Annotated in this window: 32 protein-coding genes and 1 pseudogene; 17 read left to right on the forward strand and 16 right to left on the reverse strand. The window is 70.9% G+C overall.

Going from position 1 to position 45,748, the window contains the following annotated elements; translation table 11 throughout:
* The 3 genes from VF330_RS36075 to VF330_RS36085 form a co-directional block, all read left to right on the forward strand.
* The coding region (locus tag VF330_RS36075) for a carbohydrate ABC transporter permease (protein WP_330856224.1) at positions 1 to 340 on the forward strand (340 nt) is incomplete at its 5' end.
* Complete coding sequence (locus VF330_RS36080) at positions 340 to 1,167, forward strand: carbohydrate ABC transporter permease (protein WP_330856225.1); 828 nt, start codon at positions 340 to 342, stop codon at positions 1,165 to 1,167. The genes VF330_RS36075 and VF330_RS36080, both read left to right, overlap by 1 nt.
* Before the next feature lie 2 nt (positions 1,168 to 1,169).
* A complete protein-coding gene (locus tag VF330_RS36085) occupies positions 1,170 to 2,321 on the forward strand; it encodes a mandelate racemase/muconate lactonizing enzyme family protein (RefSeq protein WP_330856226.1) in 1,152 nt (383 codons plus the stop codon).
* A 31-nt stretch (positions 2,322 to 2,352) separates the two neighbouring features.
* Here the strand turns inward: VF330_RS36085 and VF330_RS36090 are convergent, their stop codons facing one another.
* On the reverse strand, positions 2,353 to 3,126 hold the full coding sequence (locus VF330_RS36090; RefSeq protein ID WP_330856227.1) for a FadR/GntR family transcriptional regulator: 774 nt from the start codon (positions 3,124 to 3,126) through the stop codon (positions 2,353 to 2,355).
* Between the two features lie 329 nt (positions 3,127 to 3,455).
* On the opposite strand from VF330_RS36090, the gene VF330_RS36095 reads away from it, so the two are divergent.
* From VF330_RS36095 to VF330_RS36120, 6 genes are all read left to right on the forward strand, one after another.
* Positions 3,456 to 5,831: an RICIN domain-containing protein gene (locus VF330_RS36095; RefSeq protein WP_330856228.1), complete on the forward strand. Its 2,376-nt coding sequence runs from the start codon at positions 3,456 to 3,458 to the stop codon at positions 5,829 to 5,831.
* A gap of 436 nt (positions 5,832 to 6,267) precedes the next feature.
* Entirely contained in the window at positions 6,268 to 7,611 is a 1,344-nt protein-coding gene (locus VF330_RS36100; RefSeq protein WP_330856229.1) for an endo-1,4-beta-xylanase, read from the forward strand.
* 89 nt (positions 7,612 to 7,700) lie between these two features.
* The gene (locus tag VF330_RS36105; RefSeq protein ID WP_330856230.1) at positions 7,701 to 9,413 is read left to right on the forward strand and encodes a family 43 glycosylhydrolase; all 1,713 of its coding nucleotides are present in this window, start codon (positions 7,701 to 7,703) and stop codon (positions 9,411 to 9,413) included.
* Positions 9,414 to 9,474: 61 nt separating this feature from the next.
* Positions 9,475 to 10,764: a cellulose binding domain-containing protein gene (locus VF330_RS36110; protein WP_330856231.1), complete on the forward strand. Its 1,290-nt coding sequence runs from the start codon at positions 9,475 to 9,477 to the stop codon at positions 10,762 to 10,764.
* A 20-nt stretch (positions 10,765 to 10,784) separates the two neighbouring features.
* Complete coding sequence (locus VF330_RS36115; RefSeq protein WP_330856232.1) at positions 10,785 to 12,077, forward strand: ricin-type beta-trefoil lectin domain protein; 1,293 nt, start codon at positions 10,785 to 10,787, stop codon at positions 12,075 to 12,077.
* Between the two features lie 68 nt (positions 12,078 to 12,145).
* Positions 12,146 to 15,889, forward strand: a complete 3,744-nt coding sequence (locus VF330_RS36120) for a glycoside hydrolase family 2 TIM barrel-domain containing protein (RefSeq protein WP_330856233.1) — start codon at positions 12,146 to 12,148, stop codon at positions 15,887 to 15,889.
* A gap of 61 nt (positions 15,890 to 15,950) precedes the next feature.
* Here VF330_RS36120 and VF330_RS36125 read toward each other — a convergent pair whose 3' ends face one another.
* On the reverse strand, positions 15,951 to 16,511 hold the full coding sequence (locus VF330_RS36125; RefSeq protein ID WP_330856234.1) for a snapalysin family zinc-dependent metalloprotease: 561 nt from the start codon (positions 16,509 to 16,511) through the stop codon (positions 15,951 to 15,953).
* Between the two features lie 321 nt (positions 16,512 to 16,832).
* The gene (locus VF330_RS36130; protein ID WP_330856235.1) at positions 16,833 to 17,795 is read right to left on the reverse strand and encodes a helix-turn-helix transcriptional regulator; all 963 of its coding nucleotides are present in this window, start codon (positions 17,793 to 17,795) and stop codon (positions 16,833 to 16,835) included.
* Positions 17,796 to 17,859: 64 nt separating this feature from the next.
* Between VF330_RS36130 and VF330_RS36135 the strand changes: the two genes are divergently transcribed.
* Together VF330_RS36135 and VF330_RS36140 are read left to right on the forward strand one after the other, a co-directional pair.
* A complete protein-coding gene (locus VF330_RS36135; RefSeq protein WP_330856236.1) occupies positions 17,860 to 18,801 on the forward strand; it encodes an alpha/beta hydrolase in 942 nt (313 codons plus the stop codon).
* Positions 18,802 to 19,028: 227 nt separating this feature from the next.
* Positions 19,029 to 20,324 carry a lytic transglycosylase domain-containing protein gene (locus VF330_RS36140; RefSeq protein WP_330856237.1) on the forward strand — a complete coding sequence of 432 codons (1,296 nt, stop codon included), beginning with the start codon at positions 19,029 to 19,031 and terminating at the stop codon, positions 20,322 to 20,324.
* Between the two features lie 144 nt (positions 20,325 to 20,468).
* Here VF330_RS36140 and VF330_RS36145 read toward each other — a convergent pair whose 3' ends face one another.
* The 3 genes from VF330_RS36145 to VF330_RS36155 form a co-directional block, all read right to left on the reverse strand.
* Positions 20,469 to 27,785 carry an SdrD B-like domain-containing protein gene (locus VF330_RS36145; RefSeq protein WP_330856238.1) on the reverse strand — a complete coding sequence of 2,439 codons (7,317 nt, stop codon included), beginning with the start codon at positions 27,783 to 27,785 and terminating at the stop codon, positions 20,469 to 20,471.
* Between the two features lie 683 nt (positions 27,786 to 28,468).
* Positions 28,469 to 29,071, reverse strand: a complete 603-nt coding sequence (locus VF330_RS36150) for a hypothetical protein (RefSeq protein WP_330856239.1) — start codon at positions 29,069 to 29,071, stop codon at positions 28,469 to 28,471.
* Positions 29,072 to 29,322: 251 nt separating this feature from the next.
* Positions 29,323 to 30,141 (reverse strand): class I SAM-dependent methyltransferase, encoded by an 819-nt coding sequence (locus VF330_RS36155; RefSeq protein ID WP_330856240.1) that lies wholly within the window; start codon positions 30,139 to 30,141, stop codon positions 29,323 to 29,325.
* Positions 30,142 to 30,192: 51 nt separating this feature from the next.
* Between VF330_RS36155 and VF330_RS36160 the strand changes: the two genes are divergently transcribed.
* Entirely contained in the window at positions 30,193 to 30,774 is a 582-nt protein-coding gene (locus tag VF330_RS36160) for a serine O-acetyltransferase (RefSeq protein WP_330856241.1), read from the forward strand.
* Here VF330_RS36160 and VF330_RS36165 read toward each other — a convergent pair.
* The 7 genes from VF330_RS36165 to gmd form a co-directional block, all read right to left on the reverse strand.
* Complete coding sequence (locus VF330_RS36165) at positions 30,738 to 31,598, reverse strand: FkbM family methyltransferase (RefSeq protein ID WP_330856242.1); 861 nt, start codon at positions 31,596 to 31,598, stop codon at positions 30,738 to 30,740. The genes VF330_RS36160 and VF330_RS36165 overlap by 37 nt on opposite strands.
* The gene (locus VF330_RS36170) at positions 31,595 to 32,341 is read right to left on the reverse strand and encodes an FkbM family methyltransferase (RefSeq protein WP_330856243.1); all 747 of its coding nucleotides are present in this window, start codon (positions 32,339 to 32,341) and stop codon (positions 31,595 to 31,597) included. Before VF330_RS36170 ends, VF330_RS36165 begins: the two co-directional genes overlap by 4 nt.
* A gap of 1,024 nt (positions 32,342 to 33,365) precedes the next feature.
* The gene (locus VF330_RS36175) at positions 33,366 to 34,814 is read right to left on the reverse strand and encodes a hypothetical protein (protein WP_330856244.1); all 1,449 of its coding nucleotides are present in this window, start codon (positions 34,812 to 34,814) and stop codon (positions 33,366 to 33,368) included.
* On the reverse strand, positions 34,811 to 35,479 hold the full coding sequence (locus tag VF330_RS36180; RefSeq protein WP_330856245.1) for a hypothetical protein: 669 nt from the start codon (positions 35,477 to 35,479) through the stop codon (positions 34,811 to 34,813). The genes VF330_RS36175 and VF330_RS36180 overlap by 4 nt, the downstream gene beginning before the upstream one ends.
* Complete coding sequence (locus VF330_RS36185; protein WP_330856246.1) at positions 35,460 to 36,257, reverse strand: glycosyltransferase; 798 nt, start codon at positions 36,255 to 36,257, stop codon at positions 35,460 to 35,462. Before VF330_RS36185 ends, VF330_RS36180 begins: the two co-directional genes overlap by 20 nt.
* Positions 36,258 to 36,271: 14 nt before the next feature.
* Complete coding sequence (locus VF330_RS36190) at positions 36,272 to 37,429, reverse strand: glycosyltransferase (RefSeq protein WP_330856247.1); 1,158 nt, start codon at positions 37,427 to 37,429, stop codon at positions 36,272 to 36,274.
* Positions 37,429 to 38,478 carry a GDP-mannose 4,6-dehydratase gene (gene gmd / locus VF330_RS36195; RefSeq protein WP_330856248.1) on the reverse strand — a complete coding sequence of 350 codons (1,050 nt, stop codon included), beginning with the start codon at positions 38,476 to 38,478 and terminating at the stop codon, positions 37,429 to 37,431. The genes VF330_RS36190 and gmd overlap by 1 nt, the downstream gene beginning before the upstream one ends.
* Before the next feature lie 145 nt (positions 38,479 to 38,623).
* Here gmd and VF330_RS36200 point away from each other — a divergent pair, with 145 nt between their 5' ends.
* From VF330_RS36200 to VF330_RS36215, 4 genes are read left to right on the forward strand one after another with little or no spacing between them, the layout of a single operon-like run.
* Positions 38,624 to 39,574: a GDP-L-fucose synthase gene (locus VF330_RS36200; RefSeq protein WP_330856249.1), complete on the forward strand. Its 951-nt coding sequence runs from the start codon at positions 38,624 to 38,626 to the stop codon at positions 39,572 to 39,574.
* Positions 39,574 to 40,806: a glycosyltransferase family 4 protein gene (locus VF330_RS36205; protein ID WP_330856250.1), complete on the forward strand. Its 1,233-nt coding sequence runs from the start codon at positions 39,574 to 39,576 to the stop codon at positions 40,804 to 40,806. Before VF330_RS36200 ends, VF330_RS36205 begins: the two co-directional genes overlap by 1 nt.
* A complete protein-coding gene (locus tag VF330_RS36210) occupies positions 40,803 to 41,342 on the forward strand; it encodes a hypothetical protein (RefSeq protein ID WP_330856251.1) in 540 nt (179 codons plus the stop codon). The genes VF330_RS36205 and VF330_RS36210 overlap by 4 nt, the downstream gene beginning before the upstream one ends.
* Positions 41,339 to 41,665: a hypothetical protein gene (locus tag VF330_RS36215; RefSeq protein WP_330856252.1), complete on the forward strand. Its 327-nt coding sequence runs from the start codon at positions 41,339 to 41,341 to the stop codon at positions 41,663 to 41,665. Before VF330_RS36210 ends, VF330_RS36215 begins: the two co-directional genes overlap by 4 nt.
* On the opposite strand, the gene VF330_RS36220 is transcribed toward VF330_RS36215, so the two are convergent.
* Entirely contained in the window at positions 41,569 to 42,573 is a 1,005-nt protein-coding gene (locus tag VF330_RS36220) for an LCP family protein (protein WP_330856253.1), read from the reverse strand. The two genes, VF330_RS36215 and VF330_RS36220, sit on opposite strands and share 97 nt — an antisense overlap.
* A 93-nt stretch (positions 42,574 to 42,666) precedes the next feature.
* On the opposite strand from VF330_RS36220, the gene VF330_RS36225 reads away from it, so the two are divergent.
* A complete protein-coding gene (locus VF330_RS36225) occupies positions 42,667 to 44,037 on the forward strand; it encodes a sugar transferase (protein ID WP_330856254.1) in 1,371 nt (456 codons plus the stop codon).
* Here VF330_RS36225 and VF330_RS36230 read toward each other — a convergent pair.
* Together VF330_RS36230 and VF330_RS36235 are read right to left on the reverse strand one after the other, a co-directional pair.
* Positions 44,031 to 45,440, reverse strand: a complete 1,410-nt coding sequence (locus VF330_RS36230; protein ID WP_330856255.1) for a polysaccharide biosynthesis tyrosine autokinase — start codon at positions 45,438 to 45,440, stop codon at positions 44,031 to 44,033. The genes VF330_RS36225 and VF330_RS36230 overlap by 7 nt on opposite strands.
* Before the next feature lie 49 nt (positions 45,441 to 45,489).
* Positions 45,490 to 45,748 (reverse strand): annotated as a pseudogene (locus VF330_RS36235) (hypothetical protein); the annotation flags it as partial.

The following is a 45,748-nucleotide window of genomic DNA, read 5'->3' on the forward strand; positions in this document are numbered from 1 at the left end:
CCTCGACCCGTCGCTGCTCGACGCGGCCGAGGTCGACGGCGCCACCCTGCCCCAGACCGTCCGGCACGTCGTCGTCCCCGGTCTGACGCGCACCATCCAGTTCGTCTTCGTCACCACCCTCATCGGCATGCTGACGTCGATGTTCGGCCTGGTCTACGTGATTACGAGCGGCGGCCCGGAGGGGTCGACCTACCTGCCCGAGTACTACGTCTGGATCCAGCAGGGGCAGATGAGCCGGCCCGCGCTCGCCTCCGCCGCGTCCACCGCGCTGTTCCTGATCATGCTCGTGGTGGGGCTGGCGCAGATCGCCGTCCTGCGGCGCACGGGCCGGGAGGACTGATGGCCCGCACCCGACCGGCCAGGTGGGTGGCCGCGATCCCGATGGCGCTGCTCGCGCTGGCCACGGTCTACCCGCTGGTGTTCACCACCAACGTCGCGCTGAAGACCCGCCGCGAGTACGTCCTCGACCGGTTCTCCCCGGCAGGCGCGTGGAACTGGGACAACCTCGTGCGGGCGTGGACGAGCGTGGGGATGTCGCGCTACTTCCTGAACTCGGTGGTCGTCGTGACCTGCTCGGTCGCGCTGCTGCTCGTGGTCGGGTCGATGGCGGCGTTCGCGTTGGCACGGCTGAGGTTCCGCGGTTCGTCCGCGCTCTTCCTCGGCGTGCTCGCCGCGCTGTTCGTCCCCTTCCAGGTGATCATGGTCCCGCTCGCGCGGATCATGGCGGGTGCGGGGCTGACCGACACCTACCCCGGTCTCGTGCTCGCCTACACGGCGCAGTTCCTGCCGTTCACGATCTTCCTCCTGACGAGCTACTACTCCACCGTGCCCGCCGACGTCGTCGACGCCGCACGCATCGACGGGAACTCGGTGTACGGGGTCTACTGGCGGATCATGCTGCCGATCGGCGCCCCCGCCCTGCTGTCCGTCGGTGTGCTCGACGCGTTGTTCTGCTGGAACGACGTGCTGATCGCGCTGCTGCTGATGCCGTCCGCCGAGCACCGGACGCTCATGGTGGGCGTCACCTCGTTGCGCGGCCAGTACTCCGACGACATCCCGACCTTCGCCGCCGGCGTGCTGATCGCGGCGGTGCCGGTCCTCGTCGTCTACCTGTTCCTGCAACGCCAGATCGCCGACGGCGTCACCGCCGGGTCCACGAAGGGCTGACCATGCGCATCATCGGATACCGGACTCTCACGACGGTCCAGGACTGGGGCCGGCCCGTCGGCGACGCCAACGGCGTGTACGCCGACGGAGTCGTGCGGGTGCCGATCGTCGTCGTCGAGACCGACGCGGGCATCAGCGGCGTCGGTCTCGGTCCCTGCGTGGAGATCGAGAACGTCTTCGCCGCCATCGAGGGCGAGGACCCGCGGTCGGTCACCGCCCTCTACGACACGATGCTGCGCCGCACGTTCAAGGCGGGTCATGCCGGCGCGGTGTTCGGCACCATCGGCGCGATCGACACCGCGTTGTGGGACATCAAGGCCCAGGCCGCGGGGGAACCGCTGTGGCGGCTGCTCGGCGGGCGCGACCGCCGGGTGCCCGCCTACGCCTCGGGACTCGACATCGCGCTGGACGACGACGAGCTCGTCGCGGTGTACGGGGCCTACGCGGAGCTGGGCGTGCGCGCGGCGAAGATCAAGGGCGGCCTCGACGTCGAGCACGACGCCCACCGCCTCGCCCTCGTCCGCGACGTCCTCGGCGGGGCACGGCGCGCAGGACGGCCCAGCCTGATGCTCGACGTCAACGAGACCTGGACGCGCAAGCAGGCCGTCCGGTACGTGAGCGAGCTCGAACGCACGCTGGACCTCACGTGGATCGAGGAACCCGTCCGGCGGTGGGACGCGGAAGGGCACGCGGCGGTCGGCCGCGGGATCCGCGCCTCCGTCGCCACCGGCGAGAACCTCACCGGCCTCGAACAGCACCGGGCGCTCATCGCGGCCGGGGCCGTGGACGTCGTGCAGACGGCCGCGGTCTGGGGCATCACGCACTTCCTGCGGGTCGCCGCGCTCGCGCACGCGCACGACCTGCCGGTCAGCCCGATCGGCACGACGCCTGCCGGTCTGCTGCACGCCGCCACGTCCGTGCCCAACCACCTCGTGAGCGAACTGCAGGACCTCCACCCGCCGGTGGGCGTCTCCGTGGACGTGCGCGTGGAGGACGGCGCCTACGTCCTCGGCGACGGTCCCGGGCTGGGCGTGCGGGTGGACGAGGAGGCGGTCGCCCTGGCGAGCCACCTGCTGCCCGACCCGCTGGCCGGCGGTGCGCACATCCGCCCCGAACGCGCCGGGCGGCGGCTGCACGCGGTCGACACCGGCTGACGCCCGCTCGTGGCGCGACCGGCGAGCGCCGTCACCGGTCGATCCGGCCGGGATCCCCCGCTTCGCCGCGGCGCACGAGCCACGCCTCGGTGATGTGGGTGAACATGGCCTCCGCCGCACCAGTGGGGTCGTGCGCGGCGATGCGGTCGTAGACGCGCCGGTGCCCGGCGTTCGACGCCTGGCACAGCTCGCGGCTGCTCTCGCCGCGGTAGCCGGCCGTGTGGAGGGCCTGCGACTGCAACGAGCGCACGACGCCGCGGGCGATGCGGTTCCCCGACGCCACCATGACCGCGTCGTGGAAGAGGCGGTCGTGCTCCTCGTAGCCGGCGATGTCGTCGACGAGCTCGTCCATCCTGTCCACCAGCGCCCGCAACCGTTCGACGGTGTCGTCGTCCGCCGTCCGTGCCGCGACGTGCGCCATGTCGGACTCCAGCAGCCGCCGGGTCACGACGAGGTCGTCGAGGGTCGCGAGGCTCTCGTCCTCGGCGATCGCGGCGACGAGCACCTGCGCGTCGAGCATGTTCCACCGCACCGGCGGGTTCACGGTCGTGCCGGAACCCTGGCGCACCGTGACCAGACCCTTCTCCTGCAACACCTTCACCGCCTCGCGGATGACGGTCCTGCTCACCGAGAAGGTCTCGCAGAGCACCGGCTCCGGCGGCAGGGTCATGCCGGCGGGATAGGTGTGCCGCACGATGCGCTGCACCAGTTCCGCGGTGACGGCGGCGGCGAGGCTGGCGGGCCTGCGCGTCCATCCCGGATCCGCGGACACACCCGGTTCCGCCTGCTGTCCTGTCGTGGTCATGCTCGACTCCGTTGCGCCGCGGCGGTGTTGATCTCAACCCGACAGTATACGTAACACCATTGACGTCACACGTCATACGAGTTACGTTCGGTGTGTTCCGCTGGCCGGTCTCCGCACACACCGCCGGTCGTGTTCGCTCCGCCCGAACGGAACAGTCGCGACCCGAGCGCCGACACCCCGCGACGCGCGATCCGCGGTGCCGCACCGGGATCGCCACCCGCCGCGTGCGCTCACCCTCACCCGCCCGGACGTTCCGGCGTGTCCCGCGCCGACCGTCCACCCAGGACACCCACCCCGACGGCCGCCGCGTCCCCACCTCAGGAGGTCACTTGTCCACGTCCTCGTTCCCCGCGGCGCGGCGGCGAACAGCTCTCGCCGCCGTCGCCGTGGCGGTGGCCGCGGCGGTCGGCACCGCTCCCCCGGCCTCGGCCGCCACGACCACCCTCCACGCCTCGCCCTCGGGCACCGGCACCGCCTGCACCGCAACCGATCCGTGCTCGTTGCCGGCCGCGCAGTCCGCCGTGCGGTCGCGCGCCGGGTCGATGTCCGGCGACATCGTCGTGGAGCTCGCCGGCGGGGTGTACCGCCTCTCGCAGCCGTTCCGGCTCACCGCGGCCGACTCGGGCACCAACGGCTACCGCGTGCTGTGGCAGGCGGCCGCGTCGGCCCGTCCCGTCATCAGCGGCGCCAGAGCCGTCACGGGCTGGACGCTCGCCGACGCGGGCAGGAACATCTGGCGCGCCGACGTCGGCGCCGGGCTGGACAGCCGGCAGCTCTACGTCGACGGCGCGATCGCCACCCGTGCGCGCACGCAGGTGAACCGGTCCGACTTCACCTTCACCGACACCGGCATGCGCTTCTCCAACGGCGCCTTGAACTACCTGAACTCCCTGGCGAACCAGAACCGGGTGGAGGTGGAGAGCGTCAACTCCTTCACCGACAGGTACTCGCCGGTGCAGAGCATCAGCGGCGGCTTCCTGACGATGCAGCAACCCGCGTGGAACAACAACACGTTCGGCTACGACACGCTCAACAACCCGTTCCGCGCCGGCCCGCTCTACCTGGCGAACGCGTACGAGTTCCTGGACGCGGCGGGCGAGTGGTACCTCAACCCCGGTACCGGAACCCTGTACTACATCCCGCGTTCCGGGCAGAACATGAGCACCGTCAGCGTCGAACTGCCCACGTTGCAGTCGCTCGTCGCCGTCGGCGGCACCTACGACGCGCCCGCGCACGACATCTCGTTCAGCGGCATCACCTTCACCGGCACGTCGTGGCTCGGGCCCAGCAGCAACCAGGGCTATGCCGACCAGCAGACCGGCGCCTACATCTCCGGCAACTGGAACTGGCCGGCCGACCGGATCAACTCCTGCCGCAGCGGCTGCCCGGCGTTCGAGGCGGTCCGGCCGCACTGGTCGCAGATGCCCGCCGCGGTCCAGATCTCCGCGGCCGCCCGCGTCACCTTCACCGACTCCCGCTTCGTCAACCTCGGGCAGACCGCCATCGGCATCGGCAACGACGCCAACGCGCACACCAGCGGCGTGGGGCTGGGCGCGTCGGGCATCACGGTCACCCGATCGGAGATCGCGCAGAGCTCGGCGGGCGGTGTCGTGGTCGGTGGCGTGCGCGCCGACGCGCACCACCCGAGCGACCAGCGGATGGTCAACCGGGACATCACGGTCAGCTACAACCGCGTCCACGACCTCGGGATCGAGTACCGGGGCATCGTGTCGGTGCTCAACACCTACGTCACCAGCGCGACGGTGGCGCACAACGAGGTCTACAACCTGCCGTACTCCGGCATCTCCCTCGGCTACGGCTGGGGCTCCAACGACGCGGGCGGCAGCAACCACTACGCCGGCAGGGGCCTCTACAACTACCAGCCCCGCTACTCGACGCCCACGACCGCGTCGGGCAACAAGCTGCTGAACAACTACGTCCACGACGTGATGCAGCAGATGACCGACGGCGGCTGCATCTACACGCTGGGCTGGAACCCGAACGCGGAGATCAGCGGCAACTACTGCCTGCGCACCAACGGTTTCTTCGGGCTCTACTTCGACGAGGGCTCCAAGTACTACCGCGCGACCGGCAACGTCTTCTCCGCCACGGGAACGTGGGCCACCGCCAACTACGGCGGTGGCGAGAACATGGGCAGCTGGACGCTCACCGGCAACTGGTCGAGCAACGGCAGCAGCAACATCTCCAACGGCGACCGCGGCAACGTCGTGAACAACAACACCGTCGTCTCCGGCGGTGCGTGGCCGGCCGGTGCCCAGGCGGTGATGGCCGCCGCCGGGCCGGGCGGCAGCAGTGGCGGCGGACGCGAGAACGTCACCGTCGTCGGCACGCAGTCGGGTCGTTGCCTCGACGTCGCCGCCACGGCCAACAACACCGCCGCGCGGCTGTGGGACTGCGGTGGTGCGAACCAGCGCTGGAACTACACCTCCGCACGGCAGTTCACGATCGGCGGCAAGTGCCTCGACGCGTCCGGGAACGGCACCGCGAACGGCACCGCGGCGATCCTCTGGGACTGCCACGGCGGCCTGAACCAGCAGTGGGCACTCAACGCCGACGGCAGCGTCACCGGCGCGCAGTCGGGGCTGTGCCTCGACGCCAGCGGCAACGGGACGGCCAACGGCACACCGGTCGTGCTGTGGGCGTGCCACGGCGCCGCGAACCAGCAGTGGAGCCTGCGGAGCTGACCGGCGCGCCCGCCAGGGCGGACCAGCGGCCGTCCGGCCCCGGAGCACCCGCGCGGTGCCCGGTCCGGACGGCACCGCCCTGCGCCGGAAACGCTAAAACTGTTAGCGCTCACTTTAGCTGCGGCTCGATTTGTTCGAATGTTTTCGACGGCGTTCGACATTGTTCGACACGTGAATTCACCACGCTTCCGCAGCACTTTCCGCCATCCAGCCCAATTCCCGCGAAACATCGCGTTCGCCGTCTTGTGAGCGTGAACAAGGAGCTGCAACACTCCTGGACGGCGCACTCGCAGCGGTATGTGAAATGGGGACGGAGATGCCTCTTTTCCGCCGAAGACGGCTCGTTTCCGGCACCCATGTCCCCCTGCACCGCGGGTGACGGAGGCACAACTCACTCACGCCCGCATTCCGGGCACGTCCGGTGAAAGTGTGGAAGATGAAACTGACAACGAGGTCGGTGGCACTCGTCCCGATCATCACGACTGCCGTGGCGGCGGCCCTGGGGGCCGTGTTCATCGCGTCCGCTCCCGCCAACGCGGCGACCACCCTCGGAGCGGCCGCCGCGCAGTCCGGCCGCTACTTCGGCACCGCCGTCGCGGCGGGCAAGCTGAACGACCAGACGTACGTGAACATCCTCAACACCGAGTTCAACATGGTCACCGCCGAGAACGAGATGAAGTGGGACGCGACCGAGCCCAACCGCGGCCAGTTCAACTACTCGAGCGGCGACCGCATCCTCAACCAGGCCGTGAGCAACGGCAAGCGGGTCCGCGGCCACGCCCTGCTGTGGTACCAGCAGGAACCGGGCTGGGCGCAGCGCCTGGAGGGCTCCGACCTGCGCCAGGCCATGATGAACCACGTCACGCAGGTCGCCACCCACTACAAGGGCAAGATCTACGCCTGGGACGTCGTCAACGAGGCCTTCGCCGACGGCGGCAGCGGCGGCCGGCGTGACTCGAACCTGCAGCGCACCGGCAACGACTGGATCGAGGCGGCGTTCCGCGCGGCGCGGGCGGCCGACCCGGCGGCGAAGCTCTGCTACAACGACTACAACACCGACAGCATCAACGCGAAGTCCACCGGCATCTACAACATGGTCCGCGACTTCAAGTCCCGCGGCGTGCCGATCGACTGCGTCGGGTTCCAGTCGCACCTGTCCAACAACGCGCCGTCGGACTACCAGGCGAACCTCCAGCGCTTCGCCAACCTCGGCGTCGAGGTGCAGATCACCGAGCTCGACATCGCCGGCAGCAACCAGGCCAACGCCTACGGTGCCGTGACGAGGGCGTGCATGGCCGTGCGGGCCTGCACGGGCATCACCACGTGGGGCATCCGCGACACCGACTCGTGGCGCACTGGCGAGAACCCGTTGCTGTTCACCGGTTCCGGCGCCAAGAAGGCCGCGTACAACGCGGTGCTCGACGCGCTGAACGCGGGAGGCCCCGGCCCCACGACGACGACCACCACGACGACCACCAACGGCCCCGGCCCCGGTGGCTGCACCGCGTCGGTGTCGTTGAACCAGTGGTCCGACGGGTTCGTCGCCACGGTCAAGGTCACCGCGGGCTCCAGCGCGCTGAACGGCTGGCGGGTCACGGCGACCCTGTCGAACGGCACGGTCACCTCCTCCTGGAGCTCCACCCGCAGCGGCAGCAGCGGCAGCGTGACCTTCACGAACGTGGACTACAACGCCGCGGTGCCCGCGGGCGGGTCCACCGAGTTCGGCTTCCAGGGCACCGGCAACGGCTCGGGGCTCACCCCCTCCTGCACCGCCGCCTGACGTTCCGCACCACACCACCGGAGGACGGCTTCCGCGGCCCGGGCGCACGACCCCGGGCCGCGGAGCCTCCCTGCCCTCGGGAGACGACGATGGCCACGAAACGCAGGTTCTGGGCGACCACCGCCGCGGTGGTGGGACTGCTCCTGACCGTGATCGCCCCGGCGAGAGCGGACAACCCGATCGTGCAACACATCTACACAGCGGACCCGGCGCCGCTGGTCCACAACGGACGCGTGTACCTCTACACGGGACACGACGAGGACGGCTCCACCTGGTTCACCATGAAGGAGTGGCGGGTCTGGTCCTCCGCCGACATGGTCAACTGGACCGACCACGGCTCCCCCATGAACCTCTCCACGTTCAGCTGGGCCAAGCAGGACGCCTGGGCCGGCCAGGCGATCGAGCGCAACGGCAAGTTCTACTGGTACGTCCCCGTCGTCACGAAGGCGACCGGCCGCCCCGCCATCGGGGTCGGCGTCTCCGACAGCCCCACCGGCCCGTTCCGCGACGCCATCGGCAGGCCGCTCGTCGAGAACGGCGAGATCGACCCGACGGTCATGATCGACGACACCGGCCAGGCGTACCTGTACTGGGGCAACCCGAACCTGTCCTACGTCCGCCTCAACACCGACATGATCTCCTACACCGGCGGCATCAACCGCATCCCGCTCACCACCGCGGGGTTCGGCACGCGCACCGGCGACCCGAACCGGCCCACCCTCTACGAGGAGGGTCCTTGGGTCTACAAGCGCAACGGCCTGTACTACAACGTGTTCGCGGCCAAGTGCTGCTCGGAGTTCATCGCCTACTCCACCGCGACCAGCCCGACGGGACCGTGGACCTACCGCGGCACCGTGATGCCCACCCAGGGCGGCAGCTTCACCAACCACCCCGGCATCGTCGACTTCAAGGGCAGCTCGTACTTCTTCTACCACAACGGCGCCCTGCCCGGCGGTGGCGGCTTCACCCGCTCCGTCGCCGTGGAGAAGTTCTCCTACAACGCCGACGGCACCATCCCGACGATCAACATGACCACGACCGGACCTCCGGCGGCGGACACGCTCAACCCGTACGTCCGCCAGGAAGCCGAGACGATCGCCTGGGGCAGCGGCCACGAGACCGAGCCGTCGAGCGAGGGCGGCATGAACCTCTCCAACCTCAACAACGGCGACTACGTCAAAGTGAAGAACGTGGCCTTCGGCGCCGGTGCGAACCTCTTCACCGCGCGGGTCGCCGCCACCGCCGCCGGCAGCTCTATCGAGGTCCGCTCCGGCAGCCCGACCGGTGCCCTCGCCGGCCGGTGCACGGTGCCGAGCACCGGTGGCTGGCAGAACTGGACCACCGTCTCGTGCCCGGTGAGCGGGCTGACCGGCACCCGCGACCTCTACCTGAGGTTCAGCGGTGGCAGCGGTTTCCTGCTCAACGTGAACTGGTGGACGTTCGGCACCGCCGGTGAGGAGCCGGACCCGGAGCCGGAGCCGAACCCCGGCGACCCGGCCTGCACCGCCGCCTACACCGTGACCAGCACGTGGTCGGGCGGGTTCCAGGCCGACCTCACCGTGACGAACAAACGCGCCACCGCGACCAGCTCCTGGCAGGCCAGCTTCACGCCGCCGGCGGGGCAGTCCGTCACCCAGGGCTGGAACGGCGTCTTCTCCCAGCAGGGCGGCAAGGTCGTGGTGAGCAACGCGAGCTTCAACGGCTCCCTCGCGCCCGGAGCGTCGGCCACACCGGGCTTCACGGGCGCGGCGACCGGCAGCTCGTCCGCCGTGCCGTCCGACCTGACCTGCACGACTTCCTGACCGCACGGCGGTCCCAGCACCGGAGGAACAACGATGTTCCAGCAGCACGAGGGGTGTCACCATGTCCCGGCGTAGGTTCGCGCTCGCGATGGCGGCCGTGAGCGCCGTGGTCTTCCTGGGCGCGGCGGGCATCGCCGCCGGCGGCACGACACCGGGCCAGGTCACCGCGATGGCGGGCACGGCCGGGTGCGGCAAGGCACCCGCTCTCACGAGCGGCCAGCACACCATCAGCAGCGGCGGTCAGAACCGCACCTACATCCTGCGGGTGCCGGCGAACTACGACAGCAACCGCCAGTACCGGTTGTTCGTCGGTCTGCACTGGCGCGGCGGCACCGCCAACGACGTCGACTCCGGTGGCAGCGACGGCTACAACTGGTCCTACTACGGGCTGCGCAAGCTCGCCGACGCCGCGAACAACAACACGATCTTCGTGGCACCGCAGGGCAACGGCAACGGCTGGGCCAACCCCGGCGGCCAGGACCTGACGTTCATCGACGACCTGGTCCGGCTGCTGGACACCAGCCTGTGCGTCGACACGGCGCAGCGCTACGCCGGTGGCTTCAGCTACGGCGGCGGCATGTCCTACGCGATCGCCTGCGCCCGCGCCAAGGTGTTCCGCGCGGTCGTCGTGTACTCGGGCGCCGAGCTCAGCGGCTGCTCCGGCGGCAGCGACCCCATCGCCTACCTGGGCATCCACGGCGTCAGCGACAACGTCCTGGGCATCGGTCTCGGCCGCGGGCTGCGCGACAGGTTCGTGCGCAACAACGGCTGCACGGCGCAGAACCCCCGCGAGCCGAGCGCCGGCAGCAGGACGCACATCGTCACCGCCTACAGCGGCTGCCGCGCCGGCTACCCGGTCGTGTGGGCGGCGTTCGACGGCGGCCACACCCCGGGCCCGATCGACTCCGGCGGTGACGGCTGGCGCACCTGGACCTCCGGCGAGGCCTGGAAGTTCATCACGCAGTTCGACGGCGGTCCCGGCCCGACGAGCACCACCACGACGACGACCACGACCTCGAACCCGCCGGGTGGCGCGGAGTGCCGCGTCAGCGACGCGATCAACGCCTGGAACAACGGCCTGACGTCGAACATCACCATCACGAACACGGGCTCCGCGACGGTCAGCGGCTGGTCGCTCGCCTTCACCCTGCCCGGCGGCCAGACCATCACCTCCAGCTGGGGCGCCACCTACTCCCCCGCGTCGGGCCAGGTGACGGCCAGGAACGTCTCCTACAACGCCGACATCGCGCCGAACGCGTCCATCACGGTCGGCTTCCAGGCCAGCCACACCGGGAACGCCGCCGCGCCGGCCTCGTTCGCGCTCAACGGCAAGACGTGCGCTGCCGCGTGACCACCAGGGAAGAGAAACCCATGCGACGCAACACCATCCAACGACGGGCGTGGTCGCTGCTCGCGGCGGCCGCGCTGGTCCTCACCGGCGCCGGCGCCGCCCAGGCCCAGGCGCCGGCACCGGACGGGCCCGCCGCGTTCGCGGGCACGGCCGGCTGCGGCAAGGCGCCCACGCTGCGCAACGGCGACCAGACCATCCAGAGCGGCGGCAAGAACCGGTCGTTCATCCTGAGCATCCCGGACGGCTACGACAGCACCCGCCAGTACCGGCTGGTCTTCGGGTTCCACTGGCTGGGCGGCACGGCGGCCCAGGTGGCGGGCGGCGGCAGCGACGGCGACGTCTACGCCCACTACGGCCTGCGCAGGCTGGCGAACAACACGACGATCTTCGTCGCGCCGCAGGGCCTGAACAACGGCTGGGGCAACTCCGGTGGCGAGGACGTCCGGTTCGTCGACGACATGCTCAGCAGGATCGAGAACGACCTCTGCGTCGACACGACGCAGCGCTTCTCGCTCGGCTTCAGCTACGGCGGCGCGATGAGCATCTCGCTCGCGTGTTCCCGGCCGACGGTGTTCCGCGCCATCGCCGCGATCGCCTCTCCCGGTGAGATCAGCGGGTGCGCGGGCGGCACCACGCCCGTGGCTTTCATGGGCATCCACGGCATCAACGACAACATCGCGTCGGGCCGCGGCCAGCGCGACCGCTGGGTCCGCAACAACGGCTGCACCGCGCAGAACGCCCAGGAGCCCGCGCGGGGCAGCAACACGCACGTCATCACCACCTACTCGGGCTGCCGCAGCGGCTACCCGGTGGTGTGGGCGCCGTTCGACGGCGGCCACCAGCAGGGACCGGTCGACGGGTGCGCGGGGTGCGAGAGCGGCGCCCGCAGCTGGGTCAAGTCCGAGGTGTGGAAGTTCTTCACCGGCGACACGACGCCGGGCCCCACCTCGTTCCGGTTGCGCGGTGAGGCCTCCGGCCGCTGCCTGGACGTGAACGGCGCGGGCACGGCCAACGGCACCCAGCTCATCACCTGGGACTGCCACGGCAACGCCAACCAGCAGTTCACCCAGAACGGCCAGGCGCTCCAGGTCTCCGGCCGCTGCCTCGACGTGCCCACCGGCGCCGGGTCCGGTGCCAGGGTGCAGATCTGGGACTGCCACGGCGGCGCCAACCAGAGCTGGACCCTCAACGGCGGCACCGTCGTCAGCGTCCAGACCGGACTGTGCCTGACCTCGGGCGGCACGGGCAACGGCGCGGCCGTCACCGTGGCGACCTGCCAGGGCGGTGCCGACCAGCGCTGGACGAAGGCCTAGCCCGGGGTCGATGCTCGGAGAGTGCCCCGCCACCGCCCCCTGCCGACGGCGAAAGGCCAGGAGAACACGTGTCCCACGAACCAGAAGAGCAATCAGAGAACCACCCGCGCCCGATCCGCAGGCGCACCCTGCTCGGCGGCGGTCTGGCGGCCTTCGCCGTCCCCGCGCTGGCCGGTCCCGCCGCCGCGAACCCCGCGGCGGCACCGGCCGGTGAGGTGACGGCGGCGGCGTGGCCCGATCCGCCGAACGGCTATCCCGAGTGGAACAACAACATCGGGATCTTCCAGGTCAACTCCCAGCCCGCGCACGCGACCCTGATGCCGTACGCCGATCTCCAGCAGGCCTTGGCGGCGGACCGCTCCACCTCGCCGTTCCGGCTCGACCTGACCGGGACGTGGAAGTTCAAGCACGTCACCAAACCGGCGGACCGCGACCTGAACTTCTGGCGGACCGACGTCGACGACAGCGGCTGGGCGGGTCTCCCGGTGCCCGCCAACTGGCAGCTGCACGGCTACGACAACCCGATCTACGTCAACATCACCTACCCGTGGTGGGGCGGCAACGGCCAGAACGAGAACGCGCAGCCGCCCTTCGCGCCGCAACGGGTCAACGCCGTCGGTCAGTACCGCCGCACCTTCACCCTGCCGTCCACGTGGCAGGGCCGGCGGGTCCACCTGCACTTCGAGGGCGTCAAGGCCGGGTTCTACCTCTGGGTCAACGGCACGAAGGTCGGGTACCGGGAGGGCTCGTACACGCCCTCGGAGTTCGACGTCACCGACCACGTGCGCGCCGGGTCGAACCTGCTCGCCGTCGAGGTGTTCCGGTACCCGGACGGGGACTGGCTGGAGGACCAGGACATGATCCGGCTGTCCGGGATCTTCCGGCCGGTCTTCCTGTACTCGCTGCCGCCCGTGCACCTGCGCGACTTCACGATCACCACCCCGTTGCGGGACAACTACACCAACGCCGATCTCGGCGTGGCGGTGGTGGTGCGCAACAGCGGCGGGCAGCAGTCCGGCACGTTCACGGTCGAGACGCAGCTCTACGACCGGAACCGGCAACCGGTGTGGCCGGAGCCGCTGCGCACGTCGGTGGGCGCGCCCTCGTCCGGCCAGGAGGCCACCGGCCGCGGCTCGAAGGCGGTGCAGGGACCGGCGCTCTGGTCCGCCGAGAAGCCGAACCTTTACACCGCGGTGCTCTCGCTGAAGGACCCGGCGGGCGCGGTCGTCCAGACGGTGTCGGCCAGGGTCGGCTTCCGCGAGTTCGCGCTCAGGGACGGCCTGATGCGGATCAACGGCAAGCCGGTGTCGTTGCGCGGCACCAACAGGCACGAGATGCACCCGGACCGCGGCGCCGCGCTGACCCGCGACGACATGGTCCGCGACATCACGGTGATGAAGCAGCTCAACATCAACTCGGTCCGCACGTCGCACTACCCGAACAACACGATCTGGTACGACCTGGCCGACGAGTACGGGCTCTACGTGCTCGACGAGACCAACCTCGAGACCCACGGCATCCGCGACAACTACCCGGCCTCGCGGTCGGACTGGACCTCGAACGTGCTCGACCGGGCCGCGCAGATGGTGCACCGGGACAAGAACCACCCGTCGGTCATCATGTGGTCGCTCGGCAACGAGGCCGGTGGCGGCAGCAACTTCGTCGCCATGCGCGACTGGATCCGCGCGACCGACCCGACCAGGGTCATCCAGTACGAGGGCGACAACCGGCCCCAGGTCAGCGACATCCGCTCCGCGATGTACGAGAGCCCGGCCGGCGTGCAGAACCGGGCGCGGAACACCTCGGACACCCGGCCGTACGTGATGATCGAGTACACCCACAGCATGGGCAACTCCACCGGCAACCTCAAGGAGTACTGGGACGTCATCCGCGCCAACCCCGTGCTGCAGGGCGGCTGGATCTGGGACTTCGTCGACCAGGCCCTCACCTGGAAGACCTCGTCCGGTGTGACCTACCAGGCCTACGGCGGCGACTGGGGCGACAACCCCAACGACGGCGCGTTCAGCGGCGACGGCATCGTCACCACCGACCGGCGGATCAGCGGCAAGGCGGTCGAGGTCAAGCAGGTCTACCAGGCCGTCAACGTCGCCGCCGGCAGCTCCTTCGACACCGTCCGGATCACCAACGAGTTCCTCTTCACCAACGTCAACGAGTTCGTCGTGGACTGGGCGCTGGTCGCCGACGGCACGGTGGTCCAAAGTGGACAGCTGACCGCGGCGCAGGCCGACGTCGCGCCGTTGACCACCAAGACGGTGCAGCTCCCGGTCCAGCGTCCGGCCAACCCGGCACCGGGCGAGGAGCACTTCCTCCAGCTGTCGTTCAAGCTGCGGACGGCCACGCCGTGGGCCGCCGCCGGTTTCGAGGTGGCGAAGCAACAGCTTCCGGTCAGCCTCGGCAGCCCGTCGGTCGTGCCGGTGCCGGTCACGTCCGTGCCGGTGCTGACGGCCACCGAGACCGGTGACCGCATCACCGTCACCGGCCAGGACTTCACCGTCACCGTCGCGAAGTCCACCGGCGTCATCACCTCCTACGAGGCGATGGGCCTGCGGTTGCTCAGCTCCGGGCCGGTGCCCAACTTCTGGCGGGCGCCGACCGACAACGACGTCGGCAACGGACACCCCAGCCGCAACGCCACGTGGCGCTACGCGGGCACGAACCGGGCCGTGAGCCGGGTGGCGCTCGACCGGCCCTCCGACCGCGAGGTGCGGATCACCGTGAGCGGCACCCTGCCGACCAGCACCGCGTCGACGTTCACGATGACGTACACGGTCTACGGCAACGGCGAGATCAAGGTCGACACCACGCTGCACCCCGGGTCGTCGTCGCTGCCCTACATCCCCGAGGTCGGCACGCTGCTGATGCTGCCGGGCGAGCTCTCCCGGCTGCGCTACTACGGCCGCGGCCCGCACGAGAACCAGTGGGACCGCAAGACCGGCTCCGACGTCGGCGTGTACTCCTCGACCGTGGCCGAGCAGTGGACCGGCTACCTGCGGCCGCAGGAGAACGGCAACAAGACCGACGTCCGCTGGGTCGCGCTGGTCGACGGCAGCGGCCGCGGCCTGCTCGCGTGCGGCGACCAGCCGTTGGAGGTGAACGCGTCCTACTTCACGCCCGAGGACCTCTCGAAGGGCGTGCGGCACGACTACCAGCTGACGCGGCGGCAGGACGTGGTGCTGCGGCTGAACCTGCGGCAGACGGGCGTCGGCGGCAACGACAGCTGGGGCGCGCAGCCGCTCGACACCTACAAGCTGTTCCCCAACCGGGACTACAGCTACACGTACCGGTTGAAGCCGCTGCCCGACCTGGGTCAGGCACTGGCGTTGTCCCGCAAGCCGGTCGGCAGCGCTGGCAGCGGCTCAGGTCCGGTGCAGACCGGCGTGGACTACCGGCTCGTCGCGCAGCACAGCGGCAAGCTGGTGGACATCAACGGGGGATCGACCGCGGCGGGTGCCACCGCGATCCAGTGGTCCGCCACGGGCGGGCTGAACCAGGTGTTCGACTTCCTCGACTCCAGCGGCGGCTTCTACCGGATCCGCGCGCGGCACAGCGGTCTCGTGCTCCAGGTCGCGAGCTCGAGCAGCGGCGCCGACATCACCCAGCAGACCGACACCGGTTCGGCGGCCCAGCAGTGGCAGGTGGTCGACCAGGGGCTCGGGGTGGTGAGCTTCGTGAACCGGCAGAGCGGTCTCGCCGTGGACGTGTGGGAGCAGTCGACGGCCGACGGCGCCCGCGTCTCCCAGTGGGCCGCGGGTTCCGGGCTGAACCAGAGGTTCGCGCTCCAGCGGCTCTGAGCCGGTACGACGGCCGCGAGGCCCGGGTCGCAGGAGACCCGGGCCTCGCGGTCGTGGCCGATCAGGAGTGGACGGGGACCTGCTCGTAGATGGTCTTCCACTCGTAGGTGCCGGCGAAGCCGTTGGCCCACAGGGAGTTCACCCTGGACACCTCGGCGGAGTTCGGCGAGGCGACGGTGCACGACGTGCCGGGACCGCCGCCCGACATCAGCTCGGAGCACGGGCCGCTGTAGTGGTCGGGCAGGCCGAGGGCGTGCCCGGTCTCGTGCGCGGTGATGCGGGTGACGTAGTACTGCCGCGCCTGCGTGTAGTCGATGAAGATCGTGCCGCTGCCGTGGCCGTTGGTCGAGGCGTACGACCCGCGCGAGTCGTTGCCCTCGCGGTAGCGCAGGGTGGCCGCGCTGCGGTTCTCCACCAGCTTCACGTTGGACACCTTCGCGTTCCAGTTCGCCGCTCCCTGGCGGATGGCGCTCGCGAACGTGGGTGCGCTGCTGGTGTCGTAGTAGACGGTGACGGCCGCCGCGGTGATCGGGCCCTCGGCGGCGGACGCCTGGGCGGCCATGGGGGCGACGACGGTCGTGGCCGCGGCGAGCGCGACGGACAGGACGACTTTCTTGAACATGGTTCTCCTCGCTTGCAGGGTGCGAAGAATGGAACCTGGGGGGTTCCGCCACCCAACGTAAGGAACGCCGTCGCGCCCACTCGCCCGCCATTGGCGTGACGCGGCTCAGCGCTCTTGACGGTTGACGTTGCCCGCTATCCGGACGAAGGCGGCGAAAGACGCGGAAACGGGGCGAATGGCCGTCACGGTGCGTCATACCCTTCGCCCACCAGCGCGTGCACACGAATTTCTTGTTCAACAAGGCCGTCCCGGAAATCGATTCGGGCCGTCGTGGACTGATTCTCACATGCCCGCAACAAAGCCCGCGACAAACGCGTGCCGCTAGTTGTCGAGATCTCGGTCGTAGCGCGCGACGAGCGTCTTCCCGAGCGAAGCCAGATGGCCGCGTACCGCCGGCGGTCCGGTCACCTCCAGCCACTCGGCCAGCCCGGCGACCTCGCCCGCGAGGACCTGCTCGTCACTCCCGCGGATCACGACCTCGACGCGGCCGTCCTCGGCAGACCCCCCTACTTCGAGCCGGCCACCGAACGCGATCCGGAGCACGCCGATCCCGTGCGGCACGCACAACGCCCGGGCCTCGACCGGTGTGCGCCTGCGGTCGACCTCGTCGGCGATCTGCCGCCAGCTCCCGGCGAGGTCGAAGTCGCCGGGCCTCGCCACGGGGTCGTCCGTGAGCTGGACCGCCGACACGCGGTCGACCCGGAAGGTCCGCTCGCCGGCGACGGTTCCGGCGACGAGGTACCACGCCACCCCTTTGGCGACGAGGCCCAGCGGATGCACGGTCCTCTCGGTCGCCGCACCTTCGCGGTCGACGTAGCCGAGCCGCACCTGGACACCCCGGACCACCGCGTCCTGGAGTGCGTCGAGGAACGGTGGCGGCCGGTGCTCACCCCGGCCCGCCCCCCAGAGCCGCGGATCCACGACCACCGACGACGCGGCGGCCTCCGCCTGCGCCCGGAACGGCTCCGGCAGCGCGTGGACCAGCTTGCGCAGCGCGGCTTTCACCGCCGGCGTCGCGACCGAGGCCGGACCGGCGACCAGGAACAGGGCGCGCGCCTCGTTCTCGGTCAACCCGGACAGGTCGGTGCGCGCACCCCCGATCAGCCGCCAGCCCCCGCGCCGGCCCTGCACGGAGTAGACGGGCACGCCGGCCATCGCCAGGGCGTCGAGGTCGCGGCGGGCGGTGCGCTCGGAGACCTCCAGCTCCCGCGCGACCTCGACCGCCGTCACCTGCCCTCGGCGTTGCAGCAGGAGGAGGACGGCCACCAGCCGGTCGGTTCGCACTCCCCCGACTTTTCCACGAAAACCGGTCACAGGTTGACCTGTTTCGGTCGTCAGGATGGCGTCCATGATCTTCACCGATTTCCCGGAACCCACCTTCGTCGAGGTCAACGGCGTGGAGCTCGAAGTCTTCGAAGCGGGACGGCAGAACGCCGGCAAGCCGGTCGTGCTGTGCCACGGCTGGCCGGAGCTGGCCTTCTCGTGGCGCCACCAGATGCCGGCTCTCGTCGAGGCGGGCTACCACGTCATCGCACCGAACCAGCGGGGCTACGGCCGCTCGTCGCGCCCGGCCGAGGTGACGGCCTACGACATCGAGCACCTGTCGGACGACCTGGCCGGCCTCCTCGACCACTACGGCTACGACGACGCGACGTTCGTCGGCCACGACTGGGGCGCGCTGGTCTGCTGGGGCCTCGCCGTGCTGCACCCGGACCGCGTGGACAAGGTGATCGCGCTGAGCGTCCCGTACCCCGACCGCGGCGACAAGCCGTGGGTCGAGCTCATCGAGGACCTGCTCGGCAGCGACTTCTACTACGTCCACTTCAACCGGCACCCCGGCGTCGCGGACGCCGTCTTCGACGCGAACACCCACCGGTTCCTGCGCAACCTGTACCGGAAGGACGAACCGCCCCGCCCGCCCGCGCCGGGCGTGGCGATGATCGAGCTCGCCAAGACCCCGGCCCCGCTCGGCGAACCCTTGATGAGCGACGACGAACTGGCCGTCTACGTGTCCGCCTTCGAGTCGTCCGGGTTCACCGGCGGCATCAACTGGTACCGCAACTCCACCCGCAACTGGCACCGGCTGGCCGACGTGCCCCCGGTCGTGCACCGGCCGGCGCTCATGATCTACGGCGACCGGGACGTCGTCCCGCAGTCGCCGACGCTGACGCACTTCGTGCCCGACGTCGAGGTCGTCACGCTCGACAGCGGTCACTGGATCCAGCAGGAACGGCCGGACGAGACGACCAGGGTGATCCTGGAGTGGCTGGGGCGGCACGACTCCCCCTAGCCGTTGCCGACCACGACGTCGCTCCGCAGAAGACTGTCCAGAGCGCACGTGAGAGTGGCGCATGTTTGTTGCGCGGGAAGGAAAACTACTGTCGGTTCGCGGCTTCGCCCGAGCACGCCACACGCTTGAGCGAAGTGGAGCTTTCCGTGCTGCGGCGGTCCGCACGGGGCTGGTAGACGGGAGGGAGAAGCAGTGTGCCCGACCTTCTTCTGCGACAGGGAGTTCCCGTGTTTCGCAAGTCCCTCTCACGACGGTGCTCGCAGCCGACGACGCGAATCGCTCTCACGCTGGTGATGCTGGCGTCGGCCGGCGCGAGCACGCCGTGGTACGCGCCGCCGGACACGGCTTCGTCCTCTCCTGACGAGCCGCCCCGGACAGCGTTGAGCTCGGCCGGCTGGGACCACGGCGCCGCGTGGGTGCCGGCCGCCGAGGTGGTCGAGCAGCGGGCCGCCGCACCCGTGGTGGCGGCGGTGAAGCCGGGTCCCGGGCACGGGGCGGTCGTCGCGCCCGGTGCCGGGGTGCAGGGCATTCCCGGCAACGTGCTCGGCGCCTACCGGGCGGCCGCCGAGTTCGCCGCGCGGACTTCGCCGCGGTGCAACCTGCCCTGGCACCTGCTGGCGTCGATCGGGCGCATCGAGTCCAGGCACGCCCGCGGTGGGCGGACCGATGCGGCGGGGACCACCAGTCCGGCGATTCTGGGGCCGGTTCTGGCCGGTGGGCCCGGGATGGCGGCGATCCGCGACACCGATGGCGGGCGCTGGGACGGTGACGGTCAGTGGGACCGTGCGGTCGGGCCGATGCAGTTCATCCCCGGAACGTGGGCGTACTACGGGACTGACGGCAACGGTGACGGGATCGCCAGTCCCCACAACGTGTTCGACGCCACCGCGGCGGCGGCCAGGTACCTGTGTTCGGGCGGGCTGGACATGTCGCGGCCGAACGACGCGCGCGCGGCGGTGTTCCGCTACAACCACTCCGATTCGTACGTGCGCACCGTGATCGCGTGGAGCGAGGCGTACGCGACGGGAGCCCGTGAGGTGCCCGCGGCGCTGGTGGACCACGCGGTCGACCAGACAGCACGGCCGCCGGCGCCCGCGGTGGCCGTGGTGTCCAAGCCCGGCAAGGAGAACGTGGCCGCGCCGAAGCCCGAGACCGCGAAGCCCGACGCCCCCAAGCCTGACGCCCCCAAGCCCGAGACGTCCAAGCCGGAGAAGCCCAAGCCGGCGGAGACGCCTGCCGTGGCTGCGGCGGCGGCACCGGTGGCTGTCGCTCCGGCGGCCCCGGTCGCGCAGGAGAAGCCCCTGCAGCCCAAGCCTTCGCGGCGACCGACGTGGTTGGACGGGATCGCCGCTCCGCTGCTGAAGATCTGCCTCAAGAAGCTGAGCCGGCCGCGTGAGACCGACTCGGCGCTCGACCAGCGCTGCACCGCCGTCATCCGCGACGCCCTGAACGAGGGAATCGTCACCGAGCAGGAAGTCGCCGAGCAGAAGGCTCCCGCGACGAAGCCGGTCCAGCCCCGCTGAAGCCAGCGCAGAACCAGGAACTGTTCGCCCCGGCCGGAGTTTCCGGCCGGGGCGAACTGCTTGTGCACCCGGGACCTGTTCCCGGACAAGGGAACGGGCCGTTCCGCCGGCTGCGGAACGGCCCCTCCCCCGTCGGTCAGACGGTCACTCCTCCCGGCGCCTCGTCACCAGCACCAGGAACGCGCCCGCCAGCAGCAGTGCCAGACCACCGGACAGCGGGCCCCACAGCGACGCACCGGTCCACGCCAGCGGCGGGTTCGGGTGGTGCGGGTGCGGCTTCGGCTGCGGCCCCGGGTTCGGCGGCTGCGGGCCGGGCGGGGTGGCCTTCGGCGCCAGGCCGGCGTCGAGGGTCAGGTCCACCCGGTTGCCCGCTCCCAGCTTCACCACGCGGGTGCAGCCGGACTTCGGGTCCGCGTCGGAGTCGACCGCGTTGTCACCGGCGCCCTGCTTCGTGAGCGGGCGTCCCGCGACGAGGCCGGTGATCGGGTCGGCGTTGAAGCAGACCTTGTACTCACCGTCCTCCAGACCGTCGAACAAGTACTTGCCGGACTTGTCCGTCACGGTCTGCGCGACCGGCTTGCCGTTGCCGTCCTGGAGGAACACCGGCAGGTTCGGCACGCCGGGTTCGCCGGCGTCCTGGATGCCGTTGCCGTTGTCGTCGGACCACACGAAGTCACCCAGGCGGTTCGTCGGCTTCACGAGGCCGAGGTCCACGTCGAGGTTCGTCCGGTTGCCCACGCCGACGGTGACGGGGTCGCTGCACCCGGTCGCGGGGTCCGCGTCCGAGTCCTTCGCACCGTCCGTGCCCTGCCTCGCCTTGGCCGGCAGGTGACCGGCGTACGCGGCGGGCAGCGCGGAGAGGTCGAAGCACACCGTGTAGGTGCCGTCCGGGATGTCCGGGAAGAGGTACTTCCCGTTCCCGTCGGTCTTGACCGGCTGACCCACGGGGTTGCCCTTGTCGTCGACCAGCTTCACCGTCACGCCAGGCACTCCGGGTTCACCGGCGTCCTGGATCCCGTTGCGGTTCGTGTCGGACCAGACGAAGTCACCGATCTTGTTCGGCGGGGCCACGAGGCCCGCGTCGACGGTGAGGTTCTCCCGCCGGCCGACTCCCACGGTGACGGCGGGTGCGCAGTCCACCGCGGGATCCGAGTCCTTCGACCTGTCGTCGCCCTCCTGGTTGCGGGTGAGGGTGTAGTCCTTCACCGCGGCAGGCAGGTTCTTCACGTCGAAGCACACGGTGTACGTGCCGTCCGGCATGCCCTCGAAGAGGTACTTGCCGTTCGCGTCGGTCGTGGTGGTCTTGCCGTTGCTCAGCTTGACCGTCACGCCCGCGACACCCGGTTCGCCCTCGTCCTGCAGACCGTTCTTGTCCAGGTCGTGCCAGACGAAGTCGCCGATCCGGTTGACCGGCGCCGAGATGCCCATGTCCACCGAGGTGTCCACGCGCTTGTCGATGTTCAGCGTCACCGGGTTCGCGCACCCGGTCGCGACGTCCGCGTCGGAGTCCTTCGCGTCGTCACCACCCGCGTTCTGGTTGGTCACCTGGTAGTCCGCGTACTTCGCGGGCAGGGTCGCCACGTCGAAGCACACCGTGTAGGTGCCGTCCGGCAGGTCGCCGAACTCGTACCTGCCGTTCGCATCCGTCGTCGTGGTCGCGCCGGTCTCCTTGAGGGTGAACTTCACGCCCTCGACACCGGGCTCGCCCGGATCCTGGACGCCGTTGCCGTTCACGTCGTCCCAGACGAAGTCGCCGAGCTTGTTCGGCGGCGGCACGAGACCCGCGTCCACGTCGAGGTCCTCGCGCTTGCCGGGCCCGACCTCGACCTCCGCCGAGCACCCCGTGGCGGGGTTCGCGTCGGAGTTCCTGGCGGGGTCGGCACCACCGGTCGTCGTGAGCTGGTAGTCGCGCACGTTCGCCGGCAGGGTCGAGAGGTCGAAGCAGACGGTGTAGCTGCCGTCGGCCATGCCCTCGAACAGGTACTTGCCGTTCTCGTCGGTCTTCGTGGTCTTGCCGTCGCTCAACTTGACCGTGACACCCGGGACGGCGGGTTCGCCCTCGTCCTGGAGCCCGTTCTTGTTGCTGTCGACCCAGACGTAGTCACCGATGCGGTTCACCGGCGGCGCGATGCCGAGGTCGACCGTCAGGTCCTCCGGCTTGTCGACGTTCACCGTCACCGGCTCCGCGCACCCGGTCGCCGGGTCGGCGTCCGAGTCCTTCGCGTCGTCGCCCTGGTTCGGTGCGACGGCCTGGAAGTCGGCGTACTGACCCGGAAGGGTGTCCAGGTCGAAGCACACCGTGTACGTGCCGTCCGGCAGTCCGGTGAACTCGTACTTGCCGTCGGCGTCCGTGGTGGTGGTCGCGCCCGTGCTGAGCTTGACCGTCACGCCTGCCACGCCGGGTTCGCCGGCGTCCTGCAGACCGTTCTTGTTGGTGTCCGACCAGACGAAGTCACCGATCTTGTTCGGCGGCCTCAGACCGGCGTCGATCGTCGGGTCCTGCCGCTTGTTCGGTCCCAGCGACGTGGGTGCCGAGCAGCCGTCCGCCCCGATGTTCGAGTCCTTCGCGGAGTCGCCACCGGCGGTCTGCCGGGTGGGCAGGTAACCCTGGTACTGCGCGGGCAGGTTCGCCACGTCGAAGCACACCGTGTAGGTGCCGTCGGCGAGGTTGTCGAAGGCGTACTTGCCGTTCGCGTCCGTGGTCGTGGTCTCGCCGGTCTCCTTGAGAGTGACCGTCACGCCCGCGATGCCCGGCTCACCCGCGTCCTGGACGCCGTTGCGGTTGGTGTCGGCCCAGACGAAGTCGCCCAGACCGTTCGGCGGCGCCACGATGCCGAGGTCGACGTCGAGGTTCTCGCGCTTGCCGGGTCCGACCTGGACCTCCGCCGCGCAGCCCGTGACCGGGTCGGCGTCGGAGTCCCGCGTGTCGTCACCGGCGTTCGCCGTCGTGGCCAGCAGGTCGTCCGGCAGGCTCGTGAGGTCGAAGCAGACGGTGTACGTGCCGTCCTGGATCCCCTCGAACAGGTACCTGCCCTGCTCGTCGGTCTTCGTCGTCGTGCCGTCGCCGAGCTTGACGGTGACGCCGGGGACACCCGGCTCTCCCTCGTCCTGCAGGCCGTTCTTGTTCAGGTCGCTCCAGACGAAGTCGCCGATGCGGTTGACCGGGGGCGCGATGCCCAGGTCGATCGTCAGGTCCTCCGGCTTGTCGACGTTCAAGGTCGTCGACGGGGCACACCCGGTCGCCGGATCGGCGTCCGAGTCCTTCGCGTCGTCACCCTGGTTCGGTGCGACGGCCTGGAAGTCCGCGTACTGGCCCGGCAGGTTGTCCAGGTCGAAGCACACCGTGTACGTGCCATCGGGCAGCCCTGCGAACTCGTACTTGCCGTTCGCGTCCGTCGTCGTGGTCGCGCCCGTGTTCAGCTTGACCGTGACACCGGGAACGCCCGGCTCGCCCGCGTCCTGCAGACCGTTCTTGTTCGAGTCGACCCACACGAAGTCACCGAGCTTGTTCGGCGGCCGCAGACCCGCGTCGATCGTGAGATCCGAACGCCGGTTCGGTCCCAGCGACGTGGGTGCCGAGCAGCCGTCCGCCCCGATGTTCGAGTCCTTCGCGGAGTCGCCACCGGCGGTCTGCCGGGTGGGCAGGTAGCCCTGGTACTGCGCGGGCAGGTTCGTCACGTCGAAGCACACCGTGTAGGTGCCGTCCGGCAGGTCGGTGAACCCGTACTCGCCGTTCGCGTCCGTCACGGTGGTGCGGTCGCCGGCCTTCACCGTCACGCCCGGGATGCCGGGTTCGCCGTCGTCCTGGACGCCGTTGCGGTTGGTGTCGGCCCAGACGAAGTCGCCGAGCACGTTCGGCGGCGACACGAGACCCAGGTCGATCGTCAGGTTCTCGCGCTTGCCGGCGCCGACCTCGACCTCCGGCGCGCAGCCCGTGACCGGGTCCGCGTCCGAGTCGAGCGTGTCGTCACCCGCGTTCGCCTGGGTGGCCAGGAAGTCCGACGGCAGCGTCGCCAGGTCGAAGCAGACGGTGTACCGGCCGTCGGGCACGCCCTCGAACAGGTACTTGCCGTTCTCGTCCGTCGTGGTCGTCTTGCCGTCGCTCAGCTTGACCGTCACGCCTGCCACGCCGGGTTCGCCGGCGTCCTGCAGGCCGTTCTTGTCCAGGTCGTTCCAGACGAAGTCGCCGATGCGGTTGACCGGGGGCGCGATGCCCAGGTCGATCGTCAGGTCCTCCGGCTTGTCGACGTTCAGCGTCGTCGGCTCCGCGCACCCCGTGGCCGGATCGGCGTCGGAGTCCTTGGCGTCGTCATTGCCCGCGTTCGCGGCCACGGCCTGGAAGTCGGCGTACTGGCCCGGCAGGTTCGCCACGTCGAAGCACACCGTGTACGTGCCATCGGGCAGCCCGGCGAACTCGTACTTGCCGTTCGCGTCCGTCGTCGTGGTCGCACCGGTGTTCAGCTTGACCGTGACACCGGGGACACCCGGCTCGCCCGCGTCCTGCAGACCGTTCTTGTTGCTGTCGACCCACACGAAGTCACCGAGCTTGTTCGGCGGCCGCAGACCCGCGTCGATCGTCAGGTCCTCGCGGCTGTTCGGTCCCAGGGTCGTCGGAGCCGAGCAGCCGTCGGCACCGATGTTCGAGTCCTTGGTGACGTCACCGGCCGCGGCCTGCCTCGTCGGGAGATAGCCCTGGTACTGCGCGGGCAGGTTCGCGACGTCGAAGCACACCGTGTAGGTGCCGTTGGGCAGGTCGGCGAACTCGTACTTGCCGCCGGCGTCCGTGGTCGTGGTGGCGCCGTTGCTCAGCTTCACCGTCACGCCCCCGATGCCCGGCTCACCGGCGTCCTGGACGCCGTTGCGGTTGGTGTCGGCCCAGACGAAGTCGCCGAGCCTGTTCGGCGGTTCCACGACGCCCAGGTCGACGTCGAGGTTGACCCGCTTGCCCGGCCCGACCTCGACCGGCAGCGCGCAGCCCGTCAACGGGTCCGCGTCGGAGTCGACCGCGTTGTCCCCGGCCATCGCCTTGGTGGCCCGGTAGTCCGACGGCAGCGTCGAGAGGTCGAAGCAGACCGTGTACCGGCCGTCGGGCATGCCCTCGAAGAGGTACTTGCCCTGGTCGTCCGTCGTGGTCGTCCTGCCGTCGCTCAGCCTGACGGTGACGCCCGGAACGCCCGGCTCGCCCGCGTCCTGCAGACCGTTCTTGTTGGTGTCGACCCAGACGAAGTCACCGATCCGGTTGACCGGCGCGACGATGCCCAGGTCGATCGTCAGGTCCTCCGGCTTGTCGACGTTCAGCGTCGTCGCCGGCGCGCAGCCCGTGGCCGGGTCGGCGTCGGAGTCGAGCGCGTCGTCGCCCTTGTCGCGTGAGGTGGCCACGAAGTCCGCGTACTGACCGGGCAGCGTGGTCAGGTCGAAGCAGACCGTGTACGTGCCGTCCGGCAGACCCGCGAACTCGTACTTGCCGCCGGCGTCCGTCGTCGTGGTGGCGCCGGTGTTCAGCTTCACCGTCACGCCCCCGACACCCGGCTCACCGGCGTCCTGCAGACCGTTGCGGTTGGTGTCGGCCCAGACGAAGTCGCCGAGCCTGTTCGGCGGCCGCAGACCCGCGTCGATGGTCGGGTCCTCGCGGTTGGCCGGTCCCAGGGTGGTGGGAGCCGAGCACCCGTCGGCACCGATGTTCGAGTCCTTCGCGGAGTCGCCACCGGCGGTCTGCCGCGTGGGCAGGTAGCCCCGGTACTGCGCGGGCAGGTTCGCCACGTCGAAGCACACCGTGTACGTGCCGTCGGGCAGCTTGTCGAACAGGTACTTGCCGTTCGCGTCGGTCGTGGTGGTGGCGCCGGTGTTCAGCTTCACCGTCACGCCCGCGACGGGCGGCTCACCGGCGTCCTGCACGCCGTTGCGGTTCGTGTCGATCCACACGTAGTCGCCGAGCTTGTTGCTGGGCGGCACCACGCCCGCGTCGAGCGTGAGGTCCTGGCGCTTGCCGGGGCCCACGGTCGTCGTCGCGGTGCAGCCGGTCGCGCCGTCCGCGTCGGAGTCCTTCGCGTCGTCACCGCCCGCGTCCCTGGGGCTGAACGCGTAGCCGCTCGGGAGCGTGAAGCAGACCGAGTACGTGCCGTCGTCGAGGCCCTGGAACAGGTACTTGCCGTCGGCGCCCGTCGTGGTGGTCGCGCCGTTGCTCAGCTTGACCGTGACGCCGGGCAGGCCGGGCTCCCCCGCGTCCTGGACACCGTTGCCGTTGGTGTCGGACCACACGAAGTCGCCGATCGAGTTCGTCGGCTTGACGATCAGACCGGCGTCGATCGTGAGGTCGGCGCGCTTGCCGATGCCGAGGGTGACCGCGGCGGTCACACCGTTCGCCTGCGCGTTCGAGTCGGTCGCGGTGTTGCCGCCGGCCAGCGGGGTGGTGAAGGAGCGGCCGGCGGGCGCGGTGAAGCGCACGCGGTACGACCCGTCGACGAGGTCGGTGAACAGGTACTTGCCCTGCGCGTTCGTCGTCGTGGTGTCGACCGTGCCGTCACCGTTGCCGTCGACCGGGTTGCCGTTCGCGTCGAGCAGCTCGACCTTGACGTTCGGGACGGCGGGCTCGTTCGCGTCCTGCACGCCGTTGCCGTTGGTGTCGAACCAGACGTAGTCGCCGAGCTGGTTGAGCTCCGGCAGGCGCAGCGACAGGATGTAGTGGTCCGAGGACTCGAGGTCGGTGCGCTGGTTGGGCATCAGCGCGACCTCGGTGTTGAACGTGTTCGCGCCGTTGACGCCGTCGGCGAGACCGTCACCCCGGTTCTGCCGGTAGAGCGACCCGGTGCCGTAGGGGTTGGCCGGGTAGCTCGACAGCGGGCGGACGTCCGTGTCCGTGCGGAACGTGACGCTGGAGAACGTGCCCTTCAGCACCACCGAGCCACATCCGGCCGTCTCGACCGTGGGCGTCTGGCGGTTCGTCCCGGTGTAGCGCACCGGGTTCTCGTTGCACGTGGCGTACGCGTTCGGGCTCGCCACCGTGAGGAGCTTGGGCTGGATCGCCAGGTTCGTGCGGCCCGGTGACGGGTCGGCGAGCGTGACGCCGGGGGTCAGCAGGGCGAGGTGGGTGCTCACGAACGAGCCGCGCGCCCACTCGGAGCTGCCGATCTGCTCGTACGCCTCGGCGAAGCCGCCCAGGCCGCTGATGTCCATCACCACGTCGGTGACGGGCTTGGAGAACGTCAGCGTGAACTGGCCGGTGGTGCCGCAGACGCCCTGGAAGTTCTGGTGCGCCGCGGTTCCGGGCGCGCCGTTGCAGTTCGAGGCGTTGCTCAACAGGCCGAGGCCGGGAAGGGAGGCCGGCGTGGGCCCGCCCGTGAACATCGCGGGCGTCGCGTTCTTCGTGCCGTGGTTGGTGCTGTTCGCGATGTAGTTGGTACCCGCCACCTGGCCTGCGCCGGGTGTGAAGTCGGCCGTCACGGTGACCGCTCCCGTGCTCACCGGGATCGTCGTCGTGGCTCTGTTGGTCGCTGTGGCACGAAAAAACGCGCATTGGTGGCAGCCGTGCCGGTGGAACCCGGGTTCACCAGTGTCCAAGCGTTGTTGAACACGTACTCCGCACCCGTCCCCGCGGCCGCGGGGACGGGTGCGGCCAGAGGGACCGCGACGGCTCCTGCGAACACCAGGGCCGATGTCACCACCAATGAGACTCCAGCCCGGAAAGGCTTGCGAGCCATCATCTTCCCTTCTTGAGGCAGTTTTCTCTACCTGGTAGGAGAAACCTGAAGAGCAAACAGGAAGGGAGGTTAGCGACTCGCCGACATTCACGATGGGCGCGTTCCGTAACCTCAACGGGTGTATTTCGACTACGCGCCGCAGTGACGTGAAGAGGAGTTTTGAAAATTGCTTCGCGTTCGCCGGACGAGGCCCGCCGAGGTGGAATTTTTCGCAAGCACGCAGGAAGAATGGCCGTCGTCGCGTGTTCAACAATCGTCTGCGGCGATCATCTCCAGACACACTCCCGCACGACACGGGCAATGCAAATGGAGTGCACCGCAAAAGAAACACACCGTCAGCCACCACCGGACCGGCCGGACGGGAAAAGCCCGGCTCGGTGGAAGCCGGCCGGGAACGCGCGGGTGACCGGGCCCGGCCGGAACCGGCACCCGGTCACCACGGCGGGGTCAGCCGAGCCTGAGCCCGAACTTCGCGATCACGGCGGCGGTGACGCCCGGCTTCGCCACGTCGACCAGCTGGACCGGGTTCTGCACCTGGAGCACGTCACCTGCCGGCGGGAACTTCTTCAGCACGCCGAGCAGCCCCACCGCGTCCTTCGTGGTCAGCTCCAGCGGTGTGGGGCTGACGGCCGGCAGGTTGAGCGTGACGCGCAGGTTGAGCGACAGGGCGTGCGTCAGCGTCGGGGGGATGCCGAGGTTGAGGCTCAGCACGCCGGTGGCCGAGGCGTCGAACGCCTCGGGCCTGATCGTCACGTCGCCCTGGGGCAGCTTGCCCGTGAGGTTCAGGTCGAGCACGCGCAGCCGCACCGTGCCGAGCGGGTTGATGTCGCTCGGCACCACCCGGACGACGAGGTCTCCGCGCAGGTCGACGGTCTGCGTGGTCGAGGCGACGGTGATCGCGACGCCGGGTGCCGACAGCTTCAGCGCGACCACCGCGCCGACCCGCGGCAGCAGCGAGGCGCTGGGAGCGGCCTGGGCGGGTGGTGCGGCCAGGGCGGTGAGTGCCGCCAGGCAGGTGATGGCTGCGATCTTGCGAGTAAGGACGCGCACTGCGGTTCTCCTCGAGCTCGGGCCGATGCCCTCCGCGCGGAGGGCATGTCCAGCGTGAGCCGCCACCACGACCGGCGGAACGGGGGTCCCCCCGCTGTCACCGGGGTTCATCCGTTGCCGCGACCGTCCATTGCGGACCGAGCAGGAAAGGCGGCGCCGCAACCGGTTCGGGCTCGACCCGGCCCGCCGAGAACTACCCGTCCAGGCGGTCAGGACAACTGAGAGTGTTGCCGCGCAGGCGAAGCGGCCGATCAGCCCGTGTGCGGCAGGGCGTTCGTCGCCACCAGCCCGAAGGTGGTGCTCGGCCCGAGCCGTTCGCCGATCCACTGCAGCGGACCGGCCTGCGTCGACCAGTAGCGGTCCACGCGCACCGAGGAGAACCTCGGAGCGAGCAACGCCTCCAGCGCCCGTTCGTCGACGCCGTCGCGGACCACGTGGTACTCCACCATGTCCCCCGGTTTGGTCTCGTCGTAGGCGCCCCGGACGCGGCGGACGAACGACGCCAGCCCGCGCGTCAGTCCCGGACGGCCCAGCCGCCAGGTGAAGTAGGCGCCGCGGTCCACCAGCACCGAGGCGCGGGTGCGCCGCGGGTACCACAACGGGTCCTGGTAGCTGACGAACGCGCCACCGGGCGCGATCTGCGACGTGTACTGCCGCACCGTCCGCAGGTAGTCGGGGATGTGGTGCAGCACGGACAGGCACAGCACGACGTCGAACGTGCCGAGCGAGGAGGCGGCCGTGCCGTCGTCGTCGTGCAGCACGTGGACGGACTTGTTGTGCCGGAAGCGGTCCGTCAGCGAGAGGGCGGCGTCCTGGCTCATCTCGGTGACCCACACCTCCGCCCCGAGCGCGGCGACGTGGTCGGTGAACGAGCCGTGCCCGGCGCCGACCTCCAGCACGCGGCAGTGGCCCCAGCGGTCGAGCACCTCGCGGACCACGTCGCGGCAGACCTCGATGACGCGCTGGTTCAGGTTCCGGTGTCGCAGGTGCGGAGATCCGGCCGTGTAGTCGAAACCGTTCTGGTAGGCCACACTCTGATGGCGTGCGACCTGTTCGGCGATGATCGTCATGGGTGCTCCTGCTTCCTGTGCGGTCGTCCTGGTGAAGTCCGAAGGGGACAGATGTCACCGACCTTCCGATCCGTCTGGGCCGCCGACGTCGCCGCGGCGACCGGCACCCCCACCAGCTCGGCCGTCCGGGTCGTCTGGTTGCTGCTGACGCGTCCCGGCGTGCTCGCCGTGTTCCTGTTGCGGGTGCAGCAGGCGCTGCACGCGCGTCCCGCCCTGCGGCCCGCCGCGCACCTGGTGCGCTCGTTCGCCCACTTCGCCACCGGGGCGGACTTCGTGCCGGGCTGCCGGGTCGGTCCGGGACTGCGGCTGGAACACCCGGGAGGGGTCGTCCTCGGCGCGGGTGCGGTGGTCGGCAGGGACGGGTTCATCTGCCAGCGCGTCACTCTCGGCGAACGGCTCGGGCGCGGGGACGGGCACGACTACCCGGTGGTCGGCGACGGTGTGTTCCTCGGCGCCGGCGCGACCGTCCTCGGCCCGGTGCGCATCGGTGACCGCTCAACCGTGGGTGCCGGAGCGGTGGTGATGCACGACGTGCCCGGTGGCGCGCTGGCGGTCGGGGTCCCCGCGCGCACGGTGACGCGGGTCGCACAGGTAGGTCACGCTCCGGCTCCGGCGGTGAAGAAGGTGTTGTAGGGCAGCACTCCCGGGACCACGAGCCTGCGGTACCCGTGCGGTGCCAGTACTTCCCGCACCGCACGGACCGACTCGGCCGTCGGCGTCTCCACCATCAGCAGCGGGCGGTCACGGCGCAGCACCTCGTCCGCCCCGGCGATCACGTCGGTCTCGGCGCCCTCCACGTCGACCTTCATCGCGTCGACCCTGGGCCGCCCCGCCTCGTGCCACCGCTCGTCGACCGTGGTCACCTCGCAGGTGTGCACCGACGACCGGCCGGACGAGCCCTCCAGCCGGTGGACCCGGTGGGCGAACGCGTCGTCGTCGGTGAGCACGAACCCGGCGGTGCCGGCGGCCCGTCCCGCCGCCGCCCGGATGACCCGCACGTTCGAGCACCCGGCCCGGCGCACGTTGTCCGCGAGGCGCTGCGAGGTGACGGGCAGCGGTTCGAAGGCCCACACCTGCGCCTGCGGCCGGTGCAGGCCCAGCAGCAGCGAGAACCAGCCGATGTTCGCTCCGACGTCGACGAACACCCCGCCCGGCCTCGTCGCGCGGGCCAGCACCTCGACCTCGCGGTGCTCGTAGCCGGCCGCGATCAGCGACGCCCTGGCCATCGCGCCGCCGGGGTCGAGCTCGATGGACACCCCCGGCGCGAGCTCGGCGGTGACGGCGGGCAGCGACCTCGCGGGCAGCAGCACGTCCAGCGCCTTCAGCACGGGCATCCGCAGGTTTCCCCGCGTCACCGACACGTGCAGCGACGCCAGCGCCAGCGTCGCGCGGGAACGCCACCGGCCGGCGGGCGCACCGCCGCCGAGGACGAACCGCGGCCTCGGCAGGGCGCTCACGGCCGCACCAGGTCCTGCCGCACGAAGATCCCGTCGCACTGCAGCATCCGGCCGGTGCGCACGTCCCGGAAGCCCGGTTCGATCGACCACAGGCCGAACCCCCTGCCGGACAGGAGCTCCACCAGCTCTCCCATCAACGGCTGTCCGGTGTAGAGCGGGACCAGCGACAGCTCCAGCTGCACCGCGACGACGCGGTCGAGCGACCTGTCCGCACCGGCCAGCACCTCGCCCTCGTAGCCCTGCACGTCGATCTTGAGCAGCGTCTCGGCCGCCGTCTCGTCGTCGAGGAGGTCGTCGACCGTCGTCAGCGGCGCCTCCTCCACCCCGACGTACACCGACTCCGGCGCCGCGTCGGCGTGGCTGGGCAGCATGTCCAGCACCGACGACGAGTAAGAGTTCCCCGCCACGTGGACGGTGATCGTGCCGCGCTCCCGTCCCAGCGCGGTGCGCACGACGTGCCACCGCGGATCTGTTCTGGCCGACGCGCGCAGCTGTGCGCACGGCTCGGCGAGCGGTTCGCAGGAGATGATCCGGCCCTGGTAGCCGCCGGAGCGGATGAGCTTCGCGTACTGGCCTGAGTTGGCTCCCACGTCCAGCACCGTCCGCACGCCGGTCTGCTCGCACAGCCGGGCGAGCCTGCGGGCGAACGGGTCGCGGGTGACCTCGAACCCCGCCCGTGCCGCCGTCCTCCTGACGGCGGAGCGCACGAACGCGGGCACGAGCTGTCCCGTTGAAGTCGGCATACTGCACCACGTCCTTCGATGAGGCGAAAAACGTTCTGCGGCAGGAACTCCGCCGTCGAGTGTGGACACAATCACGAGCGTGTCGCATCCCGGAGTCTCGTCCCTGACCCGTTCGGGTGGAAACCACCCGGCGTTGCTCGGCGCGGTGGTACGACTGGGCGGAGGACAGCTCTGCGCGCAGGCCCTCACCGGCGTGCAGCTCGTCCTGCTGGCCCGCACCGCGTCCGCGGCCGGCTTCGGCGCGGCGGCACTGTGGTACGGGGTGGCCTCGATGCTGGTGCCCCTGGTGGACCTCGGCGCCTGCACGCGAATGCTGCGCGACGGCGGCAGGCGGTCCGACGGCGCCTCGGCCGGGGTGTTCCGGATGTTGTTGCTGCGCAAGACGGTGCTGCTCTCCGCGGTGCTCCTCGTGGCGACGACCGCGCTCGCGTTCGCCGGACTGCCACCGCTGCTGCTCGCTCTGGCGGCCTCGTACGGCCTGCTGCGGGCGGCCCTGCTGCTCGTGCAGGCCCGGTGGCAGCTGCGCGGGCGGGCCGGGGTCTCGGCGGCGCTCGCGGTGTGCGAGCGGTTCGTCGCCTTGGTCGTCGGAACAGGCCTGCTCTTCGTGCCCGGTCTACCTGCGGCCGCCGCGCTGCTGGGTGGTCTGGTGTGCGGAAGTGTGGTGGCACTTGGCTGTTCCGGCACGCTCGGGATCGCCGGGAGCACGCCCATCCCGACGGAGAACCCGCTGGGTTACGGGATCCGGTTCGCGGGAGTCGCCGTGGCGGGCAACCTCGTGCTGCTGGACACCGCGGTCGTCACGGCGGTGGCGGGCGTGGAGCAGGCGGGCCTGTACTCGCTCGGCGCCCGGCTGCTCGGACCGCTGCTGGTGCTGGTGTCCGCGGCGGGCACGGCGGCGCTGCCCGCGCTGTCGGCCGGAACCCGTGCGGCGACACGGGTTCTGGTGCTGGCGGGCGTGTTCTCCGCTGCCCTGGTGGCGCTTCTGGCCGTGTGCGCGCCCTGGATCGTCCCGCTCGTGGCCGGGTCACGGTTCACCGACGCCGTGCCCGCGCTCCGGTGGTACCTGTTCGCGACCCTCTTCGTCGTGGTGGCCCAGCTGCTGGTGCTGGCCGCCCAGGCGCGTGGCGACGAGACCGCGATGAGCGTGCTGCTGCCCGCGGGAGCGTTGCTGGGCCTGTGCGGACTCGGGATCGGCGGCTGGTTCGGCGGAGCCGTCGGTGCGGCCCAGGGCCACGCCGTCGCGTGCGTCGTCGTCACCGCCGCGATCGCGGTGCGCTACCGCGGTCAACGCCAGCGCGAGCGCCAGCGCGATGTGCCCGCGGGTGGTGTCGCCCAGCGGTGAGAACAGCACGTGCCACAACGCCATCACGACCACGAACAGCTCGGCGATGCGTCCGCCGCGCAGGGCCCGGACGATCCCGCCGCCCAGCAGCACCATCGCCAGCAGCCAGAACGGGAGCGCCGCCAGCCCGGCCGTCGCCCAGGACCCCAGCACGGTCGAGTGCAGGTACAGGGTCGCGGGATGGACGAACGTGAGCACGTCGTACGCCTCCAGCGGGTAGTCGTGCGCCCGCAGCCAGCTCACCGCCTCCGCCTTCACCTCGGCGGGCACGACGGCACCGGGACCCCAGCCGAGCACGGGCCGTTCGGACACGGCCGCGAGGAGGAACACGAAGTCCTTGCGGCCGCCCACGAGCAGCCCGAGGTCGCCGTCCTGGAACCCCACCTTGATCTGCTGCTCCGCGCCGAGCGCCCCGCTGGTCGCGAGGGTCGTGTAGGTCTGCTGGAGCACGAGCGCGCCGGCGACGGCGGCGACGACGAGCAGCGCGGCCCTCGCCCGGCCCAGGCGCCGGCGCGACAGCGGCGCGAGCAGCGTGCCCAGCAGGGCGACGAACGTGACCAGGGCGAGGATGCGCGACCCGACCGCCAGGTGCCCGGCCGTGAGCACGAGCAGCAGCAGGGGCAGCGCGTACCGGCGGCTGTGCGCGGAGAACCGTTCCGCGGCCAGCAGGACGAGCAGCGTGACCGCCTGTCCCCCGCCGAACTTCCACAGGTCGAGCCCCGCCGCCGACGCCGGCGTCACGAACAGCCCGACCAGCTGCCCCCACGCGAACCCGAGCAGCAGCGCCCGGCGCGGCCCCGCCGGGTCCGCCTCCCGGTCGCGCGGCGCCAGCACCAGGCAGAGCAGGCCGGTCGTGACGACCAGCGCGACCACGCTCGCGAAGGCGCGCACCACTGCGGCGGCCGGGCCGGGGAGCACGAGCTGACTGACCACCAGGCCCGCGAACCAGCAGCCCGCGGCGAGGACCAGCGCCGGGCCGCGGCGGTACCGCGACACCGCGACCAGGCAGGGTGGCGCCAGCAGCACGGCGGCGAGCTCCGTCACGGAGATCCGCCCGCCCAGCGGCAGGAACAACCAGAGCCCCGCACCCGCGCCGACGGCGCCCAGCAGGCCGGTCCTGGCGGCCGTCACCTGCCGATCCACGCTCGGGTGCGGTGGAAGTAGGCGCCGTCGATCTCCCGGATCGGTTTCGCCGGAACGCCTCCGAACAACGTGTTCGCGCGGTAGGTCTGCCCGATCGCGGTGACGCTGCCCGCTGCCAGCACGGCCCGCGGCTCCAGGCGGCACCCGGCCATCAGCAGGCAGTTGGTGCTGAGGAACGCGTGCTCGGCCAGCACCGCCGGTGCCGTGGTCTGCTTGCCGGTCTCCAGGTCGACGGTGTGCGTCAGCACGGTGCAGCGCACGCCGGCGATCGAGGCGAAGCTGCCCAGCAGCAACCCGCCGGACGCGTCGACGTAGTGCCGGCTGGTCATCACCGCGTGGTCCTCGATGCGCACGATGCCGTCGAGGCCGTGGCTGTCGTCCCGCAGCGAGGGCGCCGTCGAGAACCAGTTGAACTGTCCGATGATGGCGTCCGCGCCGATGTCCAGCGACCGCAGGCCGCGGAACGTGTTGCCGTGTCCCACCACGGAGCCCGCGCCCACGCGCACCGCCGTGCCGCCGAGGACCAGGCAGACGCCGATCCTCGCCGAGGGCGCGATGTCGTGGCCCAGCAGGACGAGCACGCGGTTCTTGAGCCGTCCCGGCGGGAGCAGCCAGCTCGCTGTCCGCACCAGGTCACGCACTCGGTTCAGCACGGGAAGACCACCTCTCTCGAAGCCGGGTGTAAGCAGGACCGAAACGCACGCGGGCGGTCGCGACACCGGCCGCGTGCCACGCCGTGCCCGCGACGGCGCGGACGACGTCGAGGTCGCTGCGGCGGCCGCGCCACCGCACGACCGCGCCCTCGGTGAAGAACCTGCGGCCGAGCCCGCCGGACTTGCTGGCGTCGTGGTAGCGCAGCGCGCCCAGCGGACGGGGGACGACGACCTGCGCGGTGTCCGCGAGCTTCAGCATCAGGTCGAAGTCCATGACATAGTGCAGGTCCCGGGAGTAGCCGCGCAGCAGGAGCAGCAGGTCGCGCCGCACCAGCATCGCGCCGGAGAACGCGTAGCACCCCTGCACCAGGAGGCGGCCGCGGTCGAGCTCCCGGGCGGGGCTCTCGCGGACCACCTCTCCCCCTCCGTCGACCAGGCGCCACCCGCCGACGACGACGTCCGGGAGGTGCGGCGCTCGCTCGATCTCCGCGCGCACCAGGTCGAAAGCGCCGGGCAGCACGAGGTCGTCGGCGTTGACCCACCAGACGTAGTCGCCCCGCGCGCGCTTCAACGCGCGGTTGAGCGCGTCGGACTGGCCACCGTCCTTTTCATGCACCACCAGCATCTTCGGCGTGCGCCCGGCATAGCTGTCGAGGACCTCGGCCGAGCCGTCGGTGGACAGGGCGTCCTGCACGATCAGCTCGTCCCGCGGCCCGAGCTGGTCCACGACGCTGTCCAGACACGGACGCAGATACCGCCCCGCGTTGAGACAGGGCATCAGCACACTCACCGCTACCACTGCGCGAACACCCCCTCGACCAGTTCCCCGTAGCGCCGGCTGACGCGGTCGGCGTCCAGCGCGTGGCGCGCCCAGTCCTGTCCGGCCTGGGCGACCTTCTCCCGCAGCCGTTCGTCGGTCAGCAGGCTCCGCAACGCCATCGCGGCCACCGCCGGGTGGCGGCGGGTGACCAGGGCGCCTCCCGCCGCCTCGAGCTCGTCGCCGAGGTAGACCTCGTCGCTCAGCAGCACCGCGCACCCCGCGGCGAGCGCCTCCGCGGTCGCGACGCTGAAGTTCTCGTTGTCGCTGAGCAGGGCGAACACGTCGGCCGCGGCAAGCAGTTCACGCCGCCGCCTCGGCTCGACCCAGCCGGTGAAGACGACCTTGCCGGGCGACCGGCGTGCCGATGCCCTGGCGCGCAACGACCTGTCCAGCTGGGGGTCGCCGACGCCGGCCACCACCAGCGTGTCGTCCGGCCCCGCCGCGAGGTCGAACGCCTCCAGCAGCAGCGGCAGCCCCTTCTTCCGGTCGATGCGGCCCAGGAACAGCACCACCCGACCGTGCAACGGCAGACCGCACGCACGTCTCGCGCGTTCCTTCGACCCGCAGGCCGTGACGGGGACCGCGGCCGGCAGGGGCAACGGCAGCACCTCCCGGCGCGTTCCCGCTCCGAAGTCCTCCAGCCGGTCGGCCTCCCGCTGGGTGGTGCACATGACCGCCGACGCACCGGCGACGCTCTCCCTCCACAGTGGAGCGAGCCGCCGTTTCGCCCACCCGTGCTCGCGGAGGTCGTAGGGGTCGAGACTGCCGTGCGGCCAGAGCAGGTACGGCACGGCGTACCTGCGGGCGGTCCGGCCGCACAGGTGCGCGGTCAGGTCGAACACGCCGTGCACGACGACGAGGTCGTGCTGGGGAACCAGCCGGGCCAGCGTCGACCTCAGCCTGCCGGAGCCGTGGAACCTCCCGGACACCCGGCCCGGTGGCAGCATCTCGACGTCGAAGCACGACGACAGCTCGCCCAGCAGCCGGTCGCCCTCCTCCGGGCGGTGCAGGCTCACCAGCGTGGCGTCGTGGCCCAGCCTGCTCTCGACGTGGCCGAGAGTTCCGACCGCCGACGAGACACCTCCGTACCGGTCGCCGACGCTCGCGACCGCGTGCAGCACCCTGAGCATCAGTGCCGGACGATCTGCGAGTCCGCGTGCGCGCCCGACCGCGGCAGGGGCGGGCTGATCCCGGCGCCGCGGTGCAGTTCGAGCTCGCGCACGTCCGCCTCGATCATGATGCGGGCGAGCTCCTCGCCGTGCGTGCGCGCCGTCCACCCCAGCTTCTCGGCGGCCTTGCGGCTGTCGCCGATCAGGGCGTTCACCTCGACCGGACGCAGGTAGCGCTCGTCGAAGCGCACGTGGTCGCGCCAGTCGAGGCCCACCGCGCCGAAGGCGTAGCCGAGGAAGTCCCTGACCGTGCAGGAGGTCCCGGTCGCCACGACGTAGTCCTCCGGCTCGTCCTGCTGCATCATCAGCCACATCGCCTCGACGTACTCCGGGGCGTACCCCCAGTCCCGCACGGCGTCGAGGTTGCCGAGGTAGAGGGCCTTCTGCTCACCCGCCCGGATGCGCGCCGCGGCCCTGGTGATCTTGCGCGTCACAAAGGTCTCGCCCCGCCTCGGACTTTCGTGGTTGAAGAGGATTCCGTTCACGGCGTACATTCCGTAGCCCTCGCGGTAGTTGCGCGTCACCCAGTAGGCATAGGTCTTGGCCGCGGCATACGGCGACTGGGGACGAAACGGAGATTCCTCGTTCTGCGGTGGCGGGGTCCCACCGAACATCTCGGAACTCGAAGCCTGGTAGAACCGGCACGGCAGATCAACCATTCGGATGGTTTCCAGCAGCCGCACCGTACCCAGTCCGGTGGTGTCCCCGGTGAACACGGGTTCGTCGAAACTCACCCGGACGTGGCTCTGCGCGGCGAGGTGGTACACCTCATCAGGCACGATGCTGGACAGCAGGTTGGCCAGACGGCAACCATCCGTGAGATCGCCGTAGTGCAGCGTGAGCCGTCCGGGTTCCGCCACCGGGTCGCTGTAAAGGTGGTCGATTCTCTGCGTGCCGAACGAGCTCGACCTGCGGATGATTCCGTGAACTTCGTATCCTTTGGCGAGCAGCAGTTCGGTGAGGTAGCTTCCGTCCTGTCCGGAGATTCCAGTGACCAGGGCAGTTTTCATGCGATCTCCCGGATTGTCGACTCACGCGTCGTCTTCCCATCACGGCCTCCCGGACATCATCGGCGGATACTTCGGCGGCCAGCGACCCGAGCATCAGCAAGTTCACACAAAAGAATCATTTTTCGACCGCCGGAGGGGATGCCGAATGCACAGCCCGCTCAACCGCGACGTTCCGGTCTACGTCGCCGGCCACACCGGACTGGTGGGCTCGGCCTGCGTGAGGCTCCTGCGCAGGCGCGGGTTCACGAGGGTGATCACCGCGCCGTCGGCGGAGCTCGACCTCCGCGACCACGAGGCCACCGCCCGGTTCCTGCGCACGCACCGGCCGGAGGTGGTGCTGCTGGCGGCCGCGCGGGTGGGGGGCATCGCGGCCAACCACGCGGCGCCGGCCGACTTCCTCAGCGACAACCTCCGCATCCAGCTGTCCGTCATGGACGCCGCCCGCGCGCTCCGGGTGCCGCGACTGCTGTTCCTGGGCTCCTCCTGCATCTACCCGCGCGACTGTCCACAACCGATCCACGAGTCCGCGCTGCTGAGCGGCCCGCTCGAACCGACCAACGAGGCCTACGCGATCGCCAAGATCGCGGGCGTGACGCAGGTCCGCTCGATCCGCCGGCAGGACGGCCTGCCGTGGATCTCGGCCATGCCCACCAACCTCTACGGCCCCGGCGACAGCTTCGACCTGGAACGATCGCACGTGCTGCCCGCGCTGCTGCGCAAGTTCGACGACGCCGTCCGCGACGGCGCGGACACCGTGACGGTGTGGGGCACCGGCACTCCCCGCCGGGAGTTCCTCCACGTCGACGACCTGGCCGAAGCCTGCCTGACCCTGCTGGAACGCTACGACGACGACAGCCCGGTCAACGTCGGCACCGGCGAGGACCTGACCATCGCAGCACTCGCCGAGCTCGTCGCCGCCACCGTCGGCTTCCGGGGCCGGATCGCGTTCGACCCGCGCCGGCCGGACGGCACCCCGCGCAAGGTCCTCGACGTCAGCACGATCCGCGCGCTCGGCTGGGCGCCGCGGATCGGTCTCGCCGAAGGACTGCGCAGCACTCATGCCTGGTACCGCGGCGTCCAAGAGGTGACGGTCTGATGAAGGTGGTCATGGTGGGGCTCAACTACGAGCCCGAGCACGCGGGGATCGCCCCGTACACGACCGGCACCGCGCGGGCGCTCGCCGAGGCCGGGCACGACGTGCACGTCGTCACCGGATTCCCGTACTACCCGCAGTGGCGCACTGCGGACGACTACCGCGGCCTGAGCGCCGGTCTGGTCCGCAGACTCGCAGACGGCCCGGTACGACTTACCCGGCTGAGGCACTACGTGCCGTCCAGCTCCACCGGCATCGGCCGGATCGCGCACGAGGCCTCGTTCGCCGCGCACGCCTGGCTGCGCACGCGCGGCCGGGAGCTGCGCGACGCCGACGTGGTGATCGGCGTGAGCCCGTCGCTGCTCTCGCTGCTGGCCGCGCGCAGCCTCGCCGCGCGGACGGGAGCCGCGTTCGGCGTTGTCGTGCAGGACCTCTACGCGTCGGTCACCAGCGAGGTCGGTGCGCTGGGCGGCCGGGGCGGCTCGCAGGTCGCGCGACTGGAAGCGAGCCTGCTGCGGGCGGCCGACGGGGTCGTGACGGTCCACGAGAGGTTCAGCGACGTCCTGCGCACGGTGCACGGTGTCGCCCCTGACCGCGTCACGGTCATCCGCAACTGGACGCACATCCCGCTGTCGTCCGATCCGGTGCCGGCACCGTGGCCGTCGGACACGGGAACCGTGGTGCTGCACGCGGGGAACATGGGCGCGAAGCAGGAGCTCGGCACGGTCGTGGACGCCGCGAGGCTCGCGGACCGCCGCGGCGACGACGTGCGGTTCGTGCTCATGGGCGACGGCGCGCGATGTGCCGAGCTGCGCCGCCAGACCGCCGGTGTGCGCCGGATCAGCGTGCTGCCACCGGTTCCCGACGAGGAGTTCGCGGGCGTGCTGGCCGCCGCCGACGTGCTGCTGGTGAACGAACGGCCAGGGTTGCGCTCGGTCTGCGTGCCGAGCAAGCTGACGTCCTACTTCGCCGCGGGCCGTCCGGTGCTCGCCGCGACCGAGGCGGACAGCCCCGCCAGTGCGGAACTGTCCGCCGCCGGCGCCGGGGTCCGCGTGGCACCCGGTGATCCCGCCGCGCTGCTCGACGCCGCGCTGCGGCTGGGACACGACTCGCCGCTGTGCGAACGCCTGGGCGGCAACGGCCGCAGGTACGCCGCCACGGAGCTGTGCCGGCAGCAGGCCGCCGAGCGGTACCGCGCCTGGGTCGCCGGTCTCGGTGCGCGAGGCCGCCGATGAGCGCGCCCCACTCGGTGCTGGTCCTGTGCACCGCCAACGTGTTCCGCTCACCGCTCGCGTCCCACCTGCTCGCCGCGACCGCGGGCACCGGGCTCGTGTTCTCCAGCGCCGGACTGAGGGCCAGGGAGGGCGACCCGGTGGCCGAGACGGTGCGGGACCTGCTGGTGCAGCGCGGAATCGACGTCTCGGGGTTCCGGTCCCGGCGGGTCACGGACGCGCTGCTCGCCGGCGCCGGCACCGTGATCGCCATGACCAGGGCGGAGCTGTCGGACGCGTTGCGGTTGCGACCGCGCGCGCTGTCGTCCGCGGTGACCCTGGGCGAACTGGCCGCCGCGGCGGACCACCTCGGCGAAGCGGAGTGGGACGCGCTGGTGTCCACGGCGATCGCGCGGCGCGGCACGACCGATGTCGAGGACCTGGTGGACCCGAGCGCGGCCGGGCCGAAGGTGACCTCGGACGTCGCCGCCCGGATCGTCGACCTGACCGACGCCATCGGCAGGAGCGCCGGAGCCGCGGTCACCGCGAGGCGGCGGTGAAGCCCGCGGCCGCGGTCGTCGCGGGACTGCTCCTCGCCGGCACCTGCGCGGTCCTGCTCGCGGCGGCGCTCGGCCTGGCGCGCCAGCCGTTGTGGTGGTGGTCGGGGTTGGGCCTCCTCGCCCTCACCAGCGGGGTGGCCGCGGTCGTCCGGGCACGGCGCGGCGCGCGCGGACGGGTCCCCGGCCTCGTGCTGCCGACGACACCGCTGCCTCGCGCGGCCGGTGATCAGGAGGGGGTGATCGTCAGTGGCAACGGGATCGGCTCACCGGCGCGCAACGCCTCCGCCACGGCCGCGAGGCGGTCGCGGTCCAGCTCCAGGTAGGCCTGGCCGTCGGCGGAGGTGCCGGACCCGGCGACCGGCGCGGTGTGGAACGAGACCGATCCGGAGGGCAGGGTCGCGATGTCGAAGAAGAGGGTGAGGAACGTGTCGTCGTCGAGGCCGGAGTCGGTGCTCACGTTCCTGCGCACCACCCCGAGCACCTTCTCCCGCAGCGCGCCGTCCGTCAGCGCCCGCGCGGCGATCTGCCTGCCCACCGCGGACAGCAGGACGTGCTGCCGGGTGATCCGGTCGATGTCGCCCCCGGGAAGTCCGTACCGCTGCCGCACGAACGTGAGCGCGCGGTCGCCCTGCAGCACCAGCCGTCCCGCGTCGAACGTGGTGCGCGTCAACGGGTCCGTCGACGCGGCGGGGTTGTCGACGGCGACGCCGCCGAGCGCGGTCGTCAGGTCGCGCACCGCGGCGAAGTCCACCACGACCACGTGGTCGATCCGGATGCCCGTCACCGCCTCGACGGTCCGGATCGTCAGCGGCACACCGCCGTAGGCGAGCGAGGCGTTGATCTTCGCCATGCCGTGGCCCGGGATCTCGACCCAGGAGTCGCGGGGCACGGACAGGACCTCGGCGCGGTGGTGGCCCTGCGGCAGGTGGGCGATGAGGATCGTGTCGGCCCGCTGCCCCGTGACGCCACCACCGGCGTCCGAGCCGAGGCGGATGTCACTTCCCAGCAGCAGCACCGTCTTCGGCGGTGCCGCGGCCACGGAGATGCGGACCCCCTCCGGCCGGTTCTCCATCCCGGCGAACACGTCGCTCCGCAGGTGCGTGACGCTCGCCGCGACCTCACGGCGCAGGTACCAGCCGTACCCGGTGAAGGTGACGGTGGCGAGAGTCGTCACCACGACCATCAACCTGCCCGCCCGCACAAGACCACGCCGTCCGGAGATGCCGCTCATGGCACGAACATGACCAGCGCTCTCCGCGGCTGTCAACCAGGCTTCCCCCATCAGGTGAAGCCGGAACGCCCTGGCAGAGAAGAGGATCCGACGATGTACGAACCTCCCTGGTGGACCAGGTACCGGCAGCTCCTGCTCGGCTCGGACGTGTTCGTCCTGCTCTGGGCGGTGGCCCTGGTCCCGGTCACGGCACCGGGTCAGACGGCCTGGCGGCAGGCGGCGACGGCGACTCTCATCGCCGCCCTCTGGTTCGCCGCACTCACGGCGTTCGGCTCCCGCACGCCTGCCGTTCTGGGCGACGGGCACGAGGAGTACCGGCGGGTGCTGGCGGCGTCCACGACGTTCTGGGGACTGGCCGCGATCATCGCCTACCTCCTCCGCTACGGCGAGGTGCGCGAGTACCTGCTCGCCGCGTTCCCCACGGGCGTCGTCGCGCTGGTCCTGTCGAGGTGGTTGTGGCGCCAGTGGTTGCACGCCCACCGGTGGTCGGGCCGCTGGTCGTCGCGCGTGCTGCTGGTGGGCGACCCCGGCCGCTTCCCCCACCTGGCGGACCAGCTCGACACCGTTCCCTGCGCGGGTTTCCGCGTCGTGGGCACGTGGTCCGATGAGGACACCGGGTCGCCGGCGGACTCGGCCAGGTCGGCACTGCGGTCGGCTCGCCGGCTGGGCGCGGACACCATCGCCGTGACCGGGGGCATCGGCGCCGGGTCGGATCTCCTGCGGCACCTGAGCTGGCTGCTCGAGGGGACGGAGACGCAGCTCGTCGTGGTGCCCGCGGCGATGGCCGTGGCGGAACCGCGCATCCACGCCCGGCCCGTGGCGGGACTTCCGGTGCTGGTGATCGAGCCCCCGCGCTTCACCGGCATCGCCCGGTTCGTCAAGCGCGTCGTCGACCTGGTCGCTTCCGCCACCGCTCTCGTGCTGCTGAGCCCGCTGGCTCTGGTGATCGCCGTGGCGGTCAAAGTGGACAGCACCGGGCCCGTCCTCTACCGGCAGACGCGATCCGGCCGGCACGGCAGGGAGTTCCAGGTCTGGAAGTTCCGGACCATGTCGCCGGGTGCCGACCTGCTCCAGCAGGAGCTCGCCGCGGGCAACGAGGCCGGCGGCCCGTTGTTCAAGATGCGGTCCGATCCCCGCGTGACCCGGCTGGGCAGGCACCTGCGCCGCTGGTCGCTCGACGAGCTGCCCCAGCTCGTCAACGTCCTCAGAGGACAGATGAGCCTGGTAGGTCCCCGTCCGCCGCTGCCGAGCGAGCTGCGCCGCTACGACCGCGACGTGCGCAGGCGGTTGCTGGTCAAACCGGGGATGACCGGCCTGTGGCAGATCAGCGGGCGGTCGGACCTCACCTGGCACGCGGGCGTGGAGCTCGACCTCTATTACGTGGAGAACTGGTCGTTCACGCTGGACCTGATCGTGCTGTGGAAGACCGCACGGGCGGTGCTGAGCTGCCGCGGGGCCTACTGACGGTCCGGGACGCGGGGAAGCGCCCGCCGGGTCCGCCGCCACCAGGTGAACCGGGCCCGGCCGGGCGTGCCGCCGTAGCGGTAGTAGCCGGGTTCCTGGCCGGACGGCGCGGGCGTCAGGTTCAGCACGGTGCCGACCACCCGCGCGCACACGGTCTCGAGAGCGCGCACCGACCGCTCCAGCTGGTCGCGGGTCGTGCGGCCGATCGCGGTGACGAGCAGGACCCCGGTGGCGCAGCGGGCGAGCAGGGCCGCGTCCGTCACCGGCAGCAGCGGCGGCGAGTCGATGATCACCAGGTCGAACCGGGTCTCCAGCTCGCCGATCAGCTTGCTGGTGGCGGGAGAGCCGAGCAGCTCGCTCGGGTTCGGCGGCAGCTCGCCGGCGGTGAGCACGTGCAGTCCCCCGTCCCAGCGCTGCAGGGCCTCGTCCAGGCCGATCCGGTCCAGCAGCACCGTCGTGAGACCGACGGTGTCGACCAGGCCGAGGTAGTGCGCGATGCGCGGCTGGCGGAGGTCGGCGTCGACCACGACGACCTTCATCCCGCTGTCGACGAGCGTCAGCGCCAGGTTCACCGCGGTGGTGCTCTTGCCCTCGTTCGGCATCGACGAGGTGATCACGACGGACCGCAGCTCGCCGACGGCCGACACGAACTGGAGGTTGGTGCGCAGCTTGCGGAACGCCTCCGCGCGCGAGCTCTGCTGGCTGCGCAGCAACGTCGGGTTCTGCGCGGCCTGCCGGTCGAACGGGATCTCGCCCAGCACCGCGCCGTTGACGCTCCTCGGCAGGTCCGCCTCGCCGCGCACGCGGGTGTCGGCGGCGTTGCGCACGAGCGCCGCCCCGACTCCGAGGACGAGCCCGCCCAGCACCCCGGCGCCCAGCGTCAGCGGGACCGACGGGAACACCGGCTTGTCCGGGACCGTCGCGCGGCGCACGAAGCTCACCGCGACCGGCGACGTGTCCGAGGTGGCCGTCTCCAGCTTGGTGATGACCTGGATCAGCGAGTCGCCGACCGCCGTGGCGATCGCGGCCGCCCTGCCCGCGTCCTCGTCGCGCACGGAGATGTCGAGGAGCACGGTGTCGAGCGGCGCCGACACGACGACGCGGGACGCCAGCTGGTCCGCGGTCTCGGTGAGCCCGAGCTTCGCGATCACCGGGTCGAGCACGCTCGGCGTGGCGACCACCTGGGCGTAGGTCTTCACGCGCTGCTGGCCGAAACTGCTGCCGGAGAACAGCTCCGCGGTGCCCTCACCCCGTGCGGTGGACACGAAGAGCTGGCTGTTGGCCTGGTACTGCGGCGTGGTGCCGCTCAGGAACACGACCGAGCCGATCAGCCCGAGCGCGAACCCCGACGCGATCATCCGCCACCGCCGGCGCAGCACGCGAAGGTAGTCGACAGGTCCCACTTCGATCCCCTTCGCCCTTACGTCTTCACTCAGGAGGTGTTGTGCGGCTTCAGGTCTTGGACTCGGTCTTGCGCCGCTGCGGCATCGACGCCGGTCCCGACGACCGTGGTTTGCCGGGCGCGGCGCGGCGCGGGCTGGGAGGCACCACGATCTCTTCGACCGGTGGCAATGGCGGTTCCTCCGGTTGCGGCTCGGCGGAGCTGTCGCGGGAGGACGGCGGCGCGACGCGGTTCTGCTCCCGGCCCAGAGGAGCGGACTCCATCAGGTTCCGGATGGTCGCCTCGACGCGCGCCAGGTCGCCGAGGATC

The organism is Lentzea sp. (assembly GCF_036380075.1).
Classification (GTDB): domain Bacteria; phylum Actinomycetota; class Actinomycetes; order Mycobacteriales; family Pseudonocardiaceae; genus Lentzea.

What these genes read in the sequence shown, in the direction of transcription:
- VF330_RS36080 (WP_330856225.1), top strand. Translation starts at nt 340, where the DNA reads ATGGCCCGCACCCGACCGGCCAGGTGGGTGGCCGCGATCCCGATGGCG.
- VF330_RS36085 (WP_330856226.1), top strand. Translation starts at nt 1,170, where the DNA reads ATGCGCATCATCGGATACCGGACTCTCACGACGGTCCAGGACTGGGGC.
- VF330_RS36090 (WP_330856227.1), bottom strand. Translation starts at nt 3,126, where the DNA reads ATGACCACGACAGGACAGCAGGCGGAACCGGGTGTGTCCGCGGATCCG.
- VF330_RS36100 (WP_330856229.1), top strand. Translation starts at nt 6,268, where the DNA reads ATGAAACTGACAACGAGGTCGGTGGCACTCGTCCCGATCATCACGACT.
- VF330_RS36105 (WP_330856230.1), top strand. Translation starts at nt 7,701, where the DNA reads ATGGCCACGAAACGCAGGTTCTGGGCGACCACCGCCGCGGTGGTGGGA.
- VF330_RS36110 (WP_330856231.1), top strand. Translation starts at nt 9,475, where the DNA reads ATGTCCCGGCGTAGGTTCGCGCTCGCGATGGCGGCCGTGAGCGCCGTG.
- VF330_RS36115 (WP_330856232.1), top strand. Translation starts at nt 10,785, where the DNA reads ATGCGACGCAACACCATCCAACGACGGGCGTGGTCGCTGCTCGCGGCG.
- VF330_RS36125 (WP_330856234.1), bottom strand. Translation starts at nt 16,511, where the DNA reads ATGTTCAAGAAAGTCGTCCTGTCCGTCGCGCTCGCCGCGGCCACGACC.
- VF330_RS36135 (WP_330856236.1), top strand. Translation starts at nt 17,860, where the DNA reads ATGATCTTCACCGATTTCCCGGAACCCACCTTCGTCGAGGTCAACGGC.
- VF330_RS36155 (WP_330856240.1), bottom strand. Translation starts at nt 30,141, where the DNA reads ATGACGATCATCGCCGAACAGGTCGCACGCCATCAGAGTGTGGCCTAC.
- VF330_RS36160 (WP_330856241.1), top strand. Translation starts at nt 30,193, where the DNA reads ATGTCACCGACCTTCCGATCCGTCTGGGCCGCCGACGTCGCCGCGGCG.
- VF330_RS36170 (WP_330856243.1), bottom strand. Translation starts at nt 32,341, where the DNA reads ATGCCGACTTCAACGGGACAGCTCGTGCCCGCGTTCGTGCGCTCCGCC.
- VF330_RS36185 (WP_330856246.1), bottom strand. Translation starts at nt 36,257, where the DNA reads ATGCCCTGTCTCAACGCGGGGCGGTATCTGCGTCCGTGTCTGGACAGC.
- VF330_RS36190 (WP_330856247.1), bottom strand. Translation starts at nt 37,429, where the DNA reads ATGCTCAGGGTGCTGCACGCGGTCGCGAGCGTCGGCGACCGGTACGGA.
- gmd (WP_330856248.1), bottom strand. Translation starts at nt 38,478, where the DNA reads ATGAAAACTGCCCTGGTCACTGGAATCTCCGGACAGGACGGAAGCTAC.
- VF330_RS36200 (WP_330856249.1), top strand. Translation starts at nt 38,624, where the DNA reads ATGCACAGCCCGCTCAACCGCGACGTTCCGGTCTACGTCGCCGGCCAC.
- VF330_RS36205 (WP_330856250.1), top strand. Translation starts at nt 39,574, where the DNA reads ATGAAGGTGGTCATGGTGGGGCTCAACTACGAGCCCGAGCACGCGGGG.
- VF330_RS36210 (WP_330856251.1), top strand. Translation starts at nt 40,803, where the DNA reads ATGAGCGCGCCCCACTCGGTGCTGGTCCTGTGCACCGCCAACGTGTTC.
- VF330_RS36220 (WP_330856253.1), bottom strand. Translation starts at nt 42,573, where the DNA reads ATGAGCGGCATCTCCGGACGGCGTGGTCTTGTGCGGGCGGGCAGGTTG.
- VF330_RS36225 (WP_330856254.1), top strand. Translation starts at nt 42,667, where the DNA reads ATGTACGAACCTCCCTGGTGGACCAGGTACCGGCAGCTCCTGCTCGGC.